General features: G+C 70.8%; 36 protein-coding genes. 20 read left to right on the top strand and 16 right to left on the bottom strand.

The window, feature by feature from the left end:
• Positions 1–153 precede the first annotated feature (153 nt).
• Positions 154–297, bottom strand: coding sequence for a hypothetical protein (locus VGX25_RS04330; RefSeq protein WP_326916268.1), 144 nt, complete (start codon positions 295–297; stop codon positions 154–156).
• Positions 298–307: 10 nt separating this feature from the next.
• Complete coding sequence (locus VGX25_RS04325; protein ID WP_326916267.1) at positions 308–1,720, bottom strand: glycoside hydrolase family 16 protein; 1,413 nt, start codon at positions 1,718–1,720, stop codon at positions 308–310.
• Positions 1,721–2,081: 361 nt separating this feature from the next.
• Here VGX25_RS04325 and gltB point away from each other — a divergent pair, with 361 nt between their 5' ends.
• Together gltB and VGX25_RS04315 are read left to right on the top strand one after the other, a co-directional pair.
• Positions 2,082–6,647, top strand: coding sequence for a glutamate synthase large subunit (gltB, locus tag VGX25_RS04320; RefSeq protein WP_326916266.1), 4,566 nt, complete (start codon positions 2,082–2,084; stop codon positions 6,645–6,647).
• Positions 6,640–8,160 (top strand): glutamate synthase subunit beta, encoded by a 1,521-nt coding sequence (locus VGX25_RS04315; protein ID WP_326916265.1) that lies wholly within the window; start codon positions 6,640–6,642, stop codon positions 8,158–8,160. Before gltB ends, VGX25_RS04315 begins: the two co-directional genes overlap by 8 nt.
• A 9-nt stretch (positions 8,161–8,169) precedes the next feature.
• On the opposite strand, the gene VGX25_RS04310 is transcribed toward VGX25_RS04315, so the two are convergent.
• The 5 genes from VGX25_RS04310 to VGX25_RS04290 form a co-directional block, all read right to left on the bottom strand.
• Positions 8,170–9,246 carry a histone deacetylase family protein gene (locus tag VGX25_RS04310; protein ID WP_326916264.1) on the bottom strand — a complete coding sequence of 359 codons (1,077 nt, stop codon included), beginning with the start codon at positions 9,244–9,246 and terminating at the stop codon, positions 8,170–8,172.
• 5 nt (positions 9,247–9,251) lie between these two features.
• Entirely contained in the window at positions 9,252–9,947 is a 696-nt protein-coding gene (locus VGX25_RS04305) for a 2OG-Fe(II) oxygenase (protein WP_326916263.1), read from the bottom strand.
• Positions 9,948–10,027: 80 nt separating this feature from the next.
• Positions 10,028–10,993: a helix-turn-helix transcriptional regulator gene (locus tag VGX25_RS04300; RefSeq protein WP_326916262.1), complete on the bottom strand. Its 966-nt coding sequence runs from the start codon at positions 10,991–10,993 to the stop codon at positions 10,028–10,030.
• 49 nt (positions 10,994–11,042) lie between these two features.
• Positions 11,043–11,615 (bottom strand): hypothetical protein, encoded by a 573-nt coding sequence (locus VGX25_RS04295; RefSeq protein ID WP_326916261.1) that lies wholly within the window; start codon positions 11,613–11,615, stop codon positions 11,043–11,045.
• A 529-nt stretch (positions 11,616–12,144) separates the two neighbouring features.
• Positions 12,145–13,143 (bottom strand): AraC family transcriptional regulator, encoded by a 999-nt coding sequence (locus VGX25_RS04290; RefSeq protein ID WP_326916260.1) that lies wholly within the window; start codon positions 13,141–13,143, stop codon positions 12,145–12,147.
• A gap of 107 nt (positions 13,144–13,250) precedes the next feature.
• Here VGX25_RS04290 and VGX25_RS04285 point away from each other — a divergent pair, with 107 nt between their 5' ends.
• Complete coding sequence (locus VGX25_RS04285) at positions 13,251–14,063, top strand: alpha/beta hydrolase (protein WP_326916259.1); 813 nt, start codon at positions 13,251–13,253, stop codon at positions 14,061–14,063.
• Entirely contained in the window at positions 14,060–15,229 is a 1,170-nt protein-coding gene (locus tag VGX25_RS04280; protein WP_326916258.1) for an LLM class flavin-dependent oxidoreductase, read from the top strand. Before VGX25_RS04285 ends, VGX25_RS04280 begins: the two co-directional genes overlap by 4 nt.
• A 63-nt stretch (positions 15,230–15,292) precedes the next feature.
• Here VGX25_RS04280 and VGX25_RS04275 read toward each other — a convergent pair whose 3' ends face one another.
• Both VGX25_RS04275 and VGX25_RS04270 read right to left on the bottom strand, forming a co-directional pair.
• The gene (locus VGX25_RS04275; protein WP_326916269.1) at positions 15,293–16,732 is read right to left on the bottom strand and encodes an aromatic amino acid ammonia-lyase; all 1,440 of its coding nucleotides are present in this window, start codon (positions 16,730–16,732) and stop codon (positions 15,293–15,295) included.
• A gap of 22 nt (positions 16,733–16,754) precedes the next feature.
• Positions 16,755–17,174 carry a DUF1801 domain-containing protein gene (locus tag VGX25_RS04270; protein WP_326916257.1) on the bottom strand — a complete coding sequence of 140 codons (420 nt, stop codon included), beginning with the start codon at positions 17,172–17,174 and terminating at the stop codon, positions 16,755–16,757.
• Between the two features lie 117 nt (positions 17,175–17,291).
• Between VGX25_RS04270 and VGX25_RS04265 the strand changes: the two genes are divergently transcribed.
• A complete protein-coding gene (locus tag VGX25_RS04265) occupies positions 17,292–18,260 on the top strand; it encodes a peptidase (RefSeq protein WP_326916256.1) in 969 nt (322 codons plus the stop codon).
• On the opposite strand, the gene VGX25_RS04260 is transcribed toward VGX25_RS04265, so the two are convergent.
• On the bottom strand, positions 18,261–18,680 hold the full coding sequence (locus VGX25_RS04260; RefSeq protein WP_326916255.1) for a hypothetical protein: 420 nt from the start codon (positions 18,678–18,680) through the stop codon (positions 18,261–18,263).
• A gap of 1 nt (position 18,681) precedes the next feature.
• Positions 18,682–19,836 carry a hypothetical protein gene (locus VGX25_RS04255; RefSeq protein WP_326916254.1) on the bottom strand — a complete coding sequence of 385 codons (1,155 nt, stop codon included), beginning with the start codon at positions 19,834–19,836 and terminating at the stop codon, positions 18,682–18,684.
• Positions 19,837–19,950: 114 nt separating this feature from the next.
• On the opposite strand from VGX25_RS04255, the gene VGX25_RS04250 reads away from it, so the two are divergent.
• The 4 genes from VGX25_RS04250 (at position 19,951) to dacB (ending at position 24,773) form a co-directional block, all read left to right on the top strand.
• Positions 19,951–20,613 (top strand): DUF2461 domain-containing protein, encoded by a 663-nt coding sequence (locus tag VGX25_RS04250; protein ID WP_326916253.1) that lies wholly within the window; start codon positions 19,951–19,953, stop codon positions 20,611–20,613.
• 91 nt (positions 20,614–20,704) lie between these two features.
• Positions 20,705–22,129: a pyruvate kinase gene (gene pyk, locus VGX25_RS04245; protein ID WP_326916252.1), complete on the top strand. Its 1,425-nt coding sequence runs from the start codon at positions 20,705–20,707 to the stop codon at positions 22,127–22,129.
• Positions 22,130–22,144: 15 nt separating this feature from the next.
• Positions 22,145–23,029 carry an acyl-CoA thioesterase II gene (gene tesB / locus VGX25_RS04240; RefSeq protein ID WP_326916251.1) on the top strand — a complete coding sequence of 295 codons (885 nt, stop codon included), beginning with the start codon at positions 22,145–22,147 and terminating at the stop codon, positions 23,027–23,029.
• Between the two features lie 211 nt (positions 23,030–23,240).
• Positions 23,241–24,773 (top strand): D-alanyl-D-alanine carboxypeptidase/D-alanyl-D-alanine endopeptidase, encoded by a 1,533-nt coding sequence (gene dacB / locus VGX25_RS04235; protein ID WP_326916250.1) that lies wholly within the window; start codon positions 23,241–23,243, stop codon positions 24,771–24,773.
• A gap of 226 nt (positions 24,774–24,999) precedes the next feature.
• Here the strand turns inward: dacB and VGX25_RS04230 are convergent, their stop codons facing one another.
• Entirely contained in the window at positions 25,000–25,353 is a 354-nt protein-coding gene (locus VGX25_RS04230) for a hypothetical protein (protein WP_326916249.1), read from the bottom strand.
• A gap of 369 nt (positions 25,354–25,722) precedes the next feature.
• On the opposite strand from VGX25_RS04230, the gene VGX25_RS04225 reads away from it, so the two are divergent.
• The 6 genes from VGX25_RS04225 (at position 25,723) to VGX25_RS04200 (ending at position 33,690) form a co-directional block, all read left to right on the top strand.
• Entirely contained in the window at positions 25,723–26,571 is an 849-nt protein-coding gene (locus VGX25_RS04225; RefSeq protein ID WP_326916248.1) for a helix-turn-helix transcriptional regulator, read from the top strand.
• A 19-nt stretch (positions 26,572–26,590) separates the two neighbouring features.
• Complete coding sequence (locus tag VGX25_RS04220; RefSeq protein WP_326916247.1) at positions 26,591–26,812, top strand: DUF397 domain-containing protein; 222 nt, start codon at positions 26,591–26,593, stop codon at positions 26,810–26,812.
• A gap of 284 nt (positions 26,813–27,096) precedes the next feature.
• Positions 27,097–27,279 carry a hypothetical protein gene (locus VGX25_RS04215; protein ID WP_326916246.1) on the top strand — a complete coding sequence of 61 codons (183 nt, stop codon included), beginning with the start codon at positions 27,097–27,099 and terminating at the stop codon, positions 27,277–27,279.
• A gap of 11 nt (positions 27,280–27,290) precedes the next feature.
• Positions 27,291–30,308 (top strand): ATP-binding protein, encoded by a 3,018-nt coding sequence (locus VGX25_RS04210; protein WP_326916245.1) that lies wholly within the window; start codon positions 27,291–27,293, stop codon positions 30,306–30,308.
• 130 nt (positions 30,309–30,438) lie between these two features.
• Complete coding sequence (locus VGX25_RS04205; protein WP_326916244.1) at positions 30,439–30,591, top strand: hypothetical protein; 153 nt, start codon at positions 30,439–30,441, stop codon at positions 30,589–30,591.
• A gap of 33 nt (positions 30,592–30,624) precedes the next feature.
• Positions 30,625–33,690 (top strand): helix-turn-helix transcriptional regulator, encoded by a 3,066-nt coding sequence (locus VGX25_RS04200; protein WP_326916243.1) that lies wholly within the window; start codon positions 30,625–30,627, stop codon positions 33,688–33,690.
• Positions 33,691–33,742: 52 nt separating this feature from the next.
• On the opposite strand, the gene VGX25_RS04195 is transcribed toward VGX25_RS04200, so the two are convergent.
• Positions 33,743–34,774: a GNAT family N-acetyltransferase gene (locus VGX25_RS04195; RefSeq protein ID WP_326916242.1), complete on the bottom strand. Its 1,032-nt coding sequence runs from the start codon at positions 34,772–34,774 to the stop codon at positions 33,743–33,745.
• Positions 34,775–34,971: 197 nt separating this feature from the next.
• On the opposite strand from VGX25_RS04195, the gene VGX25_RS04190 reads away from it, so the two are divergent.
• Positions 34,972–35,547 carry a hypothetical protein gene (locus tag VGX25_RS04190; RefSeq protein WP_326916241.1) on the top strand — a complete coding sequence of 192 codons (576 nt, stop codon included), beginning with the start codon at positions 34,972–34,974 and terminating at the stop codon, positions 35,545–35,547.
• Positions 35,548–35,554: 7 nt separating this feature from the next.
• Here the strand turns inward: VGX25_RS04190 and VGX25_RS04185 are convergent, their stop codons facing one another.
• Genes VGX25_RS04185 through VGX25_RS04175 form a run of 3 tightly spaced genes read right to left on the bottom strand, consistent with a single transcriptional unit; the run spans position 35,555 to position 37,540 of the window.
• Positions 35,555–36,442, bottom strand: coding sequence for a peptidoglycan-binding domain-containing protein (locus VGX25_RS04185; RefSeq protein ID WP_326916240.1), 888 nt, complete (start codon positions 36,440–36,442; stop codon positions 35,555–35,557).
• 25 nt (positions 36,443–36,467) lie between these two features.
• Positions 36,468–36,860, bottom strand: coding sequence for a PAAR domain-containing protein (locus tag VGX25_RS04180; RefSeq protein ID WP_326916239.1), 393 nt, complete (start codon positions 36,858–36,860; stop codon positions 36,468–36,470).
• The gene (locus tag VGX25_RS04175) at positions 36,857–37,540 is read right to left on the bottom strand and encodes a Pvc16 family protein (RefSeq protein WP_326916238.1); all 684 of its coding nucleotides are present in this window, start codon (positions 37,538–37,540) and stop codon (positions 36,857–36,859) included. Before VGX25_RS04175 ends, VGX25_RS04180 begins: the two co-directional genes overlap by 4 nt.
• A gap of 226 nt (positions 37,541–37,766) precedes the next feature.
• Between VGX25_RS04175 and VGX25_RS04170 the strand changes: the two genes are divergently transcribed.
• From VGX25_RS04170 to VGX25_RS04155, 4 genes are read left to right on the top strand one after another with little or no spacing between them, the layout of a single operon-like run.
• Positions 37,767–39,317 (top strand): phage tail sheath family protein, encoded by a 1,551-nt coding sequence (locus VGX25_RS04170; RefSeq protein WP_326916237.1) that lies wholly within the window; start codon positions 37,767–37,769, stop codon positions 39,315–39,317.
• Between the two features lie 37 nt (positions 39,318–39,354).
• The gene (locus tag VGX25_RS04165) at positions 39,355–39,816 is read left to right on the top strand and encodes a phage tail protein (RefSeq protein ID WP_326916236.1); all 462 of its coding nucleotides are present in this window, start codon (positions 39,355–39,357) and stop codon (positions 39,814–39,816) included.
• The gene (locus VGX25_RS04160; RefSeq protein WP_326916235.1) at positions 39,813–40,211 is read left to right on the top strand and encodes a phage tail assembly protein; all 399 of its coding nucleotides are present in this window, start codon (positions 39,813–39,815) and stop codon (positions 40,209–40,211) included. Before VGX25_RS04165 ends, VGX25_RS04160 begins: the two co-directional genes overlap by 4 nt.
• Positions 40,208–40,366, top strand: coding sequence for a DUF6760 family protein (locus VGX25_RS04155; RefSeq protein WP_326916234.1), 159 nt, complete (start codon positions 40,208–40,210; stop codon positions 40,364–40,366). Before VGX25_RS04160 ends, VGX25_RS04155 begins: the two co-directional genes overlap by 4 nt.
• Positions 40,367–40,575: the final 209 nt, after the last annotated feature.

Raw genomic sequence — 40,575 nt, 5'->3', positions numbered from 1 at the left:
CCCGGCGGCCTTGCCCGAGCTAGAAAACACAGCCTTGCCCGAGCTAGAAAACACAGCCTTGCCCGAGCTAGAAAACACAGCCTTGCCCGAGCTAGAAAACACAGCCTTGCCCGAGCTAGAAAACACTGTCGGTGTCCGTTGTGGACTCGGTGATCAGACCGGACTGCTGAGCGAGGTGACCCAGATGGTCTGCCCGCTGTTGTTGACGAAGGTGAACATCCGGGCCGGCAGCGCGGCCGCCATGGTCAGCGCCGCGACCAGAATCCCGGTCAGCGCGATGAGGTCGTGGCGCTTCATGGCGGATTCCCTAGTGGGCGAACGTGAACCAGTTGACGTTGACGAAGTCGGCCGGCTGGCCGCTGGTGAACCTGAGGTACACGTCGTGCACGCCGGTGACGGCGCTGATGTTGGCCGGTACCGTGCGCCAGCTCTGCCAGCCGCCGGTGTTGGCGACGGCGAAGCTGCCGATGGGCGCGTTGTCGACGTTGTCGAGCCGGACCTCGACCAGGCCGCTCACCCCGCCCGCGGCGCCGGAGGCCACCCGGGCGCTGAACTGCCGTGCGGGCGTGGCGCCGAAGTCGATTCCGTTGTACCGAACCCAGTCGCCGTTCGACGCCCAGCCGATGTTCTGCCCGCCACCGGTGTCGCTGCACGCCTCCACACCGATTCCGGACTGCTGCTGGAAGTTCTCCGCCTGCAGGGTGCCGTACGCACTGCCGCCCCCGCCCGGCGGTGGCGGTGGTGGCGGGGTGCCGCCGCGGGTCCACACCGCGACGTAGTCCACGACCATCGGAACCCCCGGCTGCGTCGCCGCGGTCGGGGTGCCGGTTCCCGCCACACCGTTGGGGAAGGAGCCGCCCATCGCGACGTTGAGCAGGATGAAGTAGCCGGCGTGGCCGGTCATGTTGTTCCACGTGCCCGCGTCCACCTGGTTCTGGCTGACCTGGTGGTACTGCTGCCCGTCGACGTACCAGCGGAACTGGTTGGGGGAGATGCTGGTGTCCCACTCGAACCGGTAGGTGTGGAAGGCCGACTGGCAGGTCGATCCCGGGCAGGCCCGGTTGGCGCCGATGCCGTTGAACTCGTTGCAGGGTCCGCCGGGTGCCACTCCACAGTGGAGCACGCCCCACACGGAGTTGATCCCGTTGACGTTCTCCATGATGTCGAACTCGCCGATGCCGGGCCAGTTCTGGAAGTTCCCGCGGTACGGCGAGCCGAGCGCCCAGAACGCCGGCCAGTAGCCGAGCGCCGCCTGGCCGGTCACGTTGGGCATCTGGATGCGCCCCTCGATCCGCAGCACGCCACCGGCCGGTGGGCGGAAGTTGCTGCGCTGCGTCTCGATCCGCGCCGAGGTCCAGTTGCCGGCGCCGTCGCGGCGCGGGGTGATCCGCAGGTTGCCGGCGCCGTCGAGGGCGACGTTCTGCGTGCTGTTGGTGTAGCTCTGGATCTCGCCGGTGCCCCAGTTCGGTGGACCGCCGGGATAGCTGTGGCCGAGGTCGAAGATCCAGTTGGCGCCGGAGGGCAGGGTGCCGGCCGAGCCGTTGAAGTCGTCGGCCCAGACGAGGGTGTAGCCGGCCGGGGGCGGGGGCACGGCCGCCCGCGCCGACATCGTGAGCGGGACGGTGATCAGGAGGGCCGCACCGGCGGCGCCGAGCGCGAGCCACCACCGTCGACCGGGTCGCCGGACCGTTGCCGGCGGGGACAGGGCAGGGACGGACATGGCAGGGTGACCTCCTTGTCAACCTGAGGCGCAGGGGCGTTTGTTGGTCCGAGCAACAAACTACGGTCATGAAAGCGCTCTCACCCGCGGTTGTCAAGGCCTTCGACCGCTGGTCCAGGCGGCTGTATGGAGCGCGAGCTATCCTTCGAAGACCACGCGTCGTGCGCCGTACGGAGATGTGAAGCGCCTTATCGCGTGGATCTCGCCCGGCGTTACGCCTACGGCCGAGAAACAGTGGCTTGACGGGTGCCTGCAGGTTTCGGGGCTGTTAAGCTCACGTCAACACGCGGGCCAGCGGAGTCCCGCGCCCAGAAACCGGATATTCCGAGCTGAGCGCGAGGACGACGAGGGAGGTCGACGCGTGATCTTCTCCGCCATCCCCGGGAACCAGGGCCTCTACGACGCCGCCCTGGAGCGGGACGCCTGTGGTGTGGCGATGGTCGCCGACATCCGAGGTCGCAAGTCGCACGGCATCGTGGCGGACGGGCTCACGGCACTGGCCAACCTGGAGCACCGCGGAGCGGCGGGGGCCGAGCCGACCAGCGGCGACGGCGCGGGCATCCTGCTGCAGCTGCCCGACGCGCTGCTGCGCGCCGAGGTCGACTTCGCGCTCCCGGAGCCCGACGAGCGGGGCGCGCACACCTATGCGACCGGCATCGCGATGCTGCCAACCGACTTCGGGCAGCGGGCGGCGGCGGTGGAGCTGGTCGAGCGGATCGCCAAGGAAGAGGGTCTCGTCCTCCTCGGCTGGCGCGATGTGCCGGTGGCACCGGAGATCGCCCAGGTCGGACCGACGGCGCTGTCGGTCATGCCGCACTTCGCGATGCCGTTCGTGACCGCCCAGCCCAACCCGAACGGTCGATGTCCCAGCGGCATCGAGCTCGACCGGCTCGCCCTCTGCCTGCGCAAGCGCGTTGAGCACGACAGCGTCGCGGCCGGCTGCGGCGTCTACTTCCCGTCGCTGTCCGCGCGCACCATGGTCTATAAGGGAATGCTGACCACCGCGCAGCTCCCCGTGTTCTTCCCCGACCTGACCGACGAGCGGCTCACCAGCGCTATAGCCCTGGTACACAGCCGGTTCTCCACCAACACGTTCCCGTCCTGGCCGCTGGCCCACCCGTTCCGCTACGTCGCGCACAACGGGGAGATCAACACGATCCGGGGCAACCGCAACCGCATGCGGGCCCGCGAGGCGCTGCTCGCCTCCGACCTGATCCCCGGCGACCTCACCCGGCTCTACCCGATCTGCGACCCCGACGGCTCCGACTCCGCCTCCTTCGACGAGGTGCTCGAGCTGCTGCACCTCGGCGGCCGCAGCCTGCCGCACGCGGTGCTGATGATGATCCCGGAGGCGTGGGAGAACCACACCACGATGGATCCGCGGCGCCGCGCGTTCTACCAGTTCCACTCCAGCCTGATGGAGCCGTGGGACGGCCCGGCCAGCGTGACGTTCAGCGACGGCACGCTCGTCGGCGCCGTGCTGGACCGCAACGGCCTGCGCCCGGCGCGCTGGTGGCGCCTTGCCGACGACCGGGTGGTGCTGGCCAGCGAGACCGGCGTGCTCGACGTCCCACCGGACCAAGTGGTGGCCAAGGGGCGGCTGCAGCCCGGCCGGATGTTCCTCGTGGACACCGCGGCCGGGAAGATCGTCGACGACGACGAGATCAAGGCCGAGCTGGCCGCCGAGCTGCCCTACGCGGACTGGGTGCACGCCGGGCTGCTGCAGCTGGCCGACCTGCCCGACCGTGACCACATCGTGCAGACCCACGAATCGGTGCTGCGCCGCCAGCTCACCTTCGGCTACACCGAGGAGGAGCTGAAGATCCTGCTCACCCCGATGGCGCTGGCCGCGGCGGAGCCGATCGGCTCGATGGGCACCGACACCCCGCCCGCGGCGCTGTCCAAGCGGTCCCGGCTGCTCTACGACTACTTCAAGCAGAACTTCGCCCAGGTGACCAACCCGCCGCTGGACGCCATCCGCGAGGAGATCGTCACCTCGGTGCAGCGGATCATGGGACCGGAGCAGAACCTGCTCGAGCCGGGACCGGCCTCCTGCCGGCACATCCTGCTGCCCTACCCGGTCATCGACAACGACGAGCTGGCCAAGCTGATCCACGTCAACGACGACGGCGACCTGCCCGGCTACGCTTGCACCGTCCTCTCCGGACTTTACGAGGTCGACGGCGGCGGCGCCGCGCTGGCCGCGGCGATCGAGCGGGTCCGCCGCGAGGCCTCCGAGGCGATCGCGGCCGGCGCGCGCACGCTTGTGCTGTCCGATCGCGACTCCGACCACCGGATGGCGCCGATTCCCTCGCTGCTGCTGGTGTCCGCGGTGCACCACCACCTGGTGCGCACCAAGGAGCGGTTGCGCGTGGCGCTGGTCGTGGAGACCGGTGACGCCCGCGAGGTGCACCACATCGCGCTGCTGCTCGGCTACGGCGCCGCCGCGGTGAACCCGTACCTGGCCTTCGAGACGATCGAGGACCTGGTCGGCCAGGGCGCGATCACCGGCATCGAGCCGCGGACAGCGATCCGCAACTACGTCACAGCTCTGGTCAAGGGCGTCCTCAAGATCATGTCCAAGATGGGCATCTCCACCGTCGGCGCGTACACCGCGGCGCAGGTGTTCGAGGCGTTCGGGCTGGCGCACGACGTGCTCGACGAGTACTTCACCGGCACCACGTCCAAATTGGGCGGTGTCGGGCTGGACGTGCTCGCCGAGGAGGTGGCCGCCCGGCACCGCAGGGCGCACCCGGAGAACCCGACCGACCGCGAGCACCGCCGCCTCGAGGTGGGCGGCGAGTACGCCTACCGGCGCGAGGGCGAGCTGCACCTGTTCACCCCGGAGACGGTCTTCCTGCTGCAGCACGCCACCAAGACCGGTCGCGACGACGTGTACCGCAAGTACACCGAGGAGGTCGAGCGGCTCAACCGCGAGGGCGGCGCGCTGCGCGGCATGTTCCGGTTCCGCAGCGACCGCGACCCGGTGCCGCTCGACGAGGTGGAGCCGGTCGAGTCGATCCTCACCCGGTTCAACACCGGGGCCATGTCCTACGGCTCGATCAGCGCCGAGGCGCACGAGACCCTGGCCATCGCGATGAACGAGATCGGCGGCCGGTCCAACACCGGCGAGGGCGGCGAGGACGCCGACCGGCTGTACGACCCGCGGCGCCGCTCGGCCATCAAGCAGGTCGCAAGTGGACGGTTCGGCGTCACCAGCGAGTATCTGGTCAACGCCACCGATCTGCAGATCAAGATGGCGCAGGGCGCCAAGCCGGGGGAGGGCGGCCAGCTGCCGCCGAACAAGGTGTACCCGTGGATCGCCCGCACCCGGCACTCCACCGCAGGCGTCGGGCTGATCTCCCCGCCGCCGCACCACGACATCTACTCCATCGAGGACCTCGCCCAGCTCATCCACGACCTGAAGAACGCCAACGAGCAGGCCCGCGTGCACGTCAAGCTGGTGTCCGAGGTGGGTGTCGGCACGGTGGCCGCGGGCGTGTCCAAGGCGCACGCGGACGTCGTGCTCATCTCCGGGCACGACGGCGGCACCGGCGCCTCGCCGCTGAACTCGCTCAAGCACGCCGGCACCCCGTGGGAGGTCGGCCTCGCCGAGACCCAGCAGACGTTGATGCTCAACGGTTTGCGGGACCGGATCACCGTGCAGGTGGACGGCGCGATGAAGACCGGGCGGGACGTGGTGATCGCCGCGCTGCTCGGCGCCGAGGAGTACGGCTTCGCCACCGCGCCGCTGATCGTCGCCGGCTGCGTGATGATGCGGGTGTGCCATTTGGACACCTGCCCGGTCGGCGTGGCCACGCAGAACCCGGTGCTGCGCCGGCGGTACACCGGCAAGGCCGAGCACGTGGTCAACTTCTTCCGGTTCGTCGCCCAGGAAGTCCGGGAACTGTTGGCACAGCTTGGTTTCCGCACCCTTGACGAGGCGATCGGGCACGCCGAGGTGCTCGACGTCGACGCGGCCGTCGAGCACTGGAAGGCAAGCGGCCTCGACCTCACCCCGGTGTTCGCGGTGCCCGAGAACCCGTACGGCGGCGCGCGCCGCCGGGTCCGCGCCCAGGACCACGGCCTGGACCACGCCCTCGACCGCACGCTGATCCAGCTCGCCGAGGCGGCCCTTGAGGATGCCCACCCGGTGCGCCTGGAACTGCCGATCCGCAACGTCAACCGCACCGTCGGCACGCTGCTCGGCTCCGAGGTGACCCGGCGCTACGGCGGCGCCGGCCTGCCGGAGGACACCATCCACATCACGCTCACCGGATCGGCCGGCCAGTCGCTCGGCGCGTTCCTGCCGCCCGGCATCACGCTCGACCTGATCGGCGACGCCAACGACTACGTGGGCAAGGGCCTTTCCGGCGGGCGGATCGTCATGCGACCGCCGGCGGAGTCCCCGTTCGCCGCCGAGCAGCAGGTGATCGCCGGCAACGTGATCGCTTACGGCGCCACCGGCGGCGAGCTGTTCCTCCGCGGCCGGGTCGGCGAACGGTTCTGCGTCCGCAACTCCGGCGCGGTCGCGGTCGCCGAGGGCGTCGGCGACCACGCGTTCGAGTACATGACCGGCGGCCGCGCCGTCGTGCTCGGCCCCACCGGTCGCAACCTCGCGGCCGGCATGTCCGGCGGCATCGCCTATGTGCTCGACCTGAACCGCAAGCTGGTCAACAAGGCCATGGTGGACCTGCAGCATCCCGACGCCGAGGACCTGCGCTGGCTGCGCGAGATCGTCGCCAGGCACCACCTGCTCACCGGCTCGGCCGTCGCCGCCTCCCTGCTCGGCGACTGGACCCGCCGCGCGGCGGCCTTCACCAAGGTGATGCCGCGCGACTACCAACGTGTGCTCGAGGCCGCGCGGATCGCCCGCGCCGAGGGCCGGGACGTGGACGAGGCGGTCATGGAGGCATCGCGTGGCTGACCCGAACGGCTTCATGAAGTACCCGAGGCAGGATCCGCCCAAGCGCTCCAAAGTAGACCGGCTGGCCGACTGGCACGAGGTCTACCTCGACCTGGAACCGGCCGAGCGCGACCGTCAGGTCCGCGTCCAGGCCACCAGGTGCATGGACTGCGGCATCCCGTTCTGCCACTCTGGATCCGCCGGCTGCCCGCTCGGCAACCTCATTCCCGAGTGGAACGACCTGGTCCGCCGCGGTGACTGGGCGTCGGCCTCCGACCGTCTCCATGCGACGAACAACTTCCCGGAGTTCACCGGCCGCCTGTGCCCGGCGCCGTGCGAGGCCGCCTGCGTCCTGGCGATCAGCCCCGAGTCAGGCGGCGCCGTGGCGATCAAGCGGGTGGAGCAGGCGATCGCCGACGTCTCATGGGAACGCGACCTCGTCGGGGCCCGCCCGGCTGCGGTGTCGTCCGGCAAGCGGGTCGCCGTGGTCGGCTCCGGCCCGGCCGGGCTGGCCGCCGCGCAGCAGCTGACCAGGGCCGGCCACGAGGTGACCGTGTACGAGCGCGACGACCGCCTCGGCGGTCTGCTCCGGTACGGCATCCCCGAGTTCAAGATGGAGAAGAAGGTCCTCGACCGGCGCCTTGCCCAGCTGCGCGCCGAGGGCACCCGCTTCGTCACCGGCTGCGAGGTCGGTGGCTCCGGGCCGCACGACCTGTCCATCGAGGAGCTGCGCGCGTCCTACGACGCCGTGGTCCTGGCGGTCGGCGCGCTGCGCGGCCGCGACGCCCCGACGTTGCCCGGCCGCTCCCTGTCCGGCGTCCACCTCGCCATGGAGCACCTCGTCCCCGCCAACCGCGAGTGCGAGGGCGACGGCCCCACCCCGATCGACGCCGCCGGCAGGCACGTGATCATCATCGGCGGCGGCGACACCGGCGCCGACTGCTACGGCACCGCCACCCGTCAGGGGGCGTTGTCGGTCACCCAGCTGGACATCTACCCCCGCCCGCCCGACGAGCGCGACGACGAGCGGTCTCCGTGGCCGGTCTGGCCCTGGATCCTGCGCACCTACCCGGCGCACGAGGAGGCGGGCGAGCGCCGCTTCGCCGTCTCCGTCGAGGAGTTCGTCGGCGACTCCGCGGGACACGTGCGCGCGGTGCGCCTGCGCCAGGTCACCGTCACCAAGGATCCCGCCACCGGCCTGCGCACCGTCACCCCGGTCGGCGACCAGCTCGAGGAGCTGCCCGCCGACCTCGTCCTGCTCGCCATCGGCTTCGACGGCGTCGAGCACATGCCGCTCCTGGCCGGCCTCGACCTCACCCTCACCCCCCGCGGCACCCTCAGCTGCGGCCCCGACTGGCAGACCACCACCCCCGGCGTCTTCGTCTGCGGCGACGCCCACCGCGGCGCTTCCCTTGTGGTCTGGGCCATCGCCGAAGGCCGCTCCGTCGCCCACGCCGTCGACGCCTACCTCACCGGCGCCTCCGACCTCCCCGCCCCCGTCCACCCCACCGCCCTCCCCCTGGCCGTGCTGTAGAGCCGGAGTTCACCAGGCCTGGTGACCGGCGAGCCAGGACACCAGGTTCGCCCCCAGGTCGTCGACGGCATAACCACCTTCGAGGACGGCCAGCGTCGGCACCGCGAGTCGGGCGATATCGGCGCCGACGCTCCGGTAGTCACCGGTGGTCAGCCGCGCGTCACCGGCGACGTCCGACACATAGGTGTCGAATCCCAGCGACAGCACCAGCGCCTCGGGACGGCACCGGTCCACCACGGCAAGAGCGTCGGTCAGGCGATCCCGGTAGACATCCCCGTCGGCACCCTCGGGCAGCGGTATGTTGTGGTTCCACCCGCGGCCCCGACCGCTGCCGGTCTCATCCGGCCAGCCGGTGAAGTATGGAAACGATCGGCTCGGATGGCCATGCACGCTCACGTAGACGACGTCGTCGCGGTCATAAAAAATTGCCTGAGTTCCATTTCCGTGATGAAAGTCGATGTCTAAGACCGCGATACGGCCAATACCCTGATCGCGCAGCCACTGCGCGGCGACGGCGGCATTGTTGAGAAACGTCCCGCCGCCCATCAGCCGGGCTCCGGCATGGTGACCCGGCGGCCGGCATAACGCGAGCACCAGACGCGCCGGCCCGGCCAGCAGCTGCTCGGCCGCACTGAGCGCGGTGTCCACGGCCGACACGGCCGCACTCGCCGTGCCGGCGCCAAACCCGGTAATCGTGTCGAAACAGAGCCGACCGAGTAGCGCACCCAGATTCGACCCCACCGGCGGGACGGTACCGACGTGCGCCCGAAGTTCGGCATGCAGAAACGTGTCGCCGAACACCAGCTCGCCGGATCGCTCCTGCATCCGGAGCTGCCGCTCCACGAGGCCGAGCGTGCGGAGCACGTCGGCCTCGTGGACCCGGCGAATTGGCTCCTCGCCAAAGGGTCGTGGCGCTCTGAGCCGTACCTCGGGAATCGACTCCAGCGCCGCCAGGATCGAGCTCATGCGCTCGACCACGTCGTATGCCGGAACCTGCACGCCACACTGAACCTCCACGCTGGGCCGGTGCCCGATGTGACCCGGACAGGTGACGACGGGCACGTGCGGCGGTGGCTGGTCCGGCATCCGAGTCACACCTCGGGGCCGTACAGGTACTCGTTGAGATCCTCGGGCCGGGTGGTCTCCGGGACGTCGTCGGTGTAGAAGTTCATGGCGACGGCCACCCTGATCTCATCCTTGATCAGCGGGCGAACGTAGTGCGGATTGAACCGCCCGTCGAAGAAGAAGAGGTGTCCCTCCTTCGGGTACAGAATGGTGCAGTCGGCGTCCACCTTCTCCACGCTGTCCGCGTTCACATTGTTTGCCACCACCAACTCGCCTCCGTGGCCTTCCGGGTGGTTGGTGACGTACAGCAATCCCTCGACCGGGTTTGTGTCGACATGACACTCGTATCGCTCACCCGGCAGTTGCACGTTCAGCACGATCCCGTAGCGCTGGTCCGCCGTGGTGGCAAGAGACTTTCCCACCCGCCGCTGCCCGAGCTCGCGAAAGGGTCCCCGGTAGAGCTCGACGAGCCAGGGCAGTTCAGCGTGGACGACGCGGCCCTTGACGCCATGCACCGGCAGGCTGGTCACGGACGGATCTTCCCGGGACGTCGAGTGCGGCGGGACGAGAACCCGCCGTACCGTGAACCGGTGGGCGACGTCCATTATCTGCTGCTTCCAGTCGTGGGGAAGCATTGAGCTGACGTCGTCCTCCGACCACTCGAACTGCTTTTCCGCCGGAGCGATGCCGGTTCCGCTGACCCGCGTTACGCGTGCCTCCATCGTGATGTGTACTCCTTACAATAGACCCGCCGCATGAGAATAGGAATAAGGCGGGTTGGCTTGAATTGGGATTCGTTCAGTCAGTCGAACGCCAGCCGGGGGCTCGCGCTGACCATCGAGTCGAAATCCCTGGAAATGCGCTGGTGATGCTTCCGGTCGATCGGCAGATAGGCCTGTACCTGATGGCTCGGCGGGCTCACCAGGGCGACGATACCGGATTTCTCATCAAGGAACTCGGCGATCTGGTCGAGAAGTCGCTCCGCTCCCGTAGCGATGATCTTGGTGTCCAGCCGGTATATGACGTAGCCGGGCAGCAGCGCTCGACTGGACTCGTAGAATTTCAAACGTCGATCGACGATGGCTCTGGTCAGGCCACTGGTGTTGGCGCTGATGGAGTCCCGAAGCCGGCGCGCTTTCCGACGCCACTCCGGCCCTTCTGGAATGACGTAGCAATACTCGCTACCACGCTCGATATTCCGCATGATAACCGGAGTGAACGGACCCGGCGCGGCCTGCCCCCCGTTGAGGTCGTCCTCACCGTTGGACGTGCTGGAAAGCGTGAGAACATCCGGGTCCAGGTCCGCCGTCGCGATTCTTGTGTACTCGCTGAGTCCCTCGAGTTCGAGGACCTCCTGCGTGGTGAGGCCGCCCCCATACATCTCGTTGTCGGCCAAGACCTCCTTCGCCACCGACTCGATCTTGTCAGCCAGCGTGGAGCCCACTCGGCCCACGAAATCGCGCAATGTCGCGGTCTTGGCCTGATTTCTGGTCAGGGCTTCCTCAAGATGCGCAACGATCTCGCCGTAGTCCGGAGCCGGAGCAGCCGGCTCAATGCCGAAAACGAGGTAGTCGAGGCTCACGTTGAGCTCTCGTGCGATCGAGGCCAGAACAATCAGGCTTGGCGTGGCCCGACCCCGCACGTACTGCGACAGCGCGGACTCGGAAACATGAATCAGCCTCGCGAACTCCTTGCGCCTGTTGCGGAACCGCTCGTTCAACAGCTGGCGGAGAATCGGGCCGAAACGTATCTCGTCCTGGCCTACCATGGTTCCTCCCCTGCCGCGGCCCACCGGTCGCGTGACGGCTTCTTTGGCGTTACGCGGACTGGGTAATGGTGGTCGGGTGGCCGAGCAACCTGATCCAGGCGGGACCCGAGGACTCTTTGGACCGCACCTGCACCTCGGCGTAGTCGTCCGGATCGATGAGCCCCGGGGCGTGCCTGATGGTCTCATCGTAGAAGGTTTTCGAGGTGATTATGGCGAGATATGCGCGTGTCTGGGTCAAGAGCTGCTGCAGTATCGACGCTTCGAGAAGGCGGAAGACATGGATCACCCCATCGCCTACCAGGCCGTAGCCGTCCATCCACGCATCAGCGCTGTGCAACGCGATGCGAAGCCTGATTTTGGCTATCTCGCTCGAGACCTCGTTGTGCATACGCAGGCCGGCTCGAACGTACTCGATAAAGGGATAGACGAGCTTCGTTGTCGGCACGTCCGGAGGCACCGCGGTGATGAACCCGTCGCCTCGGTCCTCCGAGTAGCAACGGCCGAAGTCGATGCCAGACCCCCGGAATGCGGCCGCGACGAGGTCGTACAAGCAGGCCCGGAGGTACATTTGGACCTGGACACTTCTCTGCAGGCCACCAAATCCGACGACGTCGGTCGCCATCAGGCTGCACCTTCCGGCAGGAACCCAGCTCGCTTGTCGTGTAGTCATGGCGGCCTCCACAGTTCGTGCATGAAGACGGGTGCTAGAACATTGATCATCCCGGGGTAGCGGTGTGTGCGTGTGGGTGAGCTACTGAGCGACAGTGTTCTCTTACAGTAAGTGACTGTCTCGGCGATGGGAAGAGCGTAGCACCACTCCCCGGGCGATACTTTGATCTGGGTCATGTCGGCGCGCCCCTTCGGCGACGACGGGCCGAGTAGATGAGCAGCACTCGTCCAGTCGCCGGGGATCTGAAGCAACCGCGCTCTCGGCTTGGCGAACACTTCAGCAGAAGTATCTGTGTTCCTGTTGCCGGCAGGGGATGCTGGAATCCTAAAGTCCGAGGCACGCCAGCTCGAGCGCCATGGTTCTGTGACAACTGGTCACAAGGTGCACTGAAGCGTGACTGAAAAGTGGACATGGTTCACTCTTCAAACCCAGGCGAACGCGTAGCGGCGATGGCCACCTTCGGCCTGCTCCAGCCGCGAATTCAGCGGCGGAGGGTGGTGGACGGGAGCTCGCCGAAGCGTTGGCGGTAGGCGGCGGCGAACCGGCCGGTGTGGGTGAAGCCGTGGCGGAGGGCCACATCCGTGACGGTGACGCCGGTGGTGGGGTCGAGGCGGAGAAGCTCGTCGTGGGCCTGGTCCAGGCGGCGGTGCCGGAGGTAGGACATGGGGGAGGTGCCGAGCTGGCGGCGGAAGGCGGCGTGCAGCGACCTTTCGCTGACGCCGGCGTGGACCGCGAGATCGGCGACGGTCAGGGCGCGCGACGGGGCGGAGTCGATGAGCTCGAGGGCGCGCCGGACCGCGCGGGGTGCGGGCAGGGTGGGGGCGGAAAAGATGGTGTCGGTGTAGTTGTGGCGCTGGGTGAGCAGCAGCGTGGTGAGGATGGTGTGCTCGATCTCGGCGGCGAGCACCGGCGGGGGGCCGGCCTTGCCGCACCGTTCCAGCGCGCGGCGCAGGGTGAGCACGGCGCTGGCGATGCCTTGGCCGGGGCCGGTGAGGTCGATGGTGGTGTGGAACCGCAGCGGGCGGCGGACGGGTTGGTGCAGCAGGTTTTGCAGGTACCGCTCGAGGTGGGCCTTGTCGATGGCGAGCATGAGTTGGCGCATGCCGGGCGGCCATCGCATGGTGAGCTCGTCGTGGTAGCAGAACACGGCGGCGTGGGACCGGTCGGCGACCGTGCGGTGGCCGCCGTCGTCGATGCGCAGCTGGCCGTTGAACGCGAACGCGACGGTCACGTGGTCGATCGGGGGTGAGCAACCGATCTCCACGGCCGCGCCGTAGGTCGACGACATCAGGCCGAGCCCGTTGATGGGCTGGAACTCCACGTTGGCGAGGAACGGGTTGTCGCGGTCCAGCACGGTCATCCGGTGCGCGCAGCCGAGCAGCTCCTGGGTCCGCATCCGCGCCTCGTAGGGATCCGCCGTGCGAATCGACCGGGGGTGCGGAAGGGTGACGCTTTCCAGCTTCGGGGCGCGCGTTGCCACCCGACCAGATTCTGCGTGTCGCACACGGAAGTCAAGGTGTGCGGGATCCGGCTTGACGGTGCGGGAAGTGGCTCGTGGCCCGGACTTGATCCTTCTAGTTTCGCTGTATGGCGAACGAAACCGTGGTCCGCGAGGAGTTTTTGGACATGCCGGGTGGCCGCGTGCACGTGCTGCGGGGCGGAACGGGCGCGCCGCTGCTGTTCCTGCATGCGGCGGGCGGCGCCGGGCAGTGGCTGCAGTACCACGAGCTGCTGGCCCGCCGGTTCGAAGTGATCGCGCCGGACCATCCCGGCTTCGGCGGTTCGGACGATTTTCCCGAGGTCGAGGGGATGGACGATCTCGTCTACCACTACCTCGACGTCCTGGCCCGGCTGGGGCTGGAGCGCCCGCACGTGGTGGGGGCGTCGTTCGGCGGCTGGCTCGCCGCCGAGCTCGCCGTGCACACCCCGGACGCGGTCGGCTCGCTGGTCCTGCTCAGCGCGGCCGGGTTGCGGATACCCGAGCACCCGATCGCCGACCTGTTCCTCATGACGCCTCCGCAGCTGGCCGCGGCGCTGTTCCACGACATGAGCAAGGCGTCCGCGGTCTTCCCACCGGATCCCGACGTCGACACGATCCTGGCCGCCTACCGCGACATGGCCGGGCTGGCGCGGTTCTCCTGGGCGCCGTTCCTGTGCAACCCCAAGCTGGAGCGCCGGCTGCACCGCATCACCGCGCCCACGCTGGTGGTCTGGCCGTCCGAGGACAAGCTCGTCCCGATCGCGCACGGCCACCGGTACGCCGAGCTGATCCCCAACGCCGCGTTCGCGCAGGTCGAGAACTGCGGCCATGCCATGTACTTCGAGCGTCCGGAGGAGTTCGCCGAGATCACCACGGAATTCCTGGCCATGGGCGCCGAGCTGAGCGGAGCAAGCCGATGAAGTTCGTCTTCTTCCACCTGATGCCCTACCCGTACCTGCCGGACGACTTCGACTCAAAGCACCCGTCGCCGTCGCTGACGTTCCCCAACAGGTTCTTCGACCCCCAGCTCGGCAACCAGCTCTACCACCGCTACCTCGACGAGCTCGAGCACGCCGACACGCTCGGATTCGACGGAATCGGTGTCAACGAGCACCACCAGACCGCCTACGGGCTGATGCCCTCGCCCAACATCATGGCCGCCGCGCTCGCCCGGCGCACCCAGAACGCGCAGATCATGGTGCTGGGCAACGCGATCGGCATCCGCGGCAACCCGCTGCGGGTGGCCGAGGAGATCGCGATGCTGGACCATCTGACCAACGGGCGGCTGGCATCGGGGTTCGTCCGCGGCATCGGCTGGGAGCACTTCGCGCACAGCATCGACCCCACCCGCTCCCGGGACCGGTTCACCGAGGCGCACGACCTGATCATCAAGGCGTGGACGTCGGACGAGCTGTTCCAGTGGATCAGCCCGAACTACGAGTACCGCTACGTCAACATCTGGCCGCGGCCGCTGCAGAAGCCGCACCCGCCGATCTACATTCCCGGCGCCGGGAGCACCGAGACCATGAAGTTCGTGGCGGAGAAGCGCTACACCTACATGTCGGTGTACGCGCCGTCCCGGGTGGTCCGCCGCTGGTTCGACACCTACCGGCAGGCGGCCGGCGAGCTGGGCTACGTCCCCCACCCGGAGAAGATCGGCCTGTCGATCCCGATCTACGTGGCCGAGACCGACGAGCGCGCGCACCGGGAGGCCCGCCCGCACCTGATGTGGTTGTTCCACAGAGGACTCAAGCAGGGTCCGGAGATCATGTTCCCGCCCGGCTACATGACCCAGTCGTCGATGCGCGGCCTGCTGATGGCCGGAATGAAACCGTTCCCCGAGCTGACCTACGAGGAGATCATTTCTGAGGGCTACGCCATCGTCGGCAGCCCCGACAGCGTCGCCAACCGCATCGGCGAGCTTCAGGAGGAGCTCGGCTTCGGCCTGATCATCGGCCTGTTCTCGATCGGTGACATCACCCACGAGCAGACCGTCACGAGCATGGAGCTGTTCGCCGGCCACGTCATCCCGGCCGTGCGCTCCCTCGGCGCCGAGGTTCCGGAAGCCGTGCCCGCGGGCACCTGAGCCCCTTGCGATGAAGGCGGCCTTCACCACGCCCGGCGTGGCGAAGGCCGCCTTCATCGCCGTTTAGGCCTCGGCCAGGGAGTCGAGCACCGCGGCGGCGCCGGCGATGTCGCCGGACAGCGGGCGGTCGTTGAGGTCCTTGTCCAGGACGGCGTCGGCGCGGTCGAAGGCGGTGCGGACCGGGAGGTCCAGCAGGCTGGCCGAGCGCATCCGCAGCGCCCGGGTGGCGGCGACCAGCTCGCAGGCAAGGACGTGGCGGTAGGCGGTGGCGACGTGGCGGGCCGAGCGGGCGGCGTGGGTGGCGAAGCTGGCGTGGTCTTCAAGGCCGCGGGAGACCACGGCGGTGCCGATCGTGACGGGGAGGGCGGACTGGCGCAGTTGGGCCAGCGCGTCGTGGGCGACGTATTCGAGGATCATGACGCCGGAGCTGCCGCGCGGGCCGGCGGCGAGGAACGCGGGCAGGCCGGTGAGGGTGGGTTCGACCAGATCGCCGAGCCGGGCGGCGGACAGCTCGGCGACGTGGTGGACGGTGGCGCGCAGGCGGTCGAGGGCGACGGCGACGTACGCGGTGTGGAAGTGGGCGTGGTGGAAGGCGTCGCCGGTCTCCACGGAGATCATCGGGTTCTCGGTGCTGGCGTTGATCTCGATGGTCAGCACGTCGCGCAGGTAGCGGTGGGCGTCCAGGGCCGGGCCCTGGACCTGCGGGAAGGCGCGCAGGCCGTACGGATCCTGGATGCGGCTGCCGGGTTTGGGGACGCCGAGCATCCCCAGGAGACGGCGCATGTCGGCGGCGCACTCGACCTGGCCGGGGTGCGGCCGGGCGGCATGCACCGGGGTGGCGTACGCCTCGGGCGAGCCGTCCAGCGCGATGAACGACATGGCGGCCACCGCGTGGCTGGCGCGCAGCAGGCGGCCGAGCTCCTGGCCGGCGAGGACGGCCTCGGCGATGGTGGCGGCGTTGCTGCTCTGAAAGGCGAGGGCGTCGCCGGCGTCGAACGGGACGGGTGGGAGGTCACCGATGGCCCACGGCCGCTCACCCGCAAGGGTGAGTCCGGTGTCGGCCAGGGCGGTGAGGTCGCCGGTGCCGATGGCGCCGGTGCGGTGGACGCGGGGGACGGCGCCGGTGGTGAGGGCGTCGGCGAGCGCGGTGAGCAGCCGGGGGTGGACGCCGGAGCGGCCGGCGGCGAGCTGGTTGAGCCGGACCAGGAGCATGGCCCTGGTCAGGTCGATCGGCATCACCTCGCCGGTGCCGCCGGCGTGGCTGCGCATCAGGCGCCGGCCGTGCTCGTGGGCCGCGGCGAGGTCGACGACCTCGTCGCGGTTGGCACCGACTCCCGTGGTGTGGCCGTAGAGCTGGCGCCGGGCGGTCAGCTCGGGCACCAGGCGCCAGGCCTGATCGGCGCGGCGCAGCGCGTCCGGGGCGACCGCCACCCGGATGTCGCGGTGCTCGGCGACCGCCTCGACGTCCGCGCAGGTCAGGTTCGCCCCGTCGACAACGAGCACCCGATCGTCCACACCGAACAAACTACTGGCGGAGCTCCCCGGGTGGGTTGGCCGCGGCGGCGGTGAAGAGATCGGCGAGCGTTTCGGTGTCCATATCGGACAGCCGCTTGAAGCGGATGCAGCTCTTGCCGATCGAGGCCTTCGGCAGCCGAGGCCGGTAGCTCTCGGCCAGCCAGCCGCCCTCACCGGTCAACGCCGCGACGTACAGGGAGATGTAGTTCTTGTTGCTGGCAAAGGAGATCACGGCGGCGTCGCCCTCGCGGCCGGATGCATACCTGTAGTGGTACGTGCCGTAGCCGGGCATGCCGAACGCCATGGTCGGCTCGAGCTGGGGCACGGTGGTCCGGATCAGCTCGTGCAGCGCGCGCAGGTCGGTGCGGCGGGGCTCGTCGAGGGCGTCGAGGTACTCGTCGTGGGTCGCGGCGGCGGTCTGTCCGTGCATGCGGGTAGTTGATCAGATCAACGGCCCATTGTCTTCACCCGTTAGTCGGTATGTCTTACTTTCCGTACCTGTTAGCTTCCGTCGCGTTACCCGTACGTGTGGAAGGTAGGTAACACGATGAAGCGAACACTGAGGCGCTCCGCGGTGCTGCTCGCCGCGGGTGCGCTTGCCCTGACCGGGTTCGCCACGCCCTCGTCCGCCGCGCCGAGCGGGTTCACTCCCGTGCACCTGGCCGCGACCACGGCCGCGCAGGCCGACGCCGTGGCCGCGTACTGGACGCCGCAGGCCATGCGCACCGCGATCCCGCTGGACGACCTGCTCGGCGCCGTCGACGTCACGAAGCTGAGCCGGACGGTGGCAAGGGGCCTGCCGCAGGTCGTGCAGCCCACCGACGTGTCCCCGCAGGCCTTCCCGAACGGCGGGTCGGCGTGGACCGGCGGCGGCCGGGTGGTCAGCACCGCGGGCCGGGTGTTCTTCACCTTCCAGGGTCGCAACGCCTCGTGCAGCGGCAACGCCGTGACCAGCGCGAACAAGAGCACGGTGATCACCGCCGGGCACTGCGTCAAGCTCGAGGGCGCGTTCCACACCAACTGGGCGTTCGTGCCGGCGTACAACAACGGCAACGCCCCGTTCGGCACCTGGACCGCGCGGGCCACGCTCGCCACGCCGCAGTGGGTGGCCAGTGAGGACATCAACTTCGACGTCGGCGCCGCGGTGGTCAACACGCTCAACGGCCAGAGCCTTACCGACGTGGTCGGCGCCCAGGGCGTGGCGTTCAACCAGCCGCGGGCGCAGAACATGTACGCCTTCGGCTGGCCGGCGGCGGCCCCGTACGACGGCACCCGGATGATCTACTGCAGCGGCCGCACGTTCAACGCGTTCCTGAGCACCGGCATCGGCATGACCTGCAACATGACCGGCGGCGCCAGCGGCGGTCCCTGGTTCCAGGGGTTCAGCGAGGCCACCGGCACCGGCCTGCTCAACTCGGTGAACAGCTACAAGATCAACCTGATCCCGACCTGGATGTTCGGCCCGTACTTCGGCACCGACGCGCAGAACCTCTACAACACCGCCCAGGCGAGCTGATCACCAGCCGCGGCGCAGGAAGGTCTGCGGCGGCTCGTCGTCCCAGTCGTCGACCGGCGGCGCGGGACGGCGGGCCTCCTCGGGCGCGGCGGCGACGGGCACCTCCTCGTCCCGCGCCTCGACCAGGCGTTCTCCGGCGGCCCGGTAGAACGCGGCCACCTCGGGGAGGTGATCGAGCCGTCCGGACAGGACATCGCGCCAGGTGGCCCGGCCCGCGCACACCGCACGGTCCACCGCCTTGAGCTCGTCCGGCGCGTCCGGCTGCCGGGCCGCCGCGCGCAGCCGCTCCGGGTCGGGCGGCTCGACCGCCGGCAGCGGCAGCTCGCGGGCCCGGGCGAGCCGGGTTCGGAACGGCGTGAACGCGTCGTCGGCGCGGCGTAGCAACGCCTCCAGGTCCGGTGGGATGTAGCCGTCGCGCATGTCAGGCTCCCGGCCGTCGAGGATCGCCGAGCTGGTACGGGTCGTCCGGTGCGTCGGTCAGCGCGCCGGGGTCGGACAGCACCTCGAGGTCCTCGGCGAGCTGAGCGGTCCGCTCGGCCTCCTCGGCGGTCTCGAGGGCCGGCTCCAATTGCTCGCGCACCCAGTCCTCCGCGGCGCCCATCGGGTCCCGGGCGGCGTCGACGACGGCTCGGACCTGATCGATGGCGTCCCCGATGTCCTCGATCATGTCCTTGGCCTCGTTGAAGATGTGCCACGCGGTGCGCACCGCGTCGTACGCCTTGTACCACCCGTAGCCCGGGATCCACCCGGTGGCAAGCGCGTTTCGGACCTTGTCGGCGGCGACGCCGAGCACGTCGACCATGAACGCGGCCGCGTTCTCGATCTGGGTGGCGACCAGGTCGTACACCTCGGCGACCACCCGGTTGAGCGGACCCTCGTACTCCAGCGCGCGGTCGACCTTCTGGATGTGGTCACGGAATGCCTGCGCCGCACCGCCGCCCCACTGTGCGTCCAAAGTGGACAAAGAGTTCGCCTGGTTCGCGGCGATCCCCTCGCTGGCCTCCCCGGCGATGCGCAGCACCTCGGCCCGCTGTCGCAGCGCCGGCCACCGTCCGGACAGCGGTTCGACGATGTACTCCACCGGGCTCCAGCCGGTGACCGCGCGGACCACGTCGTCGATCGCGCTGAGCGTGCCGCCGGTCTCGTCGACGGCGTCCTCGAGGGACGCCTCCTCGACCTCGGGCGCCTGCAGCATTCCCGCGATGTCGGTGCCCGCCGGGTACGCGACGGCGTTCGGGAATTCCGCGTATCCGACCGGCCGGGGCGGACCGTTCGCCGAGCCGCCGAAGATGACGTAGTTCGACTCCTCGGTGTTCGAGTACACCCAGGCGCTGCGGGTGAGCTCGGTCGACGTGCCGGACAGCAGGTCACCGCGATCGGACAACCGGTCGTGGGTCTTGTCCGCGTAGGTGTCGACCGGTCCGCGCAGCAGGTTCATGAGCCCGGAGAAGTCACCGTCGCTGCGGGCGTGATCCCGGACGAACGCCGCGATCCGGTGCGCGTCCACCGCGGACGTTCCGGTGAGCTCGCCGTATCCGGCCACGTGTGCGGGATCGACGTCGAAACCTTCTGACATGACACACTCCCTGTCACCGTCTGCGCGCGTGTGACGTGGGGACCGTGGTCGCCGTTCCGCCGGGCGCTCCGGGCCGTCTACGCCGCGGCTACAGCGGAACTATGCTGCCTCGCCGTGACGTTCAGCGGATTCGGTGAGCACGCCATCGACTTCTTCGACGGGTTGGTCGCGGACAACTCCAAGGCGTACTGGGAGGACAACAAGGACACCTACACCGGCGACGTCCGGGGGCCGATGGAGGCGCTGCTCGCCGAGCTGGAGAAGGAGTTCGGCGACCTCGGCTCCGCCAAGGTGTTCCGGCCGTACCGGGACGTCCGGTTCGCCAGGGACAAGAGCCCGTACAAGACCAACTGCGGCGGCGTGATCGAGCAGGGCCGGGGCGCCGGGGCGTACTACGTCGAGATCAGCTCCAACGGGCTGCGGGCCGGCGGCGGGTGCTTCCACCTGCACTCCGACCAGATCGCCCGGTACCGGGTGGCCGTCGCCGACGACATCCGCGGCGAGGCACTGCGGTCGATCCTGGACACGTTGCGCAAGCGGGGCTGGGAGATCAAGGGTGACCTGATGAAGACCCGCCCGCGCGAGTACCCGGCCGACCATCCCCGGATCGACCTGCTGCGCTACCGGTCGGTGTACGCGGTGCGGGTGTGGGAGCCCGACGACGTGCTGCACGAGCGGTCCTGCCTGACCCGGGTCCGCAAGGCCTGGCGCGAGCTGCGCGCGTTCAACGAGTGGGCGGCCGACCACGTGGGCGTCAGCGAACAGCCGGCACGCTAGCGAAACGGCTCCTCAACGGTTCTGAATCGAAACCGCGATTACTTACCGGTACTTCGGGATCGTTCCAGCCATCGGCGATAGGCTTCGGTTCGTGAGCCGACGCGCGAAGATCGTGTGCACCCTCGGGCCGGCCACGTCGACGCCCGAGCGGGTGTCGGCGCTGGTCAGGGCCGGCATGGACGTCGCACGGATGAACTTCAGTCACGGCAGCAGGGCGGACCACAAGCAGGTGTACGACCTGGTGCGGGCCGCATCGGACGAGGCGGAGCGGGCCGTCGGGATCCTGGCCGACCTGCAGGGGCCGAAGATCCGGCTGGGCACGTTCGCCGCCGGACCGGTGGAGTGGAAGACCGGGGAGACCGTCCGGATCACCGTCGAGGACGTGGCCGGCACCCACGACCGGGTGTCCACGACGTACAAGGGCCTGGCCCGGGACGCCCAGCCGGGGGACCGGCTGCTGGTCGACGACGGCAAGGTCGGCCTGGTGTGCTCCCGCGTCGAGGGCCAGGACGTGGTCTGCGAGGTCACCGAGGGCGGCCCGGTGAGCAACAACAAGGGCATCTCGTTGCCCGGTATGGACGTGTCCATTCCTGCACTGTCCGAAAAGGACGTTGAGGACCTGGAGTTCGCGCTGCAGCTCGGGGTGGACTTCATCGCGCTGTCGTTCGTCCGCTCGCCGGCCGACATCGACCTGGTGCACCAGGTGATGGACCGGGCCGGCCGCGGCCGCATCCCGGTGATCGCCAAGCTGGAGAAGCCGGAGGCGGTCAGCAACCTCGAGGCGATCGTGCTCGCCTTCGACGGCGTCATGGTGGCCCGCGGCGACCTCGGCGTCGAGCTTCCGCTCGAGCAGGTGCCGCTGGTGCAGAAGCGGGCCATCCAGATCGCGAGGGAGAACGCCAAGCCGGTCGTGGTGGCCACCCAGATGCTCGAGTCGATGATCAACAACTCCCGGCCGACGAGGGCCGAGGCGTCGGACGTGGCCAACGCCGTGCTGGACGGGGCCGACGCGGTGATGCTGTCCGGCGAGACCAGCGTCGGGCGCTATCCGATCGAGGCCGTGCAGACCATGAGCCGGATCATCTCCGCGGTGGAGCAGGAGTCCACCGTGGTCCCGCCGCTGTCCCACGTGCCGCGCACCAAGCGCGGCGTGATCTCCTATGCGGCAAGGGATATCGGCGAGCGGCTGAACGCCAAGGCGCTGGTCGCGTTCACCCAGTCCGGAGACACCGTGCGCCGGCTGGCCCGGCTGCACACCCACCTTCCGCTGCTGGCGTTCACCCCGGAGCAGAGCGTGCGCAGCCAGCTCGCGCTGACCTGGGGCACCGAGACGTTCATCGTGCCGAGCGTGGACTCCACCGACCAGATGGTGCGCCACGTCGACCACTCCATGCTCAACATCGGGCGCTACCAGCCGGGCGATCTCGTGGTGATCGTCGCGGGCTCCCCGCCGGGCACGATCGGCTCGACTAACCTCATTCGGGTTCACCGGCTGGGCGAGGAGGACCACGCCTAGCCAGAAGGGAGCCCGATGAGCGAGGCCGCGGAAAGCGTCCACCACGGCCAACCCCTGCTCGACCGGTTGGTCAAGCTGCTCGACCTCGAGCGGATCGAGGAGAACATCTTCCGCGGGGTGAGCCCGAAGAGCTCGTCGGTGCGGGTGTTCGGCGGGCAGGTGGCCGGGCAGGCCCTGGTGGCCGCGGGCCGGACCGTGCCGCCGGAGCGGAAGGTGCACTCGCTGCACGCGTACTTCATCCGTCCCGGAGATCCCACCGTGCCGATCGTGTACGACGTGGACCGCATCCGCGACGGCCGCTCGTTCACCACCCGGCGGGTCGTGGCGATCCAGCACGGCAAGGCGATCTTCGCGCTGTCCGCGTCGTTCCAGGTCACCGAGCCCGGTCTGGACCATGCCGAGCCGATGCCGAAGGTGCCCGACCCGGAGACGTTGCCGACCCGGCTGGAGAGCCTCGGCGAGCTGGCCGAGAAGCTGGGCCGGATGGCCACCACGCCGCGGCCGATCGACATCCGGTACGTCACCGAGCCGCCCTGGGTGTCCCGGCAGCGCGGCGCGCGGGACGCCCGCAGCCAGGTGTGGATGCGCGCCGACGGCCGGCTGCCGGACGAGGCGCTGCTGCACGTGTGCGTGCTGACCTATGCGTCGGACATGACGCTGCTCGACGCGGTGCTCGCCCGGCACGGCGTCTACTGGGGATTCGACAAGGTCCTCGGCGCCAGCCTGGATCACGCCCTGTGGTTCCACCGCCCGTTCCGCGCCGATGAGTGGTTCCTCTACGATTGCGTCTCGCCCAGCGCCTCCAACGCCCGCGGCCTGGCCACCGGCCGGTTCTTCTCCCGCGACGGCCAACTCATCGCCACCGTGGTCCAGGAAGGCCTGCTGCGCGTGCTTCCCTGAGGGGGCACTCCCGGCCACAGGCTGAGGATCGTCGCAGGGCGCGGCAGCTGAGAGACCGATGTGGACGATCGCCGGGTGAACTGACGGCCGCGCCGAGCGGGGCTGGTGACCAGCCTGGTCGACGGCCGCCCTTGACACGGTGCTTCCCTGCGAGGGCGTCAGGTAGGAAAATCTCTGACCGAACGTTCCTGCTGACGGTCAGGAGTTGGCCATGCGTCGGTCGTCTCGTTTGTCGTTGTTGCTCATCGGTGTGCTGGTGGCCGCGGGGTCGGGGGTGACAGGTGCCCCGGTCTCCGCCCAGGACCGGGATTCGCTCGGTCGCGACCTGGACGCGATCCTGGCGAACCCCGGGCTGGCCGGCTCGGACGTCGGGCTGGTGGTGCGCCGGGCGGACACCGGCGAGGTGCTGTACCACCGCGCGGGCGACCGGCGCCAGCAGCCGGCGTCCAACGCCAAGCTGCTGTCCTCGGCCGCGGCGCTGGAGGTGCTCGGGCCGGACTACCGGTTCAGCACCACGGTTCTGGCCGCCGGCCGGCGGACCGGGCCGGTGCTGCACGGCGATCTGTACCTGCGCGGCACCGGCGATCCGACCATGCTCGCGGCCGACTACGACACCCTGGCCGCGGCCGTGGCGGCCGGCGGGATCCGGTTCGTGCGCGGCAACCTGGTCGCCGACGACACCTGGTTCGACGACGTCCGGCTCGGCTCCGGGTGGGCATGGGACGACGAGCCGTTCTACTACAACGCGCAGGTGTCCGCGCTGACCGCGGCCCCGGACACCGACTTCGACGCCGGGTCGATCATCGTCCGGGTGGCGCCGACCTCGCCGGGCGCGCCGGTCGCGGTGGACACCGTGCCGCCGACCGACCACGTGCGGATCGCCAGCACGGCGGTCACCGGGGCGCCCGGCTCGGCGTCGACCGTCTCGGTCGGCCGGGAGCACGGCACCAACACGATCACCGTGACCGGGTCGCTGCCCGCCGGCGCGAGCCCGGTCCAGGCGTTCCGGGCGGTGTGGGACCCGACCGGTTACGCGGCCGCGCTGTTCCGCGCCGCGCTCGGGGCGCACGGTGTCCGGGTGCTCGGCCCGACCACCCGCGGCGGCACGCCGTCCGGCGCCGCGACCGTCGCGACGCGACAGTCCATCCCGCTGCGCGAGCTGCTCGTGCCGTTCATGAAGCTGTCCAACAACCTGCACGCCGAGATCCTGGTGAAGGCCATGGGGCGGGCCAGGTTCGGTGAGGGCAGCTGGGACGCCGGGTTCGCGGCGGTCGACGCGGTGCTGCCGGGCCTCGGTGTCGACCCGGGCCGGCTGTTCCTTGTGGACGGATCCGGTCTGTCCCGAATGGACCACGTTGCGCCCGACCAGCTGACCGAGTTGCTCATCGCCGCCCGGGAAAAGCCCTGGTTCCGGACCTGGTTCGACTCCCTTCCGGTCGCCGGCGTCGCGGACCGGATGGTGGGCGGCACCCTGCGCAACCGGATGCGCGACTCCTCGGCGGCCGGCAACGTGCACGCCAAGACCGGCTCGCTGACCGGGGTCAGCAGCCTGTCCGGCTACGTCACGGCGGCCGACGGCCGGCCCCTGGTGTTCTCCATGATCGCCAACAACGTGATCGGCATCAGCGTCAAGCCGCTCGAGGACGCGGTGGCCATCCGGCTGTCCGGGCAGCCGGCGCCCGCGGTGCCGGCGGCCGCGGGTCCGCGGGAGCGCAACGAGTGGTGTGAGCTCAAGGGCTGTTGACAAGCGTGTTGGCGCCTGGCGTGGCCGTGTTGGCGTCGTGCGCGGCCAACATGGCGACGTGAGCGGCAAACACGCGGGGAGTTGATCAGGGTCCGGGACCAGTCGGCGGGACACGGTCCCGGACCCCTCTCCGTCGGGCGACACGGGGGAGATCCGGGGGAGAGGGCCGCCCGACACGAGTCGCGGGTCGGGGGGAGGGACCCACGCTCGTGCTCATGTGCCCCGGTCAGCCCGGGGCGGCGCTGCGGGTGAGTAGCCGGTGCCGCAGATCGGCGGCGGTGATGCCGGCGCGGCCCGGCCGCTGGTCGTCCTCGTCGACGAGCAGGCACAGGTGTGCGGTGAGATAGGCGCGGCACGGTGCGGGCGTGCGGCCGAATCTTCGGCGGCAGGTGCGACATCGACCCTCGTCGTCGGGCTCGTGCTCGTCCAGCACGGCCTGCAGGGCGGCGATGATCCTGGGTAGCTCGGACCGGGCCAGGCCGGCGGCGGTGGCGTCGTCGCCGGTCTGCGCGCGGGTGGCCACGTCGGCCAGGTAGTCGTGCAGTGAGGCCTCCAGATGCCCAAAGATCGAACTACTCAACGTAGCCCCCCAATCCGATACTGTTATGGGCCAAGCGTCGAAGAGCGAGATCAGAGAGGACGGCATAGAGTGCCTGGGCGATACCCAATGACCGTCCGCTCACGTACAGTCCTAAAACTGCTGTTAAATACCGACCCGGACGGGAGCCCGCCACCGTGGCATCGGTCATGGCGCCCTCCGCGTCCGGGTTCGCCGGCTCAGGGAAATTCGAATAGCAGCTTGCTCCTAGCAACCCGCTTTTTGCAAGTTGCATTACACGAACGGATGAAACTGACCTGCAGGTGGCACAGCGGCACCCACGCTGAGTAGACCTAGATCAACCAAATTCGAACATATGTCCTACAACGTCGAGCATTGAGGTGATGGCCCATGGCGCGAGGTAACAGCCCGACGGTGCGGCGTCGACGGCTCGCCAGCGAGCTCCGCCGGCTTCGAGAGGCCGCCGGGCTGACCATCGACGAGGTGGGCGACAAACTCGAGTGCTCGGCGTCCAAGATCAGTCGCATTGAGACCGGCCATGTCGGCGTCACGCCCAGGGACGTGCGCGACATGCTCGAGCTGTACCCAGTGGACGAAGACCAGCGCGAGGCCCTGGTGCAACTCGCTAGAGAGGCGCGCAAGAAGGGTTGGTGGCACGCCTACAACGAGGTGTTCACCGGGGCGTTCGTCGGGCTGGAGTCGGACGCGGCGTTCCTGCACGCTCATCAGGCGCTGCTGGTTCCCGGTCTGCTGCAGACCGAGGACTACATGCGCGCGGTCATGAAGGCGATCCGGCCGGACCATCGCGAGGAGGAGATCGAGCGCAAGGTCGCCGCCCGGCTCACCCGGCAGAAGTTGCTCACCGATGCCCAGCCGCCCGAGTACTGGGCGATCATCGACGAGGCCGTGCTGCGCCGGGTGGTCGGTGGCCCGGAGGTGATGCGCGGACAACTGCGGCGACTGATCGAAGTCGGGTCCCTACCACATGTGACACTCCAGGTCGTGCCCTTCGGTGCGGGCGCCCATGCGGGCATGGAGGGCCCGTTCATGATTCTCGGGTTCCCCGAGCCCGCGGACCCCGACGTGGTCTACGTTGAGAACACGATAAGTGGGTCCTATTTGGAGGAGCCGTCCGACGTCTATCGGTATACGTTGATGTTCGACCATTTGCGAGCGGCGGCGATGAAACCCGCGGACACGCTTCTGATGGTCGGGGAAGTGGCCGATGGGCTGACCTAGACGGACGAAGGGAGTGAGCGTGACCGTTTCTGACCTGGGAAGCGTCCTGTGGCGCAAGAGCAGCCGCAGCGGCGCGGGTAACGACTGTGTCGAGCTCGTCGTAGGCAGAAGCGGCGCAGCGGTGCGGGATTCCAAGAACCCGGAGGCAGGACACCTGGTCTTCGCGGGCGCGGGCTGGTCCGAGTTTCTTGGTCTCCTCAAGGAGGAGGGCGCCACGACAGCCGCTGACGCGCGCACCTAGTTGCGCGGTCAACAACCCTTGCAGGCGCGATCGACGGGCCGCGGTACGACAGAGTGCCGCGGCCCGTCGGCGTCCGCACTGGACGGTCCACCCCGACCGAGGGTCAACCCGTGCCGGGGGAGCCGAGCACGCGACGCCTTACGCCCGCCGTAAGGGCGTGCGGTCGGCCGGGTAAGGGGTCCTGGACGGGCAGGTGTGCGTGAACCTCGGATGCCGGGCCGGGTGCCTCAGGACGAACCTTCTACTCGGTAACGAAGGATCCGACCGCAGTGAGGGTGATCGAGATGGAGTGGACGCCTGAAGCGATCAAGGCCGAGGTGGACCGTCGGCACGAGGATGCCCGCAACCGCGCGCTGATCCGCGAGCTTCGCGAGTCGCGCGGCCCGCGCCCGTCGTGGTGGCGGCGGTTGCGGTCGCACGTGGACCACGATGACGGTGATCGTGAGGTGCGGGCTCGAGCGGCCTGAGGTGTGCCAGCATGCCTGACATGCCCCGCCTCGGGTCCGGGATTCCGTTGGTGGCACGCAGCCGGGAGATGGACCGGCTGCGTGCCGCCTTCGAGCAGGCCGCGGCCGGCTCGGCGGGCGCGGTGCTGGTGGCCGGGGACGCCGGCATCGGCAAGACCCGGTTGACCGAGGAGCTGGCGGCGCTCGCGCGGGACAAGGACGCGCTCGTGCTGACCGGACGCTGCCTGGACGCCGGCGAGGCCGGGCTGGCCTACCTGCCGTTCGCCGAGGCGCTGGCCCAGATCCCGGACCGGGCGGAGGCCGTGCGGGCACACCCCGGCGCGGCCACGCTGTTCCCGGAGAGCGTGCTGCCGAGCACGCCCGCGCCCGGCTCGCTGGTCAGCGGGCTGGCGCTGCCGATCGGCGGCGGCCCGGCCACCCGGTCCGAGCAGGACGTCGGCCAGCTGCAGCTGTTCGACGCGGTGCACGGGCTGCTCACCGACCTGGCGGCGGACCGCCCGGTCGTGCTGATCCTGGAGGACCTGCACTGGGCGGACGGGTCGACCCGGCGGCTGCTGGCGTTCCTGTGCTCGCGGCTGCGCGCGCAGCGGCTGCTGATCGTCGGCACGTACCGCAGCGACGACCTGCACCGCCGGCACCCGCTGCGCCCGCTGCTGGCCGAGCTGGTCCGGCTGCCGGCGGTGGAGCGGATCGAGGTGCCGCCGTTCGGCCCGGCCGAGGCGCGCGAGTTCGTCGCGGCACTGGCCGATGGGCAGGTGCCCGAGGAGGGGCTGCGCGAGGTGGCCACCCGCTCCGACGGCAACGCGTTCTTCGCCGAGGAGCTGATCACCTGCTACGTCAACTGCGGCGGCGGGGACACGCCGGCGACCCTGGTCGACGTGCTGCTCTCCCGGGTCGAGCGGCTGAGCCCGGCCGGCCAGCAGGTGGTCCGGGTGGCGTCGGTGTCCGGCCGGCGGGTACCGCACGCGCGGCTGCGTGCCGTGGCGGACCTGGCCGAGGCGGAGCTGGAGGAGGCGCTGCGCGAGGCCGTGCAGCACTACATCCTGGTGCCGGAGGACGGCGAGGTCTACGCGTTCCGGCACGCGCTGGTCCGCGAGGCGGTGTACGGCGACCTGCTGCCCGGCGAGCGGGTTCGGCTGCACGCGGCGTACGCCAGGGTGCTGGCCGCGGAGCCGGGCGCCCGCGGCGCGGCGGCCGCGCTTGCGTACCACAGCATGGAGAGCCATGCGCTGCCGCAGGCGCTGCGCGCGTCGGTCAGCGCGGCCGAGGAGGCGGGCCGGCAGGGCGCCCCGGCCGAGGCGCTCGAGCATCTCGAGCGGGCACTGAACATCTGGCACGTGGTGGCCGAGGCCGACCGTCCGTCCACTGTGGACGAAGCGGCGCTGCTCCGGCGGGCGTCCTGGTACGCCGGCGCCTCCGGCGAGCCAGAGCGCTCGGTGGCCTACGCCCGGTCCGCGGTGGAGCACGCCGACGAGTCCGACCCGGAGACGGCCGCCGAGGCGCACCGCCGGCTGGCCAAGGCGCTGTCCGCGCTGGACGGCAAGGAGGACGAGGCCACCGAGGTGATCAAGCGGGCCTGGGCGATGGTCGCCGGCCGGCCGGCCACCTACATCAAGGCCTGGGTGCTCGCGGTGTACGCGGTGATCGACCGCAGGGCCGACCGGTACGAGCGGGCCAGGGAGTGGGCCGAGCTGGCGGTGCGGGTCGCCAGGGAGGCGAACGCGCCGGGCGCCGAGGCGGACGCGCTCACCACGCTGGCCGCGCTGGACGAGTCGGACGGGCTGGTCGAGCAGAGCCGGGAGCGGCTCATCGAGGCGATGCGCCGGGCCGCCGAGGCGAACGCCCTGACCACCGAGCTGCGCGCCCGGCACTACCTGGGCGTCAACCGGTACGAGCAGGGGCTGCTCGCCGAGGCCGTGCGGGTCGTCGACGAGGGGGTCGAGCGGGCCGAGCGGACCGGTCTGATCTGGAGCGGCTTCGGCCTCGAGCTGCGGGTCATGCAGGTGATCACCCGGTACGTGACCGGCGACTGGGCCGGCGCCGAGGCGGCCGCCGAGCCGCCGGGGCACCGGGTGTCCAGCACCGTGTCGGCGCGCCTGGCCGCGGTCGGCGCGCACGTGATGGTGGCAAGGGGCCTGCTGGCCGAGGCGGCGCGGGCGGTGGCCGACCTGCGCCCCGAGTGGGATCGGGAGCTGCTGATCGCGCTGACCACCGGCGTCGTCGGCGCCGAGCTGGCCGCCTGGCAGGGCAAGCCGGAGCAGGGCCTGGTCTGGGTGCGCGACGCCCTCGAGCACATCCGGCGGGCAGGGGCGCCCTGGCTGCTGGCCGGGATCCGGCTCGGCGCGCTGGGCGCCGCGGCAGCCGCCGACCTGCGGGAGCGCGCCATGGCCCAGCGTCGCGACGCCGACGGCGTGCGGGCGGCGCTGGAGGAGGGCGAGCGGCTGGTCGAGCACGCGCGTAAGACCGCGGAGCTCGGCATGCCGAGGACCGGGACGCTGGGTCCGGAGGGGCGGGCCTGGCTGGCCCGCGCGGAGGCCGAGGCGAGCCGGCTGCACGGGGCAAGCGATCCCGAGCTGTGGCGGACCGCGGTGGCGGCGTTCGGCTTCGGCGCGGTGTACGAGCAGGCGATCTGCCGGTGGCGGCTGGCCGAGGCGCTGTTGCGGGTGGACCGCAGGGACGACGCGGCCACCGAGCTGCGGGCCGCGCACCGGGTGGCCGACCGGCTGGGCGCCCGGCCGCTTCGTGACGCCGTGCCCCGGCACGCCCCCCGCGGGCGGATCGGCCTCGACGACGGCGAGGCGCCGCGGCCGGCCCTGGATCCGTTCACCCCTCGCGAACGCGCGGTGCTCGGCCTCGTGGCGCTCGGCCGGACCAACCGGCAGGCCGGCGCCGAGCTGTTCATCAGCGAGAAGACCGTCAGCGTCCACCTGAGCCGGATCATGGCCAAGCTCGGCGCCAGCAACCGGGCCGAGGCGGTGGCCATCGCCGCCGAGCGCGGTCTGCTCGAGCAGCCGGTGCCGCACTCCTGAGGTGCCTTACTCAGCCGGCGCGCTCGCCTGACGGGATAAGTAAGGCATGGTGGCGGTGAACCGGGGGTGACTGTCCGATGCCGGCCGGTCCGCCTCAGGAGCACTCTTCTCGGCAGAGAGAGTGAGGAGAGTGATCGAGATGCAGTGGACGCCGGAGCTGGTGAAGGCCGAGATGGACTACCGGCTGCAGGAGGCGCGGCACGGGATCACCGTGCGGGCGGTGCGCGCGGGGCGGCGGACGGCCCCCGGTTGGGTCCGCCGGCTGCGCCATCGGCACGGTTAATGGGTAGGCCGACCGGGCCCGAGGTCTGACAGTATGCGGGACGTGCCGAGACTCGGGTCCGGGATTCCCTTGGTGGCACGCGGGCGGGAGATGGACCGGCTGCGTGCCGCGTTCGAGCGCGCCGCATCCGGTTCGGCCGCGGCCGTGCTGGTCGCCGGGGACGCCGGCGTTGGCAAGACGCGGCTGACCGAGGAACTGGCCGCCATGGCCCGCGACAAGGGCGCGCTGGTGCTGGCCGGGCGCTGCCTGGACGCGGGTGAGACCGGCCTGCCCTACCTGCCCTTCGCCGAGGCGCTGACCCAGGCGCGCGAGGCCGTGCCGGCCGACGTGCTGGCCCGGCCGGCGCTGGCCAGGCTGCTGCCGGAGAACGCGGTTCCGGCGATCGCGGACCCGGGCCGGCTCGCACCCGAGCTTCCCGCCGTCGCCAGGGGGGCCGGCGGGCGCGGGGCGAGCCGGCCCGATCAGGACGTCGGCCAGCTGCAGCTGTTCGACGCGGTGTACGGCCTGCTGTCCGACCTGGCCGAGCAGGCCACCGTCGTGCTCATCCTGGAGGACCTGCACTGGGCGGACGGGTCCACCCGCGGCCTGCTGTCGTTCCTGCTGGCCAGGCTGCGCTCGCAGCGGCTGCTGATCGTCGGCACGTACCGCAGCGACGACCTGCACCGCCGGCACCCGCTGCGCCCGCTGCTGGCCGAGCTGGTCCGGCTGCCCGCGGTGGAGCGGCTCGAGCTGGCCCCGTTCGGCGTGGCCGACGCCCGCGCGTTCGTCGGCGCGCTGGCCGAGGACCTGCTGCCGGACGAGGTGGTCCGGGAGGTCGCCGGGCGCTCCGAGGGCAACGCGTTCTTCGCCGAGGAGCTGCTCGCCGCGTACACCGACTACGGCGGGGGCGGGATTCCGGCCACCCTGGTCGACGTGCTGCTGGCCCGGGTCGAGCGGCTCAGCCCCGCGGCCCAGCAGGTGGTCCGGGTGGCGTCGGTGGCCGGCCGGGAGGTGCCGCACGCGCGGCTGCGCGCCGTGATAGGACTGTCCGAGTTGGGCACAGGGGAGCTTGAGGAGGCGTTGCGCGAGGCGATCCAGCACCACATCCTGGTCGTGGTCGGCGACTGGGAGGTCTACTCGTTCCGGCACGCGCTGCTGCGCGAGGCCGCATACAGCGACCTGCTGCCCGGCGAGCGGGTGCGGCTGCACGCCGCGTACGCCAAGCAGTTCGCCGCCGAGCAGGGGACCCGCGGGGCGGCCGCCGCCCTTGCCCACCACAGCATGGAGAGCCACGCCATGGCGCAGGCGCTGGCCGCGTCGGTGGCCGCGGCCGAGGAGGCCGAGCGGCTGGGCGCCCCCGCCGAGTCGCTGAAGCACATCGAGCGGGCGTTGCGATTGTGGGACGCGGTTCCCGAGGCCGACCGACCGTCCGATGTAGACGAACTGACGCTGCTGCGGCGGGCGCTGTGGGTGGCCGGGACGTCCGGCGAGCCGGAGCGGGCGATCGCCTACGCCCGCTCGGCGGTCAAGCTGGCCGACCAGCGCGACGATCCCGAGCTGCAGGCCCGGTTGCGCCGCAGGCTGGCCCAGGCTCTGTACATTTTCGACGGTCGGGAGGCCGAGGCCCGCGAGGTGATCGAGCAGGCGTGGGAGCTGGTCGCCGCGCGCCCGCCGAGCGAGGTGCGAGCCTGGGTGCTCGCCGTGTACGCCACGATCCTGCGCGGCGCGGGCATGCGCGAGGCCGCCAGGGAGCGCGCGGAGATGGCGGTGCGCGACGCCCGAGCGGCCAGTGACGGCACCGAGGTGATGGCGGCCGGCGCCGAGGCCGACGCGCTGACCACGCTGGCCGTGCTGGACGAGGGGGAGGGCCGGGTCGAGGAGTCCGTCGAGCGCCTGCACGAGGCACGGCAGAAAGCGGTCGAGGCGGGCGCGCTGCAGGTCGAGCTGCGGGCCTGGTACATGCTCGTGATCAACCGCTACGAGCAGGGCCACCTCGACGAGGCCGCCAGGGTGCTCGACGCCGGCGTGGAGCGGGCCCGCAAGACCGGGATGACCTGGAGCACCTACGGCACCGAGCTGCGGATCTTCCAGGTGGTGCTGCGCTACGTCAGCGGCGACTGGGACGGCGCCGAGGCCGCCGCCGAGCCGCCGGGGCACCGGGTGTCGGGCACCGTGTCGGCCCGGCTGGCCGCGGTCGGGGCGCCGCTGATCGTGGCGCGCGGCCGGTTCGCCGAGGCCGAGCGGCTGGTGGGGGACCTGCGTGCCGAGCGGCACCGGGACGTGCAGATCGCCATGGTGGTCGGTGCGGCCGGCGCGGACCTGGCGTGCTGGCGCGGCCGGCCGGAGCGGGCCGTCGAATGGGTGCGCGAGGGCCTGGAGTCGGTGCTGCAGGTGTGGGGACCGTGGCAGCTCGCCGGGATCAAGCTGGCCGCGCTCGGCGTCGCCGCGCACGCCGACATCGCCGCGCGGGCGGCCGTGCGGCGGGACACCGAGGCCGTGCAGGTCGCGGTGGAGCAGGGGGTGCAGCTCGCCGAGCACGCGCGCAAGACCGCGTCGCTCGGCGTGCCGCGGACCGGGACGCTGGGTCCGGAGGGGCGGGCGTGGCTGGCCAGGGCCGAGGCGGAGGCCAGCCGGCTGCGCGGGAACAGCGATCCGGAGCTGTGGCAGGCCGCCGTCGACGGCTTCGACTGGGGCGCCGTCTACGAGCAGGCGATCTGCCGGTGGCGCCTGGCCGAGGCCCTGCTGGGGGTAGACCGGCGCGACGAGGCGGCCGACGAGCTGCGCCTCGTCGACCAGGTGGCCGAGCGGCTGGGCGCCCGGCCGCTGCGCGACGCGGTGCGGCGGCTGGCCAAGCGGGGCCGGATCACCCTCGGCGACGCCGCCGTCGCGCGCGACACCGTGGATCCGTTCACCCCGCGGGAGCGGGCCGTGCTCCGCCTGGTCGCGCTCGGCCGGACCAACCGCCAGATCGGCGACGAGCTGTTCATCAGCGAGAAGACCGTCAGCGTCCACCTGAGCCGGATCATGGCCAAGCTCGGCGCCACCCGCCGCGCCGAAGCCGTCGCCATCGCCATCGACCGGGGCCTGCTCGGGGACGGCCCAACCGGCGGCAGTCAGTAGCGGCGTGCCGTGAGACAACGTCCCGACGGCACGTGGGGCTGAGGTCGGACGGTTACGCCGGCGTGGTGACGAGGAGGGCGACCCGGGTCATGTCGTCCTCGCGGCGGGTGGCCATGGGCAGGCCGGAGTTGGCGGCGCTGCGGGAGAAGGCGGGCTCGCCGGGCAGGCACCAGCCGATCATTTCGCGGTGGCCGGCGGCCCTGGCGAGGACGGCGAGCCGGCGGATCATGGCGGCGCCGATGCCGCGGGCCTGCCAGTCGTCCTCGACGAGCAGGGAGATCTCGGCCTCGTCGGGGCGGGAGGTGCGGATGAGCTGGGCAAGGCCGATGACCTCGGTGCCGCACTGGGCGAGCAGGGTGGCGCCGCGGGGCGGGCTGATCAGGCGGTGCAGCAGCCGGCGGGGCAGCGTGCGCAGGCCGGCGTGGTAGCGGGCGAACAGGGTGTGGGCCGAGCAGCGGGCGTGCAGTGCGGCGACGGCGTCGGCGTCGTCGGGGGTGCCGAGGCGCAGCACGACGGCGGCGCCGTCGGGGGTGAGGACGGCGGTGGGGGCGGTGGCCCGGTGCGCGGCGGCGGCCAGAACCTCTTGGAACGCGGCCACCCTGGCCACTTCGACGTCGGTGAACGGGGCCCAGCCGCGGCGGGCCACGAGGGCCAGTCCGGCGCCGGCGTCGAGCGTGACCCGATGGCCCTCGCCGGGTGGGTCGGGGTCGTGCGGCTCGAAGGCGGCCGAGTCGGCGGCCAGCAGGGTGCGCAGCGCGTCGGCGACGGCGGCCGGGTCGTCGAGAACCTGGGCCACGGCGCGCAGTGCGGCGGCCGGGAGGTCGACGAGGTCGTGGACGTCGGCCGGGGTGACGCCGGCGCAGCGCCCGCCCTCGGCGCGGATCTCGGCGATCAGGGTGGCGGGGGTGAGCCCCTCTGGCGTGTGCACGACGAGCTCGTCGACGACGCCGCCGGGCACCGGGAGCACGGACAGGCCGAGCACGTTGCAGTCGCGGGCGGCCAGGCGGGTGGTGATCCGCGCCAGCACGCCGGGATGATCGTCGAGCTCCACCCGGAGCAGCCAGGTCCGCGGGGTGACGTCCATGCGTCCCAGGTTGGTGGCCGACTGTTGCCGACGGGCGACGGGGATGTTTCCGGCGCGTGAGCGCGACGGCCGGTGATCGCCCGATGTGCTGCCCGATCGGTCATCCGCACAGCTCAGGCTGGGGCATAACGTCGGGAGGTAGCCACCGTCTCCGTGACCCCTGAGGGAATGCAATGGTTCCTACGTCGGACTTCCCCGTGGGGTCCGCTGACGTCGACGACGTGCCGCACCAGCCGATCGCGTTCCGGGGATTCCGCTACGTGTTCCCCGACACGCCGGTCGCGACCGCGTCCGTCGACATTGGACACGTCGGGGTGGGGTTCGAGCTGTTCCTGCGCGGTGAGCTGACGGTCAGCGCGCGCGTCCGGCGGTCGCCGGTGGATCAGCGGGCGATCCGGGCGTGCGCGCTCAAGGCGCTGCGGGCGATGGCCAAGGGTGTGATGGTCGGCGGGATCGGCAGCTACGCGCCGACGGTCACCGCGCCGGGGCTGGAGTTCGTCCAGTCCGGCTACCGGTTCCGGGCGCCGGGCACGATGGCGTTCACCGGGACGTGCACGATCGACGTGGCGCGGCGGTGCGACTGCGGCACGGTGGGTGTGGTCGGCGCGGTGGAGTACGCGCTCGAGCTGACCGCCACCCCGGCGCGGATGATCGACGCCGAGCCGGCCAAGGAGCGGGCCTGGTTCCTGCGCCACGAGGAGGAGCTGGCCTCGATCGGAGTGGTCGTCCTTGTCGCCGTCCCGATCGCGCCCGGCCAGCTCGTCTCCCGCTAACGCCGCGCTATTCCGGCAGCTTGGGCGCCGACTGCCAGGTTCCGTCCCACACGCTCTGGATGTACGGGTCGTAGGCGGAGGTGTCGCCGCCGAGGCGCCGGTAGTAGTCGGCGAAGATCGACGCCTGCTCCTCGTAGCCGAAGTCGGAGAACGGCTGACCGACGGCCGCGGCGTCGCGCAGGCCCTGCTCCCCGCCGTAGTCGTAGTCGCCGCCGAGCGCGGACAGGATCAGCCCCGGCACGCTGGCGCCCTGCTGGTACTGCCAGCAGTGGCCGAGCTCGTGGATGAGCCACGCCATGAAGTCGCCGTCCGGTTTGGACAGTGTGCCGTCCGGGAAGGTCACGTAGTCCGGCAGCGTCCTTGCGTAGCCGCCGACGGCCAGGACGCCGCCCTCGGTCAGAACGATCGAGTCGGTGTTGAGCGTGTCGTGGAACACCGAGTACGCCGCGGACACCTCCTCGGCGGTCAGGCCGCGCTCGGTCGTCGGCGCCTCACCGTCCGAGTCGCCGGTGGGACCGGCGCCCTCCGCGCCGTCGTTGCCGCTCGGCGGTGCGCCACCCGCGCCGCCGTCGGGCGCCGACCCGGCCGACGCCCCACCGGCGCCGCCGTCGGACACCGGCGTCCCGGCCGACGCCCCGGCGTCCCCGCCGTTCCCGCTGCTGTCGGCCGGGGCCGACGAGCGGCCGAGCAGCGCGTCCCAGCACGCGGAGTCCACATGGGACCCGCTGGGCAGCCCGTTCTGGTCGCGGAAGTGCGCGACCGCGCTGGCCGTCGCGTCGTCGAACGAGCCGTTCTCGTCCACCACGGTCTGCTGGTAGTTGTGGTTGAGCATCTGCTGGAGATAGCTCACCCATTCCGAGCTGACGCCGGGCGAAAGGTCGGGTTCGTCTGCCATGGTGCGCTCCCTGGTGCGGTGCCGTTCAGCCGCCGATGTCGACCATGCTGACCGCGACGATCGAGCTGGTCGGCGCGGGCGCCGGGTCGTTGCAGGTGTTGACGGTGTCGCCGGCGCGCGCGGCCGGCTTGTTGTTGATCAGTACGGTGGCGCTGCCCTTGATCACGGTGCCGGTGTTGGTCGGCGGGTTGGCGAACGGGCCGCCCTGCGGGATGTGCGGCGGCGCGTTGGTCGCGGTGCTGCCGACCACCGCAGCGGGCTTGCCCTCGATGAGGACGTCGGTGCTGCAGCCGCCGGTGATGGTGCCGGCGAACGGGTGCGGCAGCGGGGTCGGCACCGGACCGCCGGGCGACGGGATGTTGACGATGTGGATGTCCGTGCCGACCACCTTGTCGCCCATCTTGGCCGCCGGGCTCACGTTCCCCCTCCGCTGGTGACCCCGTCCGGGGCGGGCAGCGGGGCCTCGCCGTTGGCGGGCGTGACCTGGCCGTTGGGCGGAGTACGGACCCACTTCTTCGGGCCGGCGGGGGCGAGCGGTCCGGGACTGCGGACCCGCTGACCGGCGTTGAGCGTGATCTTCTCGGCCGGCGGCGCGAGGTCGGTCTCCGGCTCCGGGACGAACGGGGCGCTGATCCGGACCACGAACGCGGCCCGCGCCGGCATGCCGAGGCTGGTCCACAGCCCGCCGGGGTCGGTGTGCGCGACGTTGACGAACACCGGGGCGCCGGCGTGCGCCAGCTCCTCGGGCAGGCAGTCGGCCGGCAGCGTGTCGGTGAAGACCATGGTGCGCAGCGCGATGTCCAGCAGCCGGTGCTCCTCGCTGATCTTGGGGGCGCGCGCGGTCACCAGGTAGGACAGCTCGCAGCGGCGGACGGACTCCTGCCGGGACACCACGGCGCCGCGGGCGTCGCGGACCTCGCTCCAGCCGGACTCCCGGGCGCGCTCGTCGTCGTGCAGCCCGAACAGGAACAGGTCGATGGCCTTGGACGGGCGCTCGGTCTGCCAGGTCGGCTTCGGCGGATCGAGCCGCACCATGGTGCCCTCCGGCAGCGATCGCCCGAGCAGCACGCACAACGCGTCGTCCACCTCTGTGATCACCCGGTCAGTGTCCGGCGGCGCCGGCGGGCGGCACAGGATCGCGCGCCCGTCCTTTCAGTGCGGATCCGTCGCCCGAAGGGGCAACGTCGCGCGCCCAACGCCCCGCCCCGCGGCGGCTGCGGCGGCCGGTCCGAACCGATGAAGCTCTTAGGAGCCTCCCGGCGGGGGGCCTTGTCATCCTGCCGCCGGTGGCGCACACAGGCCCCGAATGAGGGAGATACCCGAGATGGCAAGCAGTTACCTCTCGCCCGGTGTGTACATGGAGGAGGTTTCCTCGGGATCCCGGCCGATCGAGGCCGTGGGTACCGCGGTTGCCGCCTTCGTGGGATTCGCCGAGCGGGGACCCCTGCACGAACCCGTGCTCGTGACGAACTGGACCCAGTTCAAGTCGACCTTCGGCGACTTCGTCGAGGACTACTACCTCGCGCACGCCGTGTACGGCTACTTCCAGAACGGTGGTGGCGTCGCCTACGTCGTCAGGGTCGGGGGTGCTTCGGGGAACGGCTCCGGCAACGGCCAGCCGGGCAACGGCCAGGCCGCCCTGCCGCACGCCGAGCTGCCCGCGGCCGGATCCGAGGGCCGCCCGGCGCTGACCATCTCCGCGCGGGCCGCCGACGCCGGTGACCTCACCGTCGAGGTGGCGCCCGCCAGCGAGGAGGGCGAGGACACCTTCAAGCTGGTCGTCAAGCAGCACGGCCAGCCGGTCGAGACCTTCGACAACGTGACCACCAAGCGCGGGCCCAACAACGTGGCCACCGTGGTGCGGCAGCAGTCGAAGCTGATCGTGATCGAGGAGACCAAGGGCAAGGCCCTTGCGGTGCCCAAGCCCGGCGAGATCGCGCTGGCCGCGCCGGCCCCGTCGCCGGTCGTGATCGAGTCGAAGGACTACGTGGGCAACTCCGCCGACCGCACCGGCTTCGGCGGTCTCGAGGCGATCGACGAGGTCACCATGCTGTGCGTGCCGGACCTGATGGCCGCCTACCAGAAGGGCGCGCTGTCCGAGGAGGACGTCAAGGCGGTGCAGCTGGCCATGATCGCGCACTGCGAGCTCATGGCCGACCGGGTGGCCATTTTGGACACCCCGCCCGGGCTCAAGGCCGAGGACGTCAAGAAGTGGCGGATGGACGTCACCGGGTACGACTCGAAGTACGCCGCGATGTACTGGCCGTGGATCAAGGTCGCCGACCCGGTGGCCGGCAAGCAGGTGTTCGTCCCGCCGAGTGGGCACCTCGCCGGGATCTGGGCCCGCAACGACGCCTCGCGCGGCGTGCACAAGGCGCCGGCCAACGAGGTCATCCGCGGCGCGGTCACCCTCGAGCTGAACATCACCAAGGGCGAGCACGACATCCTCAACCCGATCGCGGTCAACTGCATCCGGTCGTTCCGCGGCCAGGGCATCCGGGTGTGGGGCGCGCGCACGCTGTCCAGCGATCCGGAGTGGCGCTACCTCAACGTGCGCCGGCTGTTCAACTACGTGGAGAAGTCCATCCTGCAGGGCACGAACTGGGTGGTGTTCGAGCCGAACGACCCGAAGCTGTGGGACTCGGTCAAGCGCACGGTGACCATGTTCCTTCGCCGGGTGTGGCGCGACGGCGCGCTGTTCGGCCAGACGCCGGCCGAGGCGTTCTTCGTCAAGTGCGACGAGGAGAACAACCCGCCGGAGAACCGCGACGCCGGCATCCTCACGGTCGAGATCGGGATCGCCCCGGTCAAGCCGGCCGAGTTCGTGGTGTTCCGCATCTCGCAGTTCGCCGAGGGCGCCGGGCTCGAAGAGTGACCGCGCACCCACCCAAATCCACTAAGGAGGATTCGCCATGGCAGGCGGACTAGGCCCGAACCAGCCGAGCGATGCGATCACCGCCGCCCGGTTCTCACTCACCATCGACGGCGTCGAGATCGCCGCGTTCTCCGAGCTGCAGGGCATCACCAGCGAGGTCGAGCCGGTGGAGCTGATGGAGTCGACCGACAAGGAGGTCGTGCTCAAGAAGCTGCCCGGCAAGACCAAGCCGGCGACGCTGGTGCTCAAGCGCGGCAAGAACACCAGCCTCGAGCTGTGGGCGTGGCACGAGGCGGTGCTGTCCGGGAACATCGTGGCGGCGCGCAAGAGCTGCTCGCTGGTCATGTACAACACCGACGGCAAGCCGGTCGCGCGCTACCACCTCGAGCACGCCTGGCCGTCCAAACTGGAGATCGGCGCGTTGAAGGCCGGTTCCAGTGAGGTGCTCATGGAGACCGTCACGATCGTCTCCGAGCGGATCCAGCGGGTGTCGGCGTGACGGCCGTGGCCGAAGCCAGCACGGGATTGCGGACCGAGTACCCGTTCACGTTGCCGCGCGGCTACGTCGACGAGCACGGCCAGGTGCACCGCTCCGGCGTCATGCGCCTGGCCACGGCCCGCGACGAGATCACCACGCAGGCCGACCAGCGGGCCAAGCAGAACCCGGCCTATCTCACGGTTCTGCTGCTGGCCCGCACGGTCACCACGCTCGGGTCGGTGCCCGAGGTGGACCACTTCGTGATCGAGAACCTGTTCGCGTCCGATCTGGCGTTCCTGCAGGACCTGTACCGGCGGATCAACGCCGAGGGACACACCGAGGTCGGGGTCGCCTGCCCCAACTGCGGGCACGACTTCGCGGTGGATGTCGCCGGTGATGCGCCGGGGGGATCGTGACGTACGCGACTGATCGGGTGTGGGAAGAAGTCGCGTACGTGGCCTACTACCTGCACTGGGACCTCGACAAGATCCTCGATCTCGAGCACCCGGTGCGGGAACGGGTGATCTCCGAGATCGGCCGGATCCACACCAGGCTCGGTGCGGAAGACTAAGGGGCTACAGGACATGCGTTGGCCGTTTCGGCGGAAGGGTGCTGCGGCGCCGGACTCCGCCGTGTCACCAATCGGGTCGGCGGGCGCCGCGGAACCGTCCGGCGGGTCGCCGGGCGCCGCGGCGCCGCGGCCGTCCCGGGACTGGGCCACGCTTCCGCCGCTGCCGGTCGCGGTCGCCAGCGCCGCCCCGCTGGTGATCGGCCCGGCGC

Source organism: Actinophytocola sp. (assembly GCF_035942955.1).
Classification (GTDB): domain Bacteria; phylum Actinomycetota; class Actinomycetes; order Mycobacteriales; family Pseudonocardiaceae; genus DASYTH01.
This window is presented reverse-complemented; position numbering and strand designations above follow the sequence as displayed.

Excerpts from the sequence above, each read along its gene's own strand:
- VGX25_RS04225 (WP_326916248.1), top strand. The coding sequence starts at position 25,723 with ATGGCGCGAGGTAACAGCCCGACGGTGCGGCGTCGACGGCTCGCCAGC.
- VGX25_RS04280 (WP_326916258.1), top strand. The coding sequence starts at position 14,060 with ATGAAGTTCGTCTTCTTCCACCTGATGCCCTACCCGTACCTGCCGGAC.
- VGX25_RS04255 (WP_326916254.1), bottom strand. The coding sequence starts at position 19,836 with ATGTCAGAAGGTTTCGACGTCGATCCCGCACACGTGGCCGGATACGGC.
- VGX25_RS04295 (WP_326916261.1), bottom strand. The coding sequence starts at position 11,615 with ATGGCGACCGACGTCGTCGGATTTGGTGGCCTGCAGAGAAGTGTCCAG.
- VGX25_RS04270 (WP_326916257.1), bottom strand. The coding sequence starts at position 17,174 with ATGCACGGACAGACCGCCGCCGCGACCCACGACGAGTACCTCGACGCC.
- VGX25_RS04215 (WP_326916246.1), top strand. The coding sequence starts at position 27,097 with ATGGAGTGGACGCCTGAAGCGATCAAGGCCGAGGTGGACCGTCGGCAC.
- VGX25_RS04195 (WP_326916242.1), bottom strand. The coding sequence starts at position 34,774 with ATGGACGTCACCCCGCGGACCTGGCTGCTCCGGGTGGAGCTCGACGAT.
- dacB (WP_326916250.1), top strand. The coding sequence starts at position 23,241 with ATGCGTCGGTCGTCTCGTTTGTCGTTGTTGCTCATCGGTGTGCTGGTG.
- VGX25_RS04260 (WP_326916255.1), bottom strand. The coding sequence starts at position 18,680 with ATGCGCGACGGCTACATCCCACCGGACCTGGAGGCGTTGCTACGCCGC.
- VGX25_RS04300 (WP_326916262.1), bottom strand. The coding sequence starts at position 10,993 with ATGGTAGGCCAGGACGAGATACGTTTCGGCCCGATTCTCCGCCAGCTG.
- VGX25_RS04185 (WP_326916240.1), bottom strand. The coding sequence starts at position 36,442 with ATGGCAGACGAACCCGACCTTTCGCCCGGCGTCAGCTCGGAATGGGTG.
- tesB (WP_326916251.1), top strand. The coding sequence starts at position 22,145 with ATGAGCGAGGCCGCGGAAAGCGTCCACCACGGCCAACCCCTGCTCGAC.
- VGX25_RS04210 (WP_326916245.1), top strand. The coding sequence starts at position 27,291 with ATGCCTGACATGCCCCGCCTCGGGTCCGGGATTCCGTTGGTGGCACGC.
- VGX25_RS04310 (WP_326916264.1), bottom strand. The coding sequence starts at position 9,246 with ATGCCGGACCAGCCACCGCCGCACGTGCCCGTCGTCACCTGTCCGGGT.
- VGX25_RS04170 (WP_326916237.1), top strand. The coding sequence starts at position 37,767 with ATGGCAAGCAGTTACCTCTCGCCCGGTGTGTACATGGAGGAGGTTTCC.
- VGX25_RS04265 (WP_326916256.1), top strand. The coding sequence starts at position 17,292 with ATGAAGCGAACACTGAGGCGCTCCGCGGTGCTGCTCGCCGCGGGTGCG.
- VGX25_RS04325 (WP_326916267.1), bottom strand. The coding sequence starts at position 1,720 with ATGTCCGTCCCTGCCCTGTCCCCGCCGGCAACGGTCCGGCGACCCGGT.
- VGX25_RS04305 (WP_326916263.1), bottom strand. The coding sequence starts at position 9,947 with ATGGAGGCACGCGTAACGCGGGTCAGCGGAACCGGCATCGCTCCGGCG.
- VGX25_RS04165 (WP_326916236.1), top strand. The coding sequence starts at position 39,355 with ATGGCAGGCGGACTAGGCCCGAACCAGCCGAGCGATGCGATCACCGCC.
- VGX25_RS04330 (WP_326916268.1), bottom strand. The coding sequence starts at position 297 with ATGAAGCGCCACGACCTCATCGCGCTGACCGGGATTCTGGTCGCGGCG.
- VGX25_RS04200 (WP_326916243.1), top strand. The coding sequence starts at position 30,625 with ATGCGGGACGTGCCGAGACTCGGGTCCGGGATTCCCTTGGTGGCACGC.
- VGX25_RS04285 (WP_326916259.1), top strand. The coding sequence starts at position 13,251 with ATGGCGAACGAAACCGTGGTCCGCGAGGAGTTTTTGGACATGCCGGGT.